The 57287-nt window shown below is 67.6% G+C and carries 49 protein-coding genes, 3 tRNA genes and 1 riboswitch; of the genes, 36 read left to right on the top strand and 16 right to left on the bottom strand.

The features are described from left to right. The first annotated feature begins 46 nt into the window (after positions 1-46). The 5 genes from D2E24_RS04805 (at position 47) to D2E24_RS04785 (ending at position 2950) form a co-directional block, all read left to right on the top strand. A complete protein-coding gene (locus D2E24_RS04805) occupies positions 47-562 on the top strand; it encodes a DUF501 domain-containing protein (protein WP_125968223.1) in 516 nt (171 codons plus the stop codon). Between the two features lie 76 nt (positions 563-638). Next, on the top strand, positions 639-1652 hold the full coding sequence (locus D2E24_RS04800; RefSeq protein ID WP_125968185.1) for a Ppx/GppA phosphatase family protein: 1014 nt from the start codon (positions 639-641) through the stop codon (positions 1650-1652). Positions 1653-1767: 115 nt separating this feature from the next. Next, positions 1768-1846 (top strand) — tRNA-Leu (locus tag D2E24_RS04795). Between the two features lie 56 nt (positions 1847-1902). After that, positions 1903-2307 carry an FKBP-type peptidyl-prolyl cis-trans isomerase gene (locus tag D2E24_RS04790; protein ID WP_125968184.1) on the top strand — a complete coding sequence of 135 codons (405 nt, stop codon included), beginning with the start codon at positions 1903-1905 and terminating at the stop codon, positions 2305-2307. Positions 2308-2470: 163 nt separating this feature from the next. Further along, positions 2471-2950, top strand: coding sequence for a GreA/GreB family elongation factor (locus D2E24_RS04785; protein ID WP_125968183.1), 480 nt, complete (start codon positions 2471-2473; stop codon positions 2948-2950). Positions 2951-3053: 103 nt separating this feature from the next. Here the strand turns inward: D2E24_RS04785 and trhA are convergent, their stop codons facing one another. Then, positions 3054-3932: a PAQR family membrane homeostasis protein TrhA gene (gene trhA / locus D2E24_RS04780; protein ID WP_125968182.1), complete on the bottom strand. Its 879-nt coding sequence runs from the start codon at positions 3930-3932 to the stop codon at positions 3054-3056. A 146-nt stretch (positions 3933-4078) separates the two neighbouring features. Here trhA and D2E24_RS04775 point away from each other — a divergent pair, with 146 nt between their 5' ends. Beyond that, entirely contained in the window at positions 4079-5566 is a 1488-nt protein-coding gene (locus D2E24_RS04775; protein WP_125968181.1) for a sensor histidine kinase, read from the top strand. Between the two features lie 117 nt (positions 5567-5683). On the opposite strand, the gene D2E24_RS04770 is transcribed toward D2E24_RS04775, so the two are convergent. The 3 genes from D2E24_RS04770 to D2E24_RS10585 form a co-directional block, all read right to left on the bottom strand. Then, a complete protein-coding gene (locus D2E24_RS04770; RefSeq protein WP_125968180.1) occupies positions 5684-5959 on the bottom strand; it encodes a WhiB family transcriptional regulator in 276 nt (91 codons plus the stop codon). A gap of 78 nt (positions 5960-6037) precedes the next feature. Then, complete coding sequence (locus tag D2E24_RS04765) at positions 6038-8014, bottom strand: FtsK/SpoIIIE domain-containing protein (protein WP_241222861.1); 1977 nt, start codon at positions 8012-8014, stop codon at positions 6038-6040. A 151-nt stretch (positions 8015-8165) separates the two neighbouring features. After that, the gene (locus D2E24_RS10585; RefSeq protein WP_241222860.1) at positions 8166-9134 is read right to left on the bottom strand and encodes an LCP family protein; all 969 of its coding nucleotides are present in this window, start codon (positions 9132-9134) and stop codon (positions 8166-8168) included. 812 nt (positions 9135-9946) lie between these two features. On the opposite strand from D2E24_RS10585, the gene D2E24_RS04755 reads away from it, so the two are divergent. Genes D2E24_RS04755 through D2E24_RS04745 form a run of 3 tightly spaced genes read left to right on the top strand, consistent with a single transcriptional unit; the run spans position 9947 to position 14896 of the window. Then, a complete protein-coding gene (locus D2E24_RS04755; protein ID WP_125968178.1) occupies positions 9947-10246 on the top strand; it encodes a WhiB family transcriptional regulator in 300 nt (99 codons plus the stop codon). 34 nt (positions 10247-10280) lie between these two features. Next, entirely contained in the window at positions 10281-13364 is a 3084-nt protein-coding gene (locus tag D2E24_RS04750) for a glycosyltransferase family 2 protein (RefSeq protein WP_125968177.1), read from the top strand. Beyond that, the gene (locus D2E24_RS04745) at positions 13361-14896 is read left to right on the top strand and encodes a DUF5719 family protein (RefSeq protein ID WP_125968176.1); all 1536 of its coding nucleotides are present in this window, start codon (positions 13361-13363) and stop codon (positions 14894-14896) included. The genes D2E24_RS04750 and D2E24_RS04745 overlap by 4 nt, the downstream gene beginning before the upstream one ends. 100 nt (positions 14897-14996) lie before the next feature. On the opposite strand, the gene D2E24_RS04740 is transcribed toward D2E24_RS04745, so the two are convergent. Next, positions 14997-15425 (bottom strand): metallopeptidase family protein, encoded by a 429-nt coding sequence (locus D2E24_RS04740; protein WP_125968175.1) that lies wholly within the window; start codon positions 15423-15425, stop codon positions 14997-14999. Positions 15426-15557: 132 nt separating this feature from the next. On the opposite strand from D2E24_RS04740, the gene D2E24_RS04735 reads away from it, so the two are divergent. Next, a complete protein-coding gene (locus tag D2E24_RS04735) occupies positions 15558-16358 on the top strand; it encodes an HAD-IIB family hydrolase (RefSeq protein WP_125968174.1) in 801 nt (266 codons plus the stop codon). 98 nt (positions 16359-16456) lie between these two features. After that, the gene (locus D2E24_RS04730) at positions 16457-17173 is read left to right on the top strand and encodes a ComF family protein (RefSeq protein ID WP_241222859.1); all 717 of its coding nucleotides are present in this window, start codon (positions 16457-16459) and stop codon (positions 17171-17173) included. A gap of 74 nt (positions 17174-17247) precedes the next feature. Here D2E24_RS04730 and D2E24_RS04725 read toward each other — a convergent pair whose 3' ends face one another. From D2E24_RS04725 to glgB, 3 genes are read right to left on the bottom strand one after another with little or no spacing between them, the layout of a single operon-like run. Next, positions 17248-18321 carry a sensor histidine kinase gene (locus D2E24_RS04725; RefSeq protein WP_125968173.1) on the bottom strand — a complete coding sequence of 358 codons (1074 nt, stop codon included), beginning with the start codon at positions 18319-18321 and terminating at the stop codon, positions 17248-17250. A gap of 23 nt (positions 18322-18344) precedes the next feature. Then, on the bottom strand, positions 18345-19070 hold the full coding sequence (locus D2E24_RS04720; protein WP_125968172.1) for a response regulator transcription factor: 726 nt from the start codon (positions 19068-19070) through the stop codon (positions 18345-18347). 15 nt (positions 19071-19085) lie between these two features. Beyond that, complete coding sequence (gene glgB / locus D2E24_RS04715; protein ID WP_125968171.1) at positions 19086-21341, bottom strand: 1,4-alpha-glucan branching protein GlgB; 2256 nt, start codon at positions 21339-21341, stop codon at positions 19086-19088. A gap of 138 nt (positions 21342-21479) precedes the next feature. Between glgB and D2E24_RS04710 the strand changes: the two genes are divergently transcribed. Together D2E24_RS04710 and ispF are read left to right on the top strand one after the other, a co-directional pair. Further along, positions 21480-22076 (top strand): CarD family transcriptional regulator, encoded by a 597-nt coding sequence (locus D2E24_RS04710; protein WP_125968170.1) that lies wholly within the window; start codon positions 21480-21482, stop codon positions 22074-22076. A gap of 111 nt (positions 22077-22187) precedes the next feature. Continuing rightward, on the top strand, positions 22188-22661 hold the full coding sequence (gene ispF, locus D2E24_RS04705; RefSeq protein ID WP_125968221.1) for a 2-C-methyl-D-erythritol 2,4-cyclodiphosphate synthase: 474 nt from the start codon (positions 22188-22190) through the stop codon (positions 22659-22661). A 53-nt stretch (positions 22662-22714) separates the two neighbouring features. Here ispF and D2E24_RS04700 read toward each other — a convergent pair whose 3' ends face one another. The 3 genes from D2E24_RS04700 to D2E24_RS04690 all read right to left on the bottom strand — a co-directional run bounded on the left by D2E24_RS04700 (position 22715) and on the right by D2E24_RS04690 (position 25974). Continuing rightward, entirely contained in the window at positions 22715-23542 is an 828-nt protein-coding gene (locus D2E24_RS04700; RefSeq protein WP_125968169.1) for a metal ABC transporter permease, read from the bottom strand. Further along, positions 23539-24438: a metal ABC transporter ATP-binding protein gene (locus D2E24_RS04695; RefSeq protein WP_125968168.1), complete on the bottom strand. Its 900-nt coding sequence runs from the start codon at positions 24436-24438 to the stop codon at positions 23539-23541. Before D2E24_RS04695 ends, D2E24_RS04700 begins: the two co-directional genes overlap by 4 nt. 144 nt (positions 24439-24582) lie before the next feature. Next, a complete protein-coding gene (locus D2E24_RS04690) occupies positions 24583-25974 on the bottom strand; it encodes a metal ABC transporter solute-binding protein, Zn/Mn family (RefSeq protein ID WP_164521011.1) in 1392 nt (463 codons plus the stop codon). Positions 25975-26120: 146 nt separating this feature from the next. Here D2E24_RS04690 and D2E24_RS04685 point away from each other — a divergent pair, with 146 nt between their 5' ends. The 6 genes from D2E24_RS04685 (at position 26121) to pyk (ending at position 34263) form a co-directional block, all read left to right on the top strand. After that, positions 26121-26999 (top strand): bifunctional methylenetetrahydrofolate dehydrogenase/methenyltetrahydrofolate cyclohydrolase, encoded by an 879-nt coding sequence (locus tag D2E24_RS04685; RefSeq protein ID WP_125968166.1) that lies wholly within the window; start codon positions 26121-26123, stop codon positions 26997-26999. A gap of 149 nt (positions 27000-27148) precedes the next feature. Next, entirely contained in the window at positions 27149-28621 is a 1473-nt protein-coding gene (rpsA, locus tag D2E24_RS04680) for a 30S ribosomal protein S1 (protein ID WP_125968165.1), read from the top strand. Positions 28622-28767: 146 nt separating this feature from the next. Beyond that, the gene (gene coaE, locus D2E24_RS04675) at positions 28768-29385 is read left to right on the top strand and encodes a dephospho-CoA kinase (RefSeq protein ID WP_125968164.1); all 618 of its coding nucleotides are present in this window, start codon (positions 28768-28770) and stop codon (positions 29383-29385) included. A 55-nt stretch (positions 29386-29440) separates the two neighbouring features. After that, positions 29441-31549 carry an excinuclease ABC subunit UvrB gene (gene uvrB / locus D2E24_RS04670; RefSeq protein WP_125968163.1) on the top strand — a complete coding sequence of 703 codons (2109 nt, stop codon included), beginning with the start codon at positions 29441-29443 and terminating at the stop codon, positions 31547-31549. 86 nt (positions 31550-31635) lie between these two features. Further along, the gene (locus D2E24_RS04665; RefSeq protein ID WP_125968162.1) at positions 31636-32616 is read left to right on the top strand and encodes a TerC family protein; all 981 of its coding nucleotides are present in this window, start codon (positions 31636-31638) and stop codon (positions 32614-32616) included. 204 nt (positions 32617-32820) lie between these two features. Next, the gene (gene pyk / locus D2E24_RS04660; protein WP_125968161.1) at positions 32821-34263 is read left to right on the top strand and encodes a pyruvate kinase; all 1443 of its coding nucleotides are present in this window, start codon (positions 32821-32823) and stop codon (positions 34261-34263) included. Positions 34264-34372: 109 nt separating this feature from the next. Here pyk and D2E24_RS04655 read toward each other — a convergent pair whose 3' ends face one another. Further along, positions 34373-34978 carry an NUDIX domain-containing protein gene (locus D2E24_RS04655; protein WP_125968160.1) on the bottom strand — a complete coding sequence of 202 codons (606 nt, stop codon included), beginning with the start codon at positions 34976-34978 and terminating at the stop codon, positions 34373-34375. A gap of 144 nt (positions 34979-35122) precedes the next feature. Between D2E24_RS04655 and D2E24_RS04650 the strand changes: the two genes are divergently transcribed. From D2E24_RS04650 to glgX, 6 genes are all read left to right on the top strand, one after another. Further along, a tRNA-Leu gene (locus D2E24_RS04650) sits at positions 35123-35196 on the top strand. A 122-nt stretch (positions 35197-35318) separates the two neighbouring features. Continuing rightward, complete coding sequence (locus D2E24_RS04645) at positions 35319-36098, top strand: ANTAR domain-containing response regulator (RefSeq protein WP_125968159.1); 780 nt, start codon at positions 35319-35321, stop codon at positions 36096-36098. Beyond that, the gene (gene polA, locus D2E24_RS04640; RefSeq protein WP_125968158.1) at positions 36091-38901 is read left to right on the top strand and encodes a DNA polymerase I; all 2811 of its coding nucleotides are present in this window, start codon (positions 36091-36093) and stop codon (positions 38899-38901) included. The genes D2E24_RS04645 and polA overlap by 8 nt, the downstream gene beginning before the upstream one ends. 60 nt (positions 38902-38961) lie before the next feature. Beyond that, positions 38962-39858, top strand: a complete 897-nt coding sequence (locus tag D2E24_RS04635; RefSeq protein WP_125968157.1) for a Nif3-like dinuclear metal center hexameric protein — start codon at positions 38962-38964, stop codon at positions 39856-39858. Between the two features lie 26 nt (positions 39859-39884). Further along, entirely contained in the window at positions 39885-40502 is a 618-nt protein-coding gene (locus tag D2E24_RS04630; RefSeq protein WP_164521010.1) for an NUDIX hydrolase, read from the top strand. A gap of 153 nt (positions 40503-40655) precedes the next feature. Continuing rightward, positions 40656-42797 carry a glycogen debranching protein GlgX gene (gene glgX / locus D2E24_RS04625; protein WP_125968155.1) on the top strand — a complete coding sequence of 714 codons (2142 nt, stop codon included), beginning with the start codon at positions 40656-40658 and terminating at the stop codon, positions 42795-42797. Between the two features lie 161 nt (positions 42798-42958). Here the strand turns inward: glgX and D2E24_RS04620 are convergent, their stop codons facing one another. Further along, positions 42959-44086 (bottom strand): ABC transporter permease, encoded by a 1128-nt coding sequence (locus D2E24_RS04620; RefSeq protein WP_125968154.1) that lies wholly within the window; start codon positions 44084-44086, stop codon positions 42959-42961. A gap of 206 nt (positions 44087-44292) precedes the next feature. Between D2E24_RS04620 and D2E24_RS04615 the strand changes: the two genes are divergently transcribed. Both D2E24_RS04615 and D2E24_RS04610 read left to right on the top strand, forming a co-directional pair. Next, positions 44293-44379: transfer RNA gene (locus tag D2E24_RS04615), tRNA-Leu, on the top strand. A gap of 144 nt (positions 44380-44523) precedes the next feature. Further along, positions 44524-45321, top strand: a complete 798-nt coding sequence (locus tag D2E24_RS04610; protein WP_125968153.1) for an AIM24 family protein — start codon at positions 44524-44526, stop codon at positions 45319-45321. A 55-nt stretch (positions 45322-45376) separates the two neighbouring features. On the opposite strand, the gene D2E24_RS04605 is transcribed toward D2E24_RS04610, so the two are convergent. Further along, positions 45377-45955, bottom strand: coding sequence for a GNAT family N-acetyltransferase (locus tag D2E24_RS04605; protein ID WP_125968152.1), 579 nt, complete (start codon positions 45953-45955; stop codon positions 45377-45379). A 189-nt stretch (positions 45956-46144) separates the two neighbouring features. Here D2E24_RS04605 and D2E24_RS04600 point away from each other — a divergent pair, with 189 nt between their 5' ends. The 9 genes from D2E24_RS04600 (at position 46145) to D2E24_RS04560 (ending at position 55451) form a co-directional block, all read left to right on the top strand. Continuing rightward, positions 46145-46567, top strand: a complete 423-nt coding sequence (locus tag D2E24_RS04600; protein ID WP_206430930.1) for an ArsR/SmtB family transcription factor — start codon at positions 46145-46147, stop codon at positions 46565-46567. Then, positions 46564-47274, top strand: coding sequence for a nitroreductase family protein (locus D2E24_RS04595; RefSeq protein ID WP_206430929.1), 711 nt, complete (start codon positions 46564-46566; stop codon positions 47272-47274). The genes D2E24_RS04600 and D2E24_RS04595 overlap by 4 nt, the downstream gene beginning before the upstream one ends. Before the next feature lie 548 nt (positions 47275-47822). Further along, positions 47823-48455: a Vat family streptogramin A O-acetyltransferase gene (locus D2E24_RS04590; RefSeq protein ID WP_125968151.1), complete on the top strand. Its 633-nt coding sequence runs from the start codon at positions 47823-47825 to the stop codon at positions 48453-48455. Positions 48456-48549: 94 nt separating this feature from the next. Continuing rightward, positions 48550-48703: riboswitch (FMN riboswitch) on the top strand. A gap of 61 nt (positions 48704-48764) precedes the next feature. Continuing rightward, positions 48765-49979: a bifunctional diaminohydroxyphosphoribosylaminopyrimidine deaminase/5-amino-6-(5-phosphoribosylamino)uracil reductase RibD gene (gene ribD, locus D2E24_RS04585; protein WP_206430928.1), complete on the top strand. Its 1215-nt coding sequence runs from the start codon at positions 48765-48767 to the stop codon at positions 49977-49979. Continuing rightward, complete coding sequence (locus D2E24_RS04580; protein WP_125968150.1) at positions 49960-50643, top strand: riboflavin synthase; 684 nt, start codon at positions 49960-49962, stop codon at positions 50641-50643. Before ribD ends, D2E24_RS04580 begins: the two co-directional genes overlap by 20 nt. Before the next feature lie 86 nt (positions 50644-50729). Next, positions 50730-52019, top strand: a complete 1290-nt coding sequence (gene ribB, locus D2E24_RS04575; protein ID WP_241222858.1) for a 3,4-dihydroxy-2-butanone-4-phosphate synthase — start codon at positions 50730-50732, stop codon at positions 52017-52019. Positions 52020-52073: 54 nt separating this feature from the next. After that, positions 52074-52589, top strand: a complete 516-nt coding sequence (gene ribH / locus D2E24_RS04570; protein WP_125968149.1) for a 6,7-dimethyl-8-ribityllumazine synthase — start codon at positions 52074-52076, stop codon at positions 52587-52589. A 371-nt stretch (positions 52590-52960) separates the two neighbouring features. Next, the gene (locus D2E24_RS04565; RefSeq protein ID WP_241222857.1) at positions 52961-54418 is read left to right on the top strand and encodes an SWIM zinc finger family protein; all 1458 of its coding nucleotides are present in this window, start codon (positions 52961-52963) and stop codon (positions 54416-54418) included. Beyond that, positions 54408-55451, top strand: a complete 1044-nt coding sequence (locus tag D2E24_RS04560) for a hypothetical protein (protein ID WP_125968148.1) — start codon at positions 54408-54410, stop codon at positions 55449-55451. The genes D2E24_RS04565 and D2E24_RS04560 overlap by 11 nt, the downstream gene beginning before the upstream one ends. A 2-nt stretch (positions 55452-55453) precedes the next feature. Here the strand turns inward: D2E24_RS04560 and D2E24_RS04555 are convergent, their stop codons facing one another. Together D2E24_RS04555 and D2E24_RS04550 are read right to left on the bottom strand one after the other, a co-directional pair. Further along, positions 55454-55900 carry an aminoacyl-tRNA deacylase gene (locus tag D2E24_RS04555; RefSeq protein WP_164521009.1) on the bottom strand — a complete coding sequence of 149 codons (447 nt, stop codon included), beginning with the start codon at positions 55898-55900 and terminating at the stop codon, positions 55454-55456. Between the two features lie 597 nt (positions 55901-56497). Further along, entirely contained in the window at positions 56498-56977 is a 480-nt protein-coding gene (locus D2E24_RS04550) for a GNAT family N-acetyltransferase (protein ID WP_125968146.1), read from the bottom strand. Between the last annotated feature and the right edge of the window lie 310 nt (positions 56978-57287).

Genomic DNA, 57287 nt, shown 5'->3' with positions numbered 1-57287 from the left:
GCACGACGACATCATCATCCAGGCCAAGGCCCTGGCCGACCGCTGCATGGCCGAACCGGCCGGCGACGAGGACATCGTCATCGTCGAACGGCAGCTGGGACGATTCCCCCGCGGCATGGTGTCGGTGGGCGCGCGCTGCGTGTGCGGCCGTCCGCTGGCCGTCGTGACCCGCCCGGTGCTGCCCGGCGGCGTCCCGTTCCCGACGACCTGCTACCTGACCGGCCCCGAGGCCGTCAAGGCCGCCTCCCACGTCGAGGCCGACGGCGTCATGCGCGACTACAACGACCTGCTCGCCGCCGACGAGACGGTGCGCGAGGCCTACGGCCGCGCCCACGAACTGTACCTCGCGTTCCGCCACGAGCTGGCCGAACGGCTGGGTGACAGCGAGGAGCACATCGAAGGCACCAGCGCCGGCGGCATGCCCGTGCGCGTCAAGTGCCTGCACGCCCTGCTCGCCCAGAGCCTCGTGATGGGACCGGGCGCCAACCCGATCGGCGATCTGGTGCTGGAGCGCGTGCGCGACGAGTTCGACCCGTCCGTGTGCCGCTGCACGGTCGAATGATCCGCTTCCCCGGACGGCGGGGAGGGCGGCGACGGTCGGCTCCGGCCGTCGGGGACAAGGCAAGGAAAGGAACGCGATGAGCGACAAGCCAAGCGTGACCGTGGCCGGCATCGACTGCGGCACCAATTCGATCCGACTGAAGATCGCGCGCGTGGACGAGGACGGCATGACCGACGTCGTGCCGCGCACGCTGCGCGTCATCCGCCTCGGCCAGGACGTGGACAAGACCCACCGGTTCGCCGACGACGCGCTGGAACGCGCCTACGCGGCCGCCCGCGAGTTCGCCGCGATCCTGGCGCAGCACGACGTCGATGCGCTGCGGTTCGTGGCGACGTCGGCGACGCGCGACGCCGCCAACCGCGACGAGTTCGAGGATGCGATCGAATCGATCCTCGGCGTGCGTCCCGAAGTGATCCCCGGCACCGAGGAGGCCGCACTGAGCTTCCTCGCGGCCACGAGCGTCGTGGCCCGCCACGGGCTGCGCGCCCCCTACCTCGTCGTCGATCTGGGCGGCGGTTCGACCGAGCTCGTCTTGGGCGGCGACGGGGAGTCTGCGCCCGACACGCAGGTCGCCGCCGCGTTCTCGATGGACATCGGCTCCGTGCGCATGACCGAACGCCACCTGCACGACGACCCGCCGACGCAGGCGCAGATCGACGCGGCCGTCGCCGACATCGACGCGCACGTCGACGAGGCGTTCGCGCACGTGCCCGCCGGCCGCGCGCGCACGATCATCGGCGTGTCCGGCACGGTGACGACGATGACGGCGCTGACGATGGGACTGCCCGAATACGACCATCGCGCCGTCGACGGCGTGCGCGTGGCCCTCGACGACGCCTACGCGGTCGACGACCGCTTCCTGCGCATGACGCGCGCCGAACGCGCCACGTACCGCACGATCCACCCCGGCCGCATCGACGTGGTCGGCGGCGGCGCGCTGGTGTGGAGCCGCGTCCTCGACCGCGTCTCGAAGGCCGCGGCGGACGACCACGGCGAGGCGATCGACTCGTTCGTCGCCAGCGAACACGGCCTGCTCGACGGCATCTGCCTCGACCTGGGACGCCGGACGCTGGCGCGTATGACGGCCTGAGCCGGGCCGTCGGGCCGCCCGCGCATCGGCGACGGACGGCCGACGCGGGAGCGAAACGCCGCCCGCGCCGGCGAACATGTCGTACAATGTAACGGCTGGCCGATTACGGTCCCAGGCCCCCGTGGCGGAATGGTAGACGCAGTCGACTTAAACTCGACCGCTTCGGCGTGTGGGTTCGAGTCCCACCGGGGGCACCGTTTCGGATAGCCCTGCGCGCCCGCGCGCATCCAACGATCCATAAGGAGGAACCATGGCAGCGAACATGCCCAAGGTGAACGCCGAGTTCGGCGCGACCCCGGTCATCGAATTCGACGGCGAGGCCCCGGCCGGCCTCAAGTCGGTCGAACTGGTCGAGGGCGACGGCCCGATGGTGCGCCGCGGCGACACCGTCACCGTCAACTACCACGGCGTCGTGTGGGGCAAGGAGGAGCCGTTCGACTCGAGCTTCTCCCGTCACCAGCCGGCCAGCTTCGGCATCGGCGTCGGCCAGGTCATCAAGGGCTGGGACCAGACGGTTCCGGGACACAACGTGGGCTCCCGCCTCGTCGTGTCCATCCCGCCGGAGTACGGCTACGGCTCGCGCGGCGTCCCGCAGGCCGGCATCGGCGGCGGCGACACGCTCGTGTTCGTGATCGACATCATCTCGACCCGCTGAGACCAGGTGCCATCCGGCATCCGAGTCGAGACGCGCCGACATGACGTCGGCGCTTTTTCATAGGTGGGCCGCAACGGCCCGCGGCGCAGGCAACGGAACGCGCCGTACGACAGACATCCCCGGCCGGGGGCACCGGCCCGGGGGGAGATCCGAAGGAGGACTCATGGGTGAGGAAAAGACCATTCTGCTCACGCAGGACGCCTACGACAAGCTGAAGGAGGAGCTGGCCTACCGCGAGGGCCAGTACCGCGATGAGATCACCAAGCGCATCGCCGCGGCGCGCGCCGAGGGCGACCTGTCCGAGAACGGCGGCTACCAGGCCGCGCGCGAGGAGCAGGGCAAGAACGAGGGCCGCATCAACGAGCTCATCGTCAAGCTGCGCAACGCGAAGATCGTCGAGGCGCCCAAGGCCGGCACCGTCGGCAACGGCTCGCTGGTCACCCTGGAGCTGGCCGGCCGCGAGATGCAGTACGTGCTGGGCGCGCGCGACATGGCCTCCGTCACCGAATACGACGTGCTGAGCGAGGACTCGCCGATCGGCAAGGCCATCATGGGCGCCAAGGCCGGCGACGAGGTCAGCTACCAGGCCCCCAACGGCCGCACGATCAGCGTCACCATCAAGGAGGCGCGTCCGCTGGAGTAGTCCGGCGCGCATACGGCGAGGCCCGCCGCTTCCGTATCGGGGGAGCGGCGGGCCTCATCGTATATGCGGTCCGTAGGACGCGGCGCCGGGCGCCGATGGCTCGTCACGCGCTCCACAGCGCGACGATCACCATGTAGATGGCGACCATGTGGCACGCGTAGCCGGCGACGGTGCCGGTGTGGAAGATCTCGTGGAAGCCGAAGATGCGCGGCCACGGGTCGGGGCGGCGCAGGCCGTACACGATCGCGCCGGCGATGTAGCACACGCCGCCCGCCGCCAGCAGGATCACGACGGCCGGCCCCGCGTAGGGCGATGTCCAGAACAGGCGCATGAACGCCACGCCCGACACGCCGAAGATGATGTACACGATGACGTACAGCCAGCGCGGCGCGCCGATCCAGATGACGTGGATGACGAGCGCCACGATTGTGCACGCCCACATGCCGCCGATGATCGCGTTGCGCCAGAACGGCTCGAGCGCGAACGAGACCGGCGTGTACGTGCCGGCGATGAGCAGGAAGATGTTCATGTGGTCGATGCGCCGCAGCACGTCGGTCACGCGCGGCGACCAGTCGCCCAGATGGTAGGCGGCCGAGTTGCCGAACAGCACCAGCGAGCACGTCATGAACACGGCGCACGCCCACTTGAGGCCGGCGCCGTGCGCCAGGCAGATGAGCACGATGCCGGCGGCCAGGGCGAGCGGCGTGGCCGCCGCATGGATCCATCCGCGCATGAGCGGCTTGGGGCGGCCGTGCACGTCGAGGCGCACCTTGCGTTCGAGCTCGGCCGGGGCGATGCCCTCCAGCCGGGCGGCCCTCATCTGCGTACGGGCGATGATGCGCGCCGCGCGCTCCTCGCCGCGGCGGCGGATGCGCTCCGCCTTGGCGTGCAGCGCCGCGTCGCGGGCCTGCGCGGCCGCGGCATGGGCGGCGAGCACCTCGGCGCGCGTGCGTTCGATCTCCTCATGGGGAACGCTTGTCATCGGTGGACCTCCAACGTCGTCGTCATCAACTTACGCAACCGTAACCTACGATAACGTAACAACCGGATTTGTCAAGAAACCGTCGTTTCGGTATGGAAGCCACGGTGCATCGGCGCGCCAGGACGCGACTGCGTATGATGGTACGCATGGCTGATTTCACACAAATTCTGGCGACCCGTTCCGATTTCGACGAGGAGGACCGCGAGTGGCTCCACCATCTCGTGGCCGACTGGCAGGTGATCGCCGACCTGAGCTTCGCCGACCTGCTGCTGGTCGTGCAGGACGGCAACGGCGACTACGTGGTGGCCGAGCAGTGCCGCCCGTCCACGGTGGCGACGCTGCGCACCGACGACGTCGTGGGCAACAAGGCGCCCGCCGACATGCGCACCGAACTCGACGCGGCGATGGAGGCCTCGGTCGTGTTCCGCTCCACCGTGCTGCGCAACGTGGGCCGCTCCACGGTGTGCAACGTGTACGCGCCCGTGCGCCGCAACGGCAAGACGCTCGGCCTGGTGGTGCGCGAGACCAACATGGCCACCCGCGAGTCCAACGGCCGCAACGAGTCCGAGAGCATCAACGCCGGCAAGCAGCTGTACGAGATGATCCCGCGCGGCCAGTTCCCGTACATGGACGGCGTGATGAGCCAGCGCCACAACGCGCGCGTGGCCGACGGCTTCATCGTCCTCGACGCCGAAGGCATCGTGCGCTACGCGTCCCCGAACGCGATCAGCTGCTTCCGCCGTCTGGGCTCCCTGGAGCCGATGCAGGGACTGCTGCTGAGCGAGGTCGGCACCGAACTGCTGCACGAGAACGACCCGCTGCCCGAATCGCTGCCGCTCGTCCTGGCCGGCAAGGCCGCCATCGACTCCGAGCTGAGCGCGAACCGCTCCGTCGTCTCGATGCGTTCGCTGCCGCTGTTCAACCCCGAGTCGCGCACCGGCGCGATCATCCTGTGCCGCGACGTGACCGAGCTGAGCCGCCGCGAGCAGGAGCTGCAGACCAAGAACGCGACGATCTCCGAGATCCACCACCGCGTCAAGAACAACCTGCAGGCCGTCTCCGCGCTGCTGCGTCTCCAGGCGCGCAAGACCAAGTCCATGGAGGTCAAGAAGGAGCTGGAGGAGGCGCAGCGCCGCGTGCAGACCATCGCGATGGTGCACGAGGGCCTGAGCCAGACCGCCGACGAGATCGTCGACTTCGACAAGGTCATCTCCAACCTGCTCAAGATGAGCGTCGACCTGGCCACGATGCGCGACCAGCACATCTCGATCGAATACGTCGGCAAGTTCGGCATGATGCCCGCCCAGGACGCGACCCCGCTGTCGCTCGTGCTCACCGAGCTCATCACCAACGCCGTCGAGCACGGCTTCGAGGGCCTGACCGACGGCCACATCACGATCTCCGTGGGACGCTCCGGCAAGAACCTCAACGTGGTGGTCGAGGACGACGGATCCGGCCTCGACCACGAGGAGAGCCACGGCATGGCCCGCCCGTCCGGCTCCGGTCTGGGCACGCAGATCATCAACACCTTCGTGACCAACGACTTCGGCGGCAGCGTCAAGTGGGAGCAGCGCCGCGAGGGCGGCACCCGCGTGATCCTCGACATGAAGCTGCGCGCGGCCAAGGGGGAGTGACCCGGCGCCCGTGCCGGCGGCCGTCGAGGCGCCGGCACGGGCCCCGCCTACGACGAGGGGCGTCCCACCACCGGGTGGGACGCCCCTCGTCGTATATATAAAAGGTGCAGCCGCCGATCAGATGCCCTGCAGGGCCTGCGAACGACGGGCGCGCATCGCGCGGCGCTTGAGCGCGCGGCGTTCGTCCTCGCTCAGACCGCCCCACACGCCGTAGTCCTGATTCGTGTCCAGCGCGCACTTGAGGCACGCGTCGATCACCTTGCAGGTGCGGCACACGGCCTTGGCCTCCTCGATCTGCTGGTACGCCGCCCCGGTGTTGCCGACCGGGAAGAACAGCTCCGGGTCCTTGTCGCGGCACGCGGCCTTGGCGCGCCAATCATATGCACTGCTCATTGTTTTGCCTTCCTCGTATCCCGACAGGACGTGTGCTTCCAAATCCACTACACAGGTAACCACGAAACCGTCGACTTTTCAAGAGGTGACGGGCGGGGAATTTCCGGCATGGCACTGCACGGGCACGGCCCGGCCGTGCTCGAGCAGCACCGCACGGCCGGGAACGTCGGGGTCGCACACGCCGATGCGGGACAGCAGGTCGGCGGGGATGCCGAGCATCAGGTCGGCGTGCCGTTCGCCGGAGGGGAACACGATGCGCGTCGTGCAGTCGTCGGGCACGCGCACATGACGCATGGACAGCACGGCGAACACCACGGTGACGCCCGGATCGCGCATCGCCCGCCGCAGCCGGTGCGCCATCGGATCGACGGCCATCGGGTCGAGCAGCGCGTCGGCGTCGTCGACGAGCCATATCCGACGTCCGTCGTCCGCGCATCCGTCGGGCGTGACTGGTGCATCCGCCGTCCTGCGGGCGCGCCGGGGCGACGGCGGGGGAGGAGGCGGCCCCGGACCGGAGCCATGCGCATCCGGCCATGATCCCGGACGCGCATGCTCGCGCACCCGGAATCCGTTCCCGCCCGCTGCGACGACGGTGAGCCGCACGCCCGGCATGACGGCCAGACGCCGTTCGAGCATGCCCAGCAGCGTGCTGCGGCCGCGTCCATGGCCGCCGACGACGGCGATGTTCCCTTCGTCGAGTCGCAGACTGGCCGTATGCAGGGCGATGCCGTCATCGGCGAGGGCGAACGGAACCAGGGTCGGCCATCCGGTGGCGTCGTTCCCGTCGGTATCATCGGCCGCGTCGTCCGATGACGCGACGACACGCGGCAACGGCGCGCTGAACAGCGGCTCGGCCGGAGCGAGCGCGCAGAACCGGGCCGCCAGCCCGATCCGCCCGACCAGCGCGTCGACGTCGCGTACGGCAGCGCAGCGGACCGCGTCCACCGATCCGCCGTCGGTGATGTACGCCGCGCCCGGCATCGACGGCGCGATCGCCGCCGCGTGGGGCGCGCCGACGAGCTCTCGCGACTGCATCGCGTCGCGCACCCGCAGGCATATGCCGATGCTCAGATTGGCGTGCATCTGAGCATTGACCTGCCCCGACGGGTTCTGCGTGCAGGCGATCAGATGCATGCCGAGCGAACGGCCGACGGCGGCGATGCGCGTCAGCCGGTCGACGTAGTCGGGCAGCTGGGCGCGCAGCGCATGGAATTCGTCGACGACGATGACGAGCCGGGGCGGCGGATCGTCCATCACCGACAGGTCGCCCACACCGTGCGCGGCGGCCAGCGCCTCGCGTCGCCGCAGCTCCTCCTCGAGCGCGGCGAGGGCACGCACGGCATGGGCCAGGTCGAGGTCGCCGACCGTGCCGCGCGCATGCGGCAGGCGCGACAGCCGGTTGAAGGTGGACCCTCCCTTGAAGTCGAGGAACACGAACGTGAGCCGGGACGGCGGGTTCGCGCAGGCGAGGGCGAGGCACCAGGTCTCCAACAGCACCGACTTGCCCGAACCGGTCGTGCCGGCGACGAGCGCATGCGGGCCCTGACGCGTCAGGTCGAGACGGTACGGACGCGACTCGGCGTCGATGCCGAGCACGGCGGCCCAGTCGCCGCCGGCGAGCCACCGTCGTACGATATGCCGCCAGACGAGCGGCTCGGCCGCGGGATCCGGCAACGCCAGCTCCTCCCAAGGCGGACAACGCTCGGGGAAGACGGCGGGCCCGTCCTCGGGCCGGGCCGCGGAGGTCCCGGATACGGCGGGACGGCTGCCGTCCACCCGACCGTCGTCCCGCCCGTCCGGCCCCGTATCGGAACGGTCGATGGCGGAACGGCCGGCGGCGAGCAGCAGCGATGCGACGCATCCGACCGCCGACGGCAGGACCATCAGGGCGAAGAGCCAGCGGCCCTGGGCGAGCATGACGGCGATCATCACGATCTGGGCGGCGAGGGGAGCGCCGGCCACGACGACATGCAGCCATGCCCCGTCACGCCGGACGCTCCGTCGAGGGAGCCGTCCGGCGGATTTCGTACTGCGGGCGCGTGCATGGTGGCTCATACGGCGAGTGTGCGACGTCGGTCCACGGCACGGCAAGCCGCATCGGGGTATGTGGTCGAAAGCTCGCCGCCCGGCGTGTCGCATCGTGCCGTTCATGCCGATCGACACGATGCGACACGCCGGGCAGTGAGAAGAATCGTGCCGGCCCGGGTCAGCCCTCGGCGAGCGTGCCCACCTCGCCGGCCGCGTGCGTGCCCTTGGCGAGCTGGGAGAACAGTTCGGCGTTCTTCGCATCGTCGAGCAGCACCGACGAGCCGACGCCGTCGACGTAGTAGTCGGGGTCGGACCAGTAGACGCTGCCGGACACGCCGCCGTCGCCGGTGGCGTCGCGGAACGCCAGCGCCATGCTCGCCAGCGACATCGGCGAGGCGTCCTCGTCGACGGTGATGGCGGCCAGGGACGCCTCGGCAAGCTTGCGGACGGTGGTGAAGTCGGTGAGCGTCTTGGCGCTCAGCGCCTTGCGCATCACGGCGGAGATGACCTGACGCTGGCGGGCGGCGCGGCCGAAGTCGCCCTGCGCGTCGGCGTAGCGCATGCGGGAGAAGGCGAGCGCGGTGGTGCCGTCGGCCTCATGGCATCCGGAGGCCCATTCAAGACCGGAATACGGGTCGCTGATGTCCTGGTCGTAGCACAGTTCGATGCCGCCGAGCGCGTCGACGACGCTGACCAGACCGTTGAACTGGATCTCGGCCACATGGTCGATCTTCAGCCCGGAGATCTGCTCGACCTCGCCGACCAGCGCCTGCTGGCCGTAGAACTGGGCGACGCCGTTGATCTTCATGTACTGGCCGTCGATCTCGGTGAGCGTGTCGCGAGGGATGGAGATCAGCGAGGACGGGCCGGACCGCGGCTTGGTGAGCACGAGCAGCGTGTCGGTGCGGAAGCCGGTGATCGTGTCGTCGTCGGCGCCGTTGGCGCCTTCGGTGCCGTCGCGCTTATCGGAGCCGACGAGCAGCCACGACGTGCCCGGCGTGCCGGCCGCGTCGGTGAGCCACGGGCTGCGCTCCAGATGCCCGTCCACCCAGTTCCACGCGCCGAACGCCGAGAAGGCGATCACGAGCGCGAGCGTGAGCAGCACGGCGGCGACCACGCGCATCGGACGCACCCGGCGTCGCCGCATAGCGGCCATACGGGCGTTGCCGCGCGGGGAGACGTAGCCGTCGCGTCCGACCGGAGCCGCCGCAGCGGGCGTCGACCCACGAGGCGACGGCGCCGGCCGCCGCGTGGCGGGCGATGCCGCCGCGCGGCCGTCACGCCCGCCGGACGTCGTACGCGCCGACCTCGGCGACGGCGCGTAGCTGGGCGGCGTGGGCCTGCCCGACCTGCCGGATGCGGCGGCCGGCGCATAGGATGCGGGGGCCGCGTCGGAGGTTCCCCTGCGGACGGCCGATGCCGTCGTGCGGGCCTGCCGCGCATCCGCCGACGATGCGACAGGCGCGGCCGATGCGGCCGATGAGGAGGACACGGGGGAGAAGGACGGCGGCGCCGCCGCGCCGGCACGGGAGACGGCGCCGCCATCGTGACGGGAATCCGTCGACGACGCGGCCGGACGGGCGGGACGACGGGGCGCGATCGACGGCGGCTGCGCTTCCTGCACGCCGCCGGATCCCGCGGCGGCCGTCACGCCGGGCGCGGCCGGCGACGCGGCGCGCCGGCGTCCCGCGGACGGAACGAAGCTGGGGGGAGCGGCCTGCATGGACCCGTCGCTGCCGTCAGCCATATGCATGAGTGATCCTCCATCGCCGTCTGTTTACCAATGACACTGTCGCACAGGACACGGCGCAACCCCCTGCGCGCGGCACGTTCCTGCGCAGGAACGGCACATTGCGATGCGCGGCCCGTTCCGCGGACACGGAAGAGACTTGACAAAACTTACATCGCATGTGTGTAATTTACCCGTTGATGATAACCGAATCGGTAAGGAGGAGACGCATGTGGGGTGTCGTCGATGATTCCGCCGAAGAACCGTTAGCAGTGTTGTGGGGGCTGTTCAGCCGGGATGACGATCTGTCTTGGCAGCACCGGGCATTGTGCTCGCAGACCGATCCCGAAGCGTTCTTTCCCGAGAAGGGCGGATCCACCAGGGACGCCAAGCGCGTATGCGCCGCATGCGAGGTGCGCGAGCAATGCCTGAGATGGGCCATCGACCACGACGAACGCTTCGGCATCTGGGGCGGCATGAGCGAACGGGAACGCCGGCGCTACAAGAGGGAGCATCGGGAACGGGCCTGACCCCCGTACCCGCCATATGCGTACACTGGAGAACATGAATTCCACAGGCAGCAGCGAAATCCAACGGATACTCGCCACGGCGTTGGCGAACCGCCCCTACTCGCACCGTCAGGACGTCGACCCCTCGGTCGCGGCGGTCATCACCGTCGAGGAGGACCGCAGATTCCTGCCCGACACCGTCAAGGCGGTGCTCGAACAGACCGTGCTGCCCTGCGTGATCGTCGTGGCCGACTGCTCCGGCGAGACCGAGGAGGCGACGACCGCCCGCTTCGAGGTGATCCCCTCGCCCTCCGGCCCGCTGCGCGGCATGCCCGAGACGAAGAGCGTCGACGTACGCGTCGTACCGGTCGCCGGCGCCATCTCGTTCTTCGACGCGGCCCGACGGGGCATGGCCGCCGCGATGCTCCCCGACACCGTCGCCGCATGGTGGCTCCTGCACGACGACTCCCGTCCCGTGGGCGAGGACGCGCTCGCCCGCTTGGTCGAATCCTGGCGCAACAACCCCACCGCATCGCTCCTCGGCTGCAAACAGCTCGACTGGGAGGGACGGCGCCTGCACGACGTGGGCCTCTACGCCGGACGCCACCGCGTCGAATCCCTCGTCGTCGACGGCGAGGAGGACCAGGAGCAGTACGACTCCCGACAGGACGTGTTCGCCGTCTCCCTCGCCGGCGCGCTCCTGCCGCTCAGGACGCTCGACGCCACCGGCGGCGCCGACCGCTGGTTCACCACCTTCGGGGAATCCGTCGAACTCTGCCGCCGCATCTGCCTGAGCGGAGGCCGCGTCGTCGTCGTCCCGCAGGCCGGCATCGCCCACCGCCGCGCCCGATTCGAGGGTCTGCGCACCCGCACCGGCCAGGAGGTCGACGAGGACGAGCGTCTCAACCCGGCGCTCGCCGTCCGCCGCACCGCCGAACGCTACCGGTACACCGATTCGCGCATGCTCATGTGGCCGCTGATCTGGCTGTGGTCGCTCGTACTCGCGCTCGTGCAGACGGTCAGACAGCTGGCGTCGAAACGCCCGTACGAGGCCGGCGTCGCCCTGTGCCTGCCGTGGCTGGCGCTCGCCGCCATGCCCGGCGCGGCGAAGGCCCGACGTCGTCTCGCCGCGCAGTCGTCCGTTCCGCTCTCCCGCCTGACCGGTCTGCTGGCGTCGCGCAGACAGATCGCCGCATGGAAGGAGCGCACGCGCGCGATGGAGGACCAGCGCCGCGTCGTGCTGCTCAGCCCGCTCGCCAAGGCGCATCTGCGCCGGCGTCTGATGCGCCGCTGGGGGCTGGCCCTTGCGGCGGCGGCCGTGTCGTTGGTCGCCGTGCTGGTGGCCTACCGCGGTCTGATCGCCGGCGTGATGACCGGCGGCTCCCTGTATTCGGGCACGCTCGTGCCGACCGATGCGACGATGCATCAGCTGGCCGATGCGGCGACCACGCCATGGGTGTTCGGCTCCGGCACCGGCGCCCCGGCGCCGCCCGCGCCGTGGCTGCTGGTGTGGCTGGCCGCCTCCGTGCTCACGCTGGGACATCCGGCGCCGGCGCTGTCCCTGATGTTCTTCGCCGCCGCACCGGCCGCCGTGATGGCGTTCTGGGCGCTGGCCGGCGTGTTCACCCGCTCCGACGCGGTGCGCGCCGCCTCCGGCCTGCTGTGGGTGTCGTTCGGTGCGGCGATGGGCCTGTTCGCGTCGGCGAACCTGCCGATGCTCACGGTGCTGGTGTTCCTGCCGGCGGCGTTCGCGTTCGTGTTCCGCGCGGTCGGCATGTACCGCGCCGAGGATCAGGTGCCGGTCCACCGTTCGGTGCAGTGCGCGGCGCTGGCCTCGCTGTGCTTCGTGCCGGTCGTCGCCGCCGAGCCGCAGCTGCTGCTGCCGCTGGTCGCCGTCTTCCTGCTGTTCCTGCTGTTCGTGCGCCGTCACCGGGTGATGCTGCTGCTCATGCCGGTGCCCGCCTCGTTCGCCGTGGCCCCCACGCTGGTCAACGCGGTGCGCTACGCCGACGAAGGCGCGTGGCGTCAGCTGTTCGCCGACATGACGCTGCCCACGCACGCCGTCAACGGCGACGTGCGCTCCGGCACGCTGGTCGACGTGTTCACCCGCGCGTTCGGCATCGACGGCTGGTCGTGGACGACGGTGGCGCTGGCCGTGGCCGGTGCGCTGACGCTCGCGCTCGCGCTGCTGTCGCTGCTGCTGCCGTTCGCGCTGCGCGTCTCGCGCATGATGTGGATGACGGTGCTCGCCGGCGCCCTGCTCGCGGTGTGCTGCCCGCGCATCGCCGTGGACGTCGATGCGGACGGCCCGATGGCCGCCTCCGTGCTGCCGGGCGTGACGTTCATGCTGTTCGGCATGCTGTCGTGCGTGTGCATCGTGGCGGGCGGCGCGGTGCGCCGCTTCGAGCCGCTGCGACGCGCGGGCGACGCGCCGCAGGCCGGGCCGCGGCCTCGCCGCGTCGTCGCCGCGCGCATCGGCCGGGTCGTGCTGTCGGTGGCGCTGGTCGCGTCGGCGGTCGCCTGCACGGCGGTCGGCCAGGTCCGCTTCGGATCCGACGGCGTGCAGGCCAGCGACACGGGTCTGCCGATGGTCGCCGCCGACTACCTGTCGCAGGGGCCGGACCACCGCGTGCTGGCCCTGCGCGCCGACGGCGGGAACTCCGTCGGCTATACGGTGATGCGCACCCGCCGAGGCGACCTGGTCGACGAGTCCCCGGCCCTGCGCGTGCGCGCCGCGGCCGGCTGGACGGACGCCGACGCCGACGTCATCGCCGACGCTGCGGCCCGTCTGCTGGCGGGCGCCGACGCCGACGCGATCGCATCCATCAGCGCGCTGGGATTCGGCGGCGTGTTCGTCGCGGCCGGCTCGGACGGCGCCGACGACGCAGCCCAGCAGCTTATGACCAACGTGGCCGCGTCGCAGGGCGTGCGGGTGGTCGTCGCCGCCGACAACGGCACGTACTACCGTCTGACGATCAACGGCATCGATGCGCAGAACATCGACGTGTCCTGGCAGCGCAGCACGCAGTCGAGTCCGTGGCGCATGGCCTGGCTCGTGACATTGGGCGTACTGCTCGCCCTGTACTGTCTGGTCGCGCTGCCGCACCGCGCCTACCGCTATCACGGGGAGGAATCATGAGCGCCCGACGCAAGAAGCCGATGAGGACCGCCACCCGCATCGCCCTGGCCGTGCTGACTATGGTGCCGATCGTGGCGCTGGCCGGCGGCCTGACGGCGATCGACCCGCTGCCGGATGCGGTCGACCCGCTCGGGGCGTTCGGCGCCCGCTCCGATTTCGCCCGCAGCGTCGGACAGCTCTCGACGGCGTCGTACTGTCCGGCGCGCATGGCGCTGGCCGACACCGGCTCGTACGGCGACGCCGAGTTCCAGGCGACCGTGGGCGACATCGCGGCGACGGCGCGCTATGCGGCGTTCGGCTCCGTGTACCGCACCGAAGTGACCGGACTGGACGGCGGGGACGCGCTCACGACGCTCGCCGCGGACGGCTCGGGCGACGGCACGCTCGTCGCGACCTCGGACATGGAGGAGACCGCGACCCTGCTGCAGACGAGACTGCTGTCGTCGGAGGACGGCACCGGCACCGCGGCATCGGTGATGTCGCACGCCTCCGAAGGCGACCTGCGCGGTCTGTCGGCGGCCTCGTGCGTGGCCACGGCGCTCGACCAGTCGTTCCTGCTGCCCTCGACCGGCACCGGCGCCACCCAGCAGCTGATCGTCGCGAACCCCTCCAGCAAGGCGACCACCGTGCGCCTGAACGCGTGGGGGACCTCGTCGGGCGATCGCCTCAGGGCCTCGACCGGTGAACGGTACACGGTTCCGGCCCACGGCGAGAGCGTCATCGACCTGTCCGCCGCCGTGAGCGGTCAGGAGGGCGTGTACGTGACGGTGTCCAGCACGCTCGCGCCGGTGTCCGCCGTGGTGCGCGTCGTGCTCGCCGACGGGCTGACGCCGAAAGGCTCCGACTATGTGACGCCCATCACCGTCTCCGGCGACTCCCTCGTCCTGCCGGGCCTCGACGAGGCCGATACGGTCCGCGTGTTCGTGCGTGCCGCGACGGGCGGCGACATCACGTTCTCGTGGCTCACCGGCGACGGCGCCGAACAGGCCTCCACGCAGCAGGTCGAGGCGGATCGCGTGGGCGTGGTCGATCTGGGCGAGGTCCCCGAGGGCGCGACGGCGCTCCTCGTGGAAGGCGCCGACACGGTCGACGACATCGTCGCCTCGGCGTTCGTCTCGCGCGACGGCGACGACGGGCAGGCCGACTTCGCGATGGTCGGCGCCGCCTCGCCGTCCGCCTCGTCGGCCATCGCCGTGCCGGACGGCGCGACCACGACGCTCGCGTTCGCCGCGACGGACGGCGACGCCGAGGGCACGCTGACCGTATACGACGCCGACGGCGTGGCGACGGCCACGCGTGACATCGCCGTGACGGCCGGCACGTCGATGTCGGTGGCGCTGTCCGATGTAGCCGACGATGCGGCGGCCGTGCGTCTCGACGTGACCGAAGGCCGCATCGCCTGGGGCGCCCGTCCGTCCGTACCGTCGCTCGACGATGCGGACGTGGCGCAGGCGGCCTATCTGCCGGCCTCGGCGCTGGCGGCGGCGACCACGACGGTGTTCTCCGTCGAGGATCCGACGATCGTGCGCTGACGGCCGCGGCGTCGGGACATATGCGAAAAGGGGCCGCGGCGAATCGGTTCGGACGATTCGCCGCGGCCCCTTCATATCCGCATGCGGCGGACGTTGCGGCTCACAGCCCCCAGTCGGGGTCGATCTCCTCGGGGCGGCGGCCGAACAGGTCGGCCAGCCGCGCCACGACCTCGTCGCGGATCACCAGCTGCATGTCCATGCGGTTGCGCGCCACGGCCTGGATCGGCATGCGGTAGAGCACGATGCGCGCCGGCACGCCGTGCGAGGCGGGAAAGCACTGCGAGTTGAGGTTCGGATGCGTCTCCCACGGGGCCGGCTGCGAGGGCGGCACGTCCTCGACGGCGAACTGCACCGACTGCACGAACTGCGGCCATGCGCCGTTGAGCCGGCGGATCTGCGCGGCCACCATGTCGTCGAACATGCCGCTTCGGGTGCGGTAGCGCGGCAGTCGGGTGCCGAACATGGGCGTGCGGGTGCCACGTCCGTGACGGTTGCGGTATACGGGTCTGTTCCACGGTGCTTCGCTCATGCGTACCACGATAGGCCATGGCGTCGGCCTGCGCGCGCCGGTTCTCCCGTGGCGTCGCTCCGTGGCCCGCCGGCCGCGGTGCGCTAGGATACTGTCTTGGAAACACCCGCGCAACGAAAGGCGGTCCCCGCAATGCGAGAGCCACGCCGCTGGGCGCACACCGACCTCGACGGCATCGTCGCCGCCATGAAGGCCGTCGCGTTCGATCTGGACAACACGCTCGCCTCGTCCAAGCAGCCGATGTCGCCGGCCATGGCGGAGCGCTTCGCCGCGCTCACGCACCTGACGGACGTCGCCGTCATCACCGGGGGACGGTTCTCGTTGGTGAGAAGCCAGATCCTCGACATGGTGGAGGACCGGATCGATCCGACGCATCTGCATCTGATGCCCACCAGCGGCACCCGCTACTACCGCTGGGACGTCGCGGAGAGCGCATGGGAGCTGGTCTACTCGCACGATCTGAGCGCCGACGACCGCGCCGCGTCGATCGCCTCGCTCGAACGCCGTGCCCGCGAACTGGGCATGTGGGAGGAGCAGGTGGCGGGGGAGCGCATCGAGGACCGCGGCAGCCAGCTCACGTTCTCGGCGCTCGGCCAGCTCGCCACGCCGGACGACAAGGCCCGCTGGGATCCCGACGACGCGAAGAAGCGACGGCTCGCCGCGGCGGTCGCCGCCGATGTGCCGCACCTCAAGGTGCGCCCCGGCGGGTATACGAGCATCGACGTGTCCCTGCCCGGTTTGGACAAGTCGTACGCGGTGCGCGAACTGTGCCTGACGCTCGGCATCACGCCCGACGACCTCGTGTTTATAGGCGACCGCATGACGCCGGGCGGCAACGACTATCCGGCAGCGCAGGCCGGCGCCGTGGCGCTGATCGTGACCGACCCGTCCGACACGCTCCGGCTCGTCGACGCGATCCTGGAACGGCTGTGAACGGGAGTCCGGCGTCTGCGCAACGGCCGTCGTCCCCGGTACGTCCGAAACGTCCATCGGAACGAGACGGCTTCGGCCGGACGCGGGGGAGCGGGCCAGTGACTCTGCTGCGGGACGTCGCCGGTCTGCTCTGGCCGCGCGGCTGCGCCGGCTGCGACCGTCCCGACGAGGTGCTGTGCGCGCGATGCCGCGCGCTCATGTCGATGACGGTCGAACGTCCGCTCGCCGGCCGCGAGGGCGCGGCGTCGGCGTCGTGCGGCGTCTACCGCGGACCGGTGCGCCATGCGATCCTGTCGTGGAAGGACCACGACGATGCGGAATGCGACGGCCCCTTCGCCGTCCTGCTGGCCGACCTGGCCGTCCGATGCGGTGCGGCGGACGGCGGCGCGCCGCTGACGCTCGTGCCGGCGCCCTCGTCGACGGCGTCGATGCGACGGCGCGGCCGGGCGCACATGCGCGACCTGACGTCCCGCACGGCCCGCGAGCTGCGCCGGCGCGGCTACGACGCCCGGTGCGTGCCGCTGCTGCGCAACGGCGCCGTCGGCGGCAAGTCGGTCGAGACGACCGGCGCATCCCAGCGTGGGGAGCGGATCCGCGGCCGCATCGGCGTCGCCACGGCGGCGACCGGTCTCGAAGGCCGGGTGTTCCTGACGGACGACATCGTCACCACCGGTTCGACGCTGCGCCAGTGCGTCGCCGCGCTCGACGCCGCGGGCATCGTCGTGTCCGGCGCGCTGACGCTCGCGTCGGTGCCCGAACGCGGCGACGCGGATACGGCGGACGGTGCGTTTGCCGCGGATACGACGATGCCCTGACCATGATGATGGCCAGGGCATCGGAAGGATGTCGCGGACGCCGTATCCGGTGACGGCATGACGGACATGACGGGTCAGTCGGCGTCGAGATGGTATTTGGGCAGCCGCACCTCGAAATCGACGCCGCGGCTGTCGTCGACGACGCGCACGGTGCCGCCGTGCAGCTGGGCCGCCCAGCGGGCGATCGCCAGTCCCAGCCCGGTGCCGCCCGACTCGGTGCCGGGTCCCGGACGCCCCTTGACGAAGCGCTGGAAGATGCCGGCGCGTTCGGCGTCGGGGATATGGGAGCCGAAGTTGACGACGTTGGTGACGACGAGGCCCTCGTCCGTATCCTCATGGGCTTCGATGAGCACGGTCGTGCCGTCGGCGGAGTGCTTGAGCGCGTTGGCGATGACGTTGGTGAACAGCTGGCGCAGCCGGTCCTGGTCGCCCTCCATCACCAGCGGGCCAGCCACGTCGAGCAGGATGTCGTGCGCGTGGCCGGCGTCGGCGATCTCCAGCGGTTCGATGATCTCGTCGAGGAATGCGGCGAAGTCGAACTCCTCGACGTTCAGGCTCGCCGCGCCCGCCTCCATGCGCGACAGGTCGAGCAGGTAGGCGATGAGGTCGCCGAGCCGGTGGGTCTGCGTGAGCAGGCCCTCGAGGTTGGCGGGGGAGGCCTCGGTGACGCCGTCGGCCATGTTCTCGACCTGCGCCTGCAGCGCGGACACGGGGGTGCGCAGCTCATGGCTCACGTTGGCGATCATGTCGAGGCGCATCTGGTCGGCGTGCTGGAGCTCCTCGGCCATGTCGTTGAACGCGCGCGTCAGCTGGCCGATCTCGTCGTTGCTGTCGGTGCCCAATTGGACGCGCACGCTGTAGTCGCCGTCGGCCATCGCGTCGGCCGCGTCGCGCATCTGGCGCAGCGGCGCGATCAGTCCGTGGGAGAACAGGTAGGTGACGCCCAGCGCGACGACGAGCGTCAGCGGCATGGCGACCCAGCCGCTCCAGCCGATCTTGAGCAGGATCCACGCCATCGCGAACACGATGACGGAGGCGAGGATGATGATGACGCTCAGTTCGAGCTTGAGCGAGGAGAAGAACCCGATCGGGCGCACCACCTTGCGGCGGGCGCCCGTCGGGCGCGGATTGCGACGCGTTCCGGGCATGCGTGCGCGGCTTCCGGTCTCGCTCATTCGGCGTTCGCCGGAGGCTCGAACGCGTATCCGACGCCGTGCACGGTGCGGATCATCGCCGAACCGAGCTTGTGGCGCAGGGCCTTGACGTGCGAGTCGACGGTGCGGGTGCCGGACGCGTCGACCCAGTCCCACACCTCCTCGAGGAGCTTCTCGCGGGTGAGCACCGAACGCGGCTTGCGGGCGAGGGTGGCCAGCAGGTCGAATTCGGTGGGCGTCAGATGCACCTGGACGCCGTCCGAGACGACGATGCGCTGCCCCGGATCGATGACCAGGGAGCCGAAGTCGAGGATCTTCTCGTTCTCGGAGTTCTTGGCGATCACCTTCGCGCGTTCCACGCGTCGCAGCAGGGCCTTGCACCGGGCGATCAGCTCGCGCATCGAGAACGGCTTGGTCATGTAGTCGTCGGCGCCTGCGCCCAGACCGATGACCTTGTCCGTCTCGTCGTCGCGGGCGGTCAGGATCAGCACCGGGACGGGCCGTTCGGCCACGATGCGCTTCGTGGCCTCCAGACCGTCCATCACCGGCAGCATGATGTCCATGATCACCAGATCGGGCTTGAGCTGCTTCGCCGCCTGAACGGCGCTGGCCCCGTCGGAGGCCACGCGCGCCGTCCATCCCTCGGCCGTGATGCGCTGCGCGACGGCGGTGGCGAGCGTGGGCTCGTCCTCCACCACCAGCACGGTGCGCGGGGTCGTGGAACGCGTTGCAGTGTTCAGCATAGGGGGAACCGCCTTTCAGTCAATCGGCTCCAAGAATACCGCACCGAGCGCCGGCACGGTGATGCGGGCCGACCATTCGCGCGAATGGTACGGCTCGTCGGACGCCTCGAACTCGCCGTTGTGCAGGTCGGAGCCGCCGTACTTCGCGTCGTCGGTGGTGAGCGCCTCGCGCCAGCGGCCGCCCTGCGGCAGGGCGATCTGGTAGTTCTGCCACGCCTGGCCGGAGAAGTTGACGACCACGACCATCTGCTCGCCGTCCTTGCCGATGCGCACGAAGCTCAGCACGTTGTGGTCGGCGTCGTCGCTGGTGAGCCACTGGAAGCCGGCCGGTTCGAAGTCCTGGCTCCACAGCGCCGGCGACGCCTTGTACAGCGCGTTGAGGTCGGCGACGCAGCGCTGGACGCCGGCGTGGTCCTCCCACTGCAGCGACTCCCAGTCGATGGAGCCGTCGTGGTCCCATTCGGCCCACTGCGCGACCTCGTTGCCCATGAACGAGAGGTTCTTGCCCGGATGCGCCCACTGGTAGGCGAACAGGGCGCGCACGCCCGCGTACTTCTGCCAGTTGTCGCCCGGCATCTTGCCGAACACGGAGCCCTTGCCGTAGACGACCTCGTCGTGGCTGATCGGCAGCACGTACTGCTCCGAGTAGGCGTAGACCATCGAGAACGTGATCTCGCCGTGGTGCCACTTGCGGTTGATCGGCTCCTCGTGCAGGTACTGGAGCGTGTCGTGCATCCAGCCCATGTTCCACTTGAGGCCGAAGCCCAGGCCGCCGGTGCTGGTGGGCGCGGTGATGCCCGGATAGGCGGTGGACTCCTCGGCGATCATCATGATGCCCGGGTTGTTCTTGTACGCGGTGGCGTTCGCCTCCTTGAGGAAGTCGATCGCCTCCAGGTTCTCGCGCCCGCCGTAGATGTTCGGACGCCACTGGCCGGCCTCGCGGCTGTAGTCGAGGTAGAGCATCGAGGAGACGGCGTCGACGCGCAGGCCGTCGACGTGGTATTCGTCGAGCCAGAAGCAGGCGTTGGCGACGAGGAAGTTGCGCACCTCGCGGCGGCCGAAGTTGAAGATGTAGGTGCCCCAGTCCGGATGCTCGCCGCGCAGCGGGTCCGGGTCCTCGTACAGCGGGGTGCCGTCGAAGCGGCCCAGCGCGAACGCGTCCTTGGGGAAGTGGGCGGGCACCCAGTCCATGATCACGCCGATGCCGGCCTCGTGCAGGCGGTCGACGAGGTACTTGAAGTCGTCGGGGGAGCCGAGGCGCGAGTCGACCGCGTAGTAGCCGGTGACCTGATAGCCCCACGATCCGGAGAACGGGTGCTCGGCCAGCGGCATGAACTCGACGTGCGTGTAGCCCATCTTCTCGACGTAGGGGACGAGCTCGTCGGCCAGCTCACGGTAGTTCGCGATGCCGGAGCGCCAGCTGGAGGCGTTGACCTCGTAGATGCTGACCGGGCCGTTGTGCGCGTCGGTGGTGCGGCGGCGCTCCATCCACGCCTCGTCGCCCCACTCGTGGCCGGATTCGACGACGATCGAGCCGGTGGCCGGCGGGATCTCGTGCGAGCGCTCCATCGGGTCGGCCTTCATCGTCCACTCGTAGTTGGCGTTGAGGATCTCGTACTTGTAGACCTCGCCGGCGCCGACGCCGGGGATGAAGATCTCCCACACGCCGGAGGAGCCCAGTTCGCGCATCGCATGGCGGCGGCCGTCCCAGGCGTTGAAGTCGCCGACCACGCGCACGGCGTGGGCGTTGGGCGCCCACACGGAGAACGCGGTGCCGACCAGCTGCTCGCCGGGGGTGCCGTCCGCGCCGCCCATCGGATCGTCGAAGCGAAGGACGTGGGCGCCCAGCGCCTCCCAGAGACGCTCGTGGCGGCCCTCGCCGAACAGGTAGGTGTCCATCTCGCCGATGGTGGGCAGGTAGCGGTACGGGTCGTCCTCGACGACGGTGGCGCCCGACTCGTAGGAGGTGCGCACGCGGTAGTCCGGGATGGAGAAGCCGTGCTCGTTCTTCGCGGCGGGCACGACGGCGACGAACACGCCGTTGTACTCGTGGCGGGCCTCGGTCTCGCCGTCCTGGGTGATGATGGTCACGGTGCGGGCCAGCGGGCGGAGCACGCGGATCGTGGCCTCGCCGGCATGGTCGCCGGAGCCGAGATGGCCTCCGAGCACACCGTGGGGGTTGTAGAAGCTGGCGTTGCTGACCGCGTCCAGGTCACCCTGATTGACGGGGGCGGCAATGATATCGTCGTTGATGTTCGTATGTGTAGCCATACCCAGATAGTGTAGAACTCCTCGGCGCGGATGGCGGCATTGGCGTGCCGCGTGTATCGAATTTCGGTCACTTGTCCGCGAGGTCCACCCCCTGTGCCACAATCGTTCGGGTTTGTTATAGGCTCACACGGAGGATTCATGGCTTACAAGGTCGGCGATATGGTTGTCTATCCGCGTCACGGCGCGGCGAGAGTGGAGGCCATCACCGAGCGGACGGTGAAGGGCGTCACGAGGGAGTATCTGGAGCTGTCCGTGATCTCCTCCGACGGACTGGTCATCAACGTCCCCGTCGACAACGCCAGGAAGGTCGGCGTGCGCGACATCGTCGACGGCGACGAGGTGGCGAAGGTCTTCGAGATCCTGCGCACCCCGATCATCGAGAAGGAGATGAACTGGTCGCGCCGCTACAAGCTGAACGTCGAGAAGATCGCGACCGGCGACGTCAACAAGATCGCCGAGGTGGTGCGCGACCTCGCCCAGCGCGACGTCGACGACCACGGCCTGTCGGCCGGCGAGAAGCGCATGCTCACCAAGGCGCGCAGCATCCTCACGTCCGAGATCGCCCTGTCCGAGAAGCTCGACAACGAGGAGACGCAGCGTCTGCTCGACGTCAACCTCGGCTACGCCGAGCCGCAGCCGGGCGACGAGAAGCACCACACCCAGGCCCCCGAGGAGGCCGCCGCCGACACGCTGGCGCGCGTCGAGGCCGAGGGCAAGAAGTCGCGCAAGAAGTGATCGTCGCGTCCGCGCATGCGGACGCCGTGGCGGCGCGCCCCCGACTGCGGTGCGCGCCGCCTTGTCATATCCGGATTCGGAAGGATAAGGAGCTGCGTGATGAACGCGCATATGAGCATCGGCCAGGGCTTCGACGCCCATCATTTCTCCGACGATCCGTCCCGCGAGCTGTGGATGGCGTGCCTGCGCTGGGACGGCCGCGGCATCGAGGGCGATTCGGACGGCGACGTCGCCGCCCACGCGCTCATCGACGCGCTGCTGTCCGCGGCGGGACTGGGCGACATCGGCGGCCTGTTCGGCGTGGGGGCGGACTCCGCCGGAGCCGGCGCGCATGGGGCGGCGATGCTGGAGCGTACGGCCGCGCACCTGCACGCGCACGGATGGGAGCCGGTCAGCGCGAGCGTGGCGCTCGTCGGCAACCGTCCCAAGGTGGGGCCTCGGAGGGCCGAAGCCCAGCGGGCCATGTCGGCGGCCGTCGGATGCCCGGTGTCGCTGACCGCGACGACCACCGACGGCATGGGATTCACCGGCCGTGGCGAGGGCGTCGCCGCCATCGCCACGGCGCTGGTCGAGCCGATCGACTGACGGCTCCGGGGCCACGTCCCCAGCTGGGCCGACGGAGGGACGGGGCGGAGGATTCAGCCCTTGCGGCCGGTGACGGTCCGGGCGACGGCCCAGAACAGCGTGGACAGCGCCACGATGACGAAGCTCGGCGGGGCCGGGAACATCGCCGCCACGACGAGACCGCCCCAGATGGCCGCCAGGCACAGCAGGCCTGACAGGACCATCGCGGCCAGCGGCGAACGGGCGATCATGTCCGCGGTCGCCGCCGGCGTGACGACCAGCGCGAAGATCAGCAGCGTGCCCACGGCCGGCACGGCGATCGTGATCACGCCGGCCATGATCGCCATGAACGCGACGTTCATCAGCCCCGTCGGCACGCCCTTGGCCTGGGCGACCTGCTCGTCGACCGAGCTGAACAGCAGCGGCCGGTAGATGACCGCCAGCACGGCGAGCAGCAGCACGTCGAACACGGCGAAGCCGACGATCTGCGCGGGCGTGATCGTCAGGATCGACCCGAACAGGATCGACTGCATCTGCTGGGAGGCCGAACTCGACAGACGCGCGAAGAACAGGCCCAGGCCGGTCGCGAACGCGAGCACCGTGCCGGTGGCGATCTCGCGCTGCGAGGCGCGCTTGCCGAGCAGTCCGATCACCAGCGCGCCGGCCAGCGCGAACGCGCCCAGTCCCAGCGACACGGGAATGCCGAGCAGGGCCGCGCCGGTCGCGCCCGGCAGTCCGATGTGGGCGAGCGCGTGCGCGGCGAACGTGGAGCGACGGGCGAGAGTGAAGTAGCCCATCACGCCGGCCGCGAACGCGATGCACGCGCCGGCGAGGAACGCGTTCGTCATGAACGGCGTCGCGAGCGTGGCGAGCCAGGCGGGGTCGTAGGCGAAGTCGATCATCGGAGCGTCCTTCCATGCGTCGTGCCATGGGTCGTGTCGTCTGCCGCATCGTGGCGGTGGAGGCCGGCGATCTCGTCGGCCGTGTGCACGTCGGCGGCGTCATCGTCGCCCAGCCCGGGTGTGACGAACATGTCGCCCTGCGGGGTGGTGACGACCTGCACGCGCGTGCCGTACAGGTGGGTGAGCAGGTCGGAGTCGAGCACCCGGTCCATGGCCGCGTAGTGGGGGTGGCCGTCGAGCAGGTAGACGGCTCCGGTGAGGATCGGCAGCAGCATGTTGAGGTCGTGGGCGACGACCTGGATGGTCATGCCCAGATCGCGGTTGAGCCGGGCCAGCAACTGCACGACGGCGCGCTGGCTGGCCAGGTCGAGGTTGGCGAGCGGCTCGTCGAGCATGAGCAGCTCGGGGTCGGCCACGAGCGCCTGCGCGATCGCGACGCGCTGGCGCTGGCCGCCCGACAGGTCGCTCAGTCGGTGGCGAGCCTTGTCGGCGATGCCGGCGAATTCGAGCGCCTGCATCGCCTTGGCCTTCTGCGCGCGCGTGACCGGGTGGATGCCGAAGCGGGTGCCGGTCAGCCCCAGCAGCGCCGATTGGAGCGCGGTGAGGCTGGAGTCGACGTCGGAGGCGTAGATCTGCGGCACGTAGCCGATGCGCCGGTTGGCGCGTCCGGCCGGTTCGCCCAGCACGTCGATGGAGCCGTGGGCGAGGGGGATCAGGCCGAGTTCGGCCTTCATCATCGTGGTCTTGCCGGTGCCGTTGGTGCCGACGATCGCGGTGACCGACCCGCGGGGGATCGTGAAGTCGCCATGCTGCCAGATCGTGCGTCCACCGCGCGCCACGGCCGCGTCGCGGAAGACGATGCAGGGTCCGCCCTGCGTCGCGTCAAGATTCGTCATTGGAGTCCGTCCCGTCCGTTGTGTTCCGCGACGGATTATTCCAAATGACGTTGACAATCATTCTCATTAAGGATGGATGTCCTGATGTCCGTGCCGACGTCCTCCGACGGCGGCACGGTGCGGCATCGCCGCCGGCTCACGTCGCTACTGCGCCGATTTGCCGCTGTTCGCGGTATCCGTGCCGTTCGCATCGTCCGATGACGACGGGCGGGGTCGGCAGGTCGGGACGGCCGCGTCCTCGTCGTCCTCGTCGTCCCCGTCGTCCGTGACGCCGTCGGCGCCATCGGTGCCGTCCGTGGCCGATTCCTTCGCCGTGCCGGAGGCATCGCCGTCGGACGATCCGGCGGAATCCGCCGACGCGTCCCCGGCGTCGGTTCCATCCGCGTCCGTGCCCGCATCCGTCGCGTCGTCGTCGCAGTAGGGGAGCGTCAGTTCGATCGCCTCATCGACGATCGAGGCGATCCAGTCGGTGAGCGTGCCCGCATCGTCCGGCATCGTCTCGGCGACGGCGAGCACCGGCACGTCGGCGTGCCGTGCGGCGGCGACCAGCGTCGCCGCCGGATCGTCGGGTACGACGGCCGCATCGTCGTCCGCATCCGCATCATCGTTCTTGGAGGTGTCCGCGTCGTCTCCGTTCTTTGTCCCGTCCCCGGCGTCTGCGTCGGCGTCGCCGTCGGCATTCGCGTCGGATGACTGCGTGCCGTCCGCATCGTCACCGTCGGTCGCCTCGTCGATGGTGATGTCCTTGGCCGCTTCGGCGGACTGCGGGTCGGTGACCAGCAGATCCGTGCCGGCCGTGCCGAGCAGCTCATCGAACGCGCGGTAGTCGTCCGCCTCGACGGGGGCGTCGTCGGACATGGCGAGCGCGTAGCCCTCCGGTGTCGCGTCGGCCAGTCCCATGTCGGACATCAGATAGTAGGCGACGTCGCCGGTCGCCGCGTACGTGCCGTCCTTGTGGTCCTTGGCGAAGCCGGCCATCGCCTCCTCGAGGGCGTCCTCCGTCTTGAGCCACTGCCGGTAGTTGGCCCGGAACGTCTTCTTGAGCGAGGGGCGGGCCTTCGAGAACGCGTTGACGAGCTCCTGCGCCACGCCGGCGCGCGCGTCCTTCGAGAGCCACAGGTAGGGGTTGTCGCCCTCCATCGCGCCCACGGTCTGCGCGGCCGACACCGTCGTGTCGACGTCGCCAGCGGTGCGCGCCGCCCACGCATCGTAGCCGGCGCCATTGGCCACGAGGATCTCGAACCCGTCCGCGTCGCCGTTGTCCTTGGATGACTTGCCGGCGGTGCCGGATCCGGTCTTCGTCGCCTTGGCGTCCTGGGAGAGCGTCGTGACGGACACGTCGTCGCCGCCGATCTGCGCGGCGAGCGACCCCCACATGACGGTCGACGACGCCACGGCGATCGGACCGTCCTTCTGCGGATCCTGCGGCTCCTCGGCCGCCTGCGTGCCGGACCCGCATGCGCCGGCCGACACCAGCAGCGCGACCGCGGCGATGCCGGCGAGCACGCCGGTGCGACGGGAACTGCGGAACATCATCACGCCCTCCTCACTGTTCGCCATGCGGTCACGGCCCCTGCTCCGGGCCCCGCGATGACCTCAACCCACGATAGCCTGACGGTTAGGCAACGCGGTGCGGGGGAGAGCCCCGCGCGAGCACGCCGCAACGACAGATAGGGGACGATATGACGACGATACTGGACGGCAAGGCGACCGCGGCCGCCATCAAGGCGGACCTGCGCGTCCGCGTGGAGCGGCTGCGCGAGCGCGGCGTCGAACCCGGACTGGGCACGCTGCTCGTGGGCGAGGACCCCGGCTCGATGAAGTACGTGGCCGGCAAGCACGCCGACTGCGCCGAGATCGGCATCCGCTCCATCCGCAGGGACCTGCCCGCCGACGCGACGCAGGAGCAGATCGAACGCGCGGTCATGGAGCTGAACGAGGACCCGGCCTGCACCGGATACATCGTGCAGCTGCCGTTGCCGGCCGGCATCGACGCCAACCGCGTCATCGCGCTCATCGACCCGGCCAAGGACGCCGACGGCATGCACCCGGCCAACCTGGGCGAGCTCGTGCTCCACGTGGGCGAATCGCCGGCCACGCCGCTGCCGTGCACGCCGCGCGGCGTGCTGGAGCTGCTCGACGCGTACGGCATCTCGCTGGACGGCAAGGAGGTGTGCGTGCTGGGCCGCGGCATCACCATCGGCCGCACCATCGGCCTCATGCTCACGTCCCGCGCCGTCAACGCGACCGTGACCCTGTGCCACACCGGCACGCGCGACGTGGCCGACCACATGCGCCGCGCCGACGTGATCGTCGCCGCGATGGGCTCGGCCGGATTCGTCCGCCCCGACATGATCCGCGACGGCGCCGTGCTGCTCGACGTGGGCGTCTCGCGCGTCTACGACGAGGCGGCCGGCCGCTGGCGTGTCAAGGGCGACGTCGATCCCGCCTGCCATGCGAAGGCGTCCGCCTACTCGCCCAACCCGGGCGGCGTCGGCCCGATGACCCGCGCGATGCTGCTGGAGAACGTGGTCGAGATGGCCGAGCGCTCGCTCGCCTGACCGAGGCGTCCGCGCGCCGCACGCGCCCGCGACACGCCCGAAATATTAGGGTATGGCTGGCGGTATCGTGGGAATTCGCGTGCGGCAGCGCACGATATAACTGAAGAACGATTCCATCCAACCAACTAGTAAGTAAGAAACCAAGTTTAATGGCAGATTACAATACCGAAGTCGCCAAGGTCGCCATCAACGACATCGGCACCGAAGAGGACTTCATCAAGGCAGTCGATTCCACCATCAAGAACTTCGATGATGGTGATCTGGTCGAGGGTACCGTCGTCAAGATCGACCACGACGAGGTCCTGCTCGACATCGGCTACAAGACCGAGGGCGTCATCCCCTCCCGCGAGCTTTCCATCAAGAAGGACGTCGATCCGGACGATGTCGTCGAGGTCGGCGACACCGTCGAGGCCCTTGTCGTCACCAAGGAGGACAAGGAAGGCCGTCTGATCCTGTCCAAGAAGCGCGCCCAGTACGAGCGCGCCTGGGGCGACATCGAGAAGATCAAGGAAGCCGACGGCGTCGTCGAGGGCACCGTCATCGAAGCCGTCAAGGGCGGCCTCATCGTGGACATCGGCCTGCGTGGCTTCCTGCCGGCTTCGCTGGTTGAGATGCGTCGCGTGCGCGATCTGTCCCCGTACATCGGCCAGAAGATCAAGGCCAAGATCCTGGAGCTCGACAAGAACCGCAACAACGTGGTCCTGTCCCGCCGCCAGTACCTCGAGGAGACCCAGTCCGAAGTCCGCGAGACCTTCCTCTCGCAGCTCAAGAAGGGCCAGATCCGCGAGGGTGTCGTCTCCTCCATCGTCAACTTCGGCGCCTTCGTCGATCTCGGTGGCGTTGACGGCCTGATCCACGTCTCCGAGCTGTCCTGGAAGCACATCGACCACCCGTCCGAGGTCGTCAAGGTCGGCGACAAGGTCACCGTCGAGGTGCTCGACGTCGATCTGGACCGCGAGCGCATCTCCCTGTCGCTCAAGGCCACCCAGGAGGATCCGTGGCAGCGCTTCGCCCGCACCCACGTCCCCGGCCAGATCGTCAAGGGCAAGGTCACCAAGATCGTCCAGTTCGGCGTGTTCATCTCCGTCGAGGACGGCATCGAGGGCCTGGTGCACATCTCCGAGCTGGCCAACCGCCACGTGGAGAACCCGGAGACCGTCGTCAAGCCGGGCGAGGAGGTCTTCGTCAAGGTCATCGACGTCGATCTGGATCGTCGCCGCATCTCCCTGTCCCTCAAGCAGGCCAACGACTCCGTCGACCCGGCCTCCGAGGACTTCGATCCGGCGCTGTACGGCATGCCGGCCGAGTATGACGAGGAAGGCAACTACAAGTATCCGGAAGGCTTCGACCCGAACACCAACGAGTGGATCGCCGGTTTCGAGAAGCAGCGCGAGGAGTGGGAGAACCAGTACGCGGCCGCCCACGACCTGTGGGAGCAGCACAAGGAGTTCGTGGCCAAGGAGCTCGAGAACGCCGCCGCTTCCGCCGCCGAGGATGGCCAGGCTCCGAAGGAAGAGAAGGTCGAAGAGGTGTCCAACTACTCCTCCGAGTCCACTTCCACCGGCACCCTCGCCGACTCCGATCAGCTCGCCGCCCTGCGCGACCAGCTGCTCGGCAAGTGATTCCCTCGCTTGAGAAGAAGTGATTCGGTTACGCCGTTAGCGGCCTGACCGTGGCGGGGCCCGTCCGAGAGATCGGACGGGCCCCGCCTTTTGCATATGGACCCACATGGGCCACGCGAATCCATCCGAAGGAGACGGAGACGACGATGATCAGGATCGGACTGACCGGCGGCATCGCCGCGGGCAAGAGCACCGTGTCGGCGCGGCTGCGGGAGCTGGGCGCGGCCATCGTCGACTACGACGCGCTGGCGCACGCCGTCGTCGCGCCCGGGGGAGCGGCGCTGCCGGCGATCGTGGCGGCGTTCGGGCCGGACGCATTGACGGCGGACGGCACGCTCGACCGTGCGTGGATGGCCGGGCACGTCTTCGGCGCCCACGCGGAGCCGGGGGCGCGCGAGCGGCTGGACGCGATCGAGCATCCGCTCATCTACCGGGCGGCCGCGGACGTCGAATCCGCGCACCCGGATGCGGCCGTCGTCGTGCACGACGTGCCGCTGCTGGCCGAGGTGATCGACGCGATGCCGTTCCGCTTCGACCACGTCGTCACCGTCGAGGCGCCCGAGGACGTGCGCATCGCGCGCATGACCGCCACGCGGGGCATGACCCGCGGGCAGGCGGCCGACCGCATCCGCCACCAGTCGACGCGCGCCGAACGCGAGTCGATCGCCGACGCGGTCGTCGACTCGACCCAGCCGCTCGAACGCATGTTCGAAGCGGTTGATAGGATGTACCGTCAATGGGAGGCCGAGGCCGCGGAGCGCTGACGGGCCGCCCGGAAGTCGCCGCCCTGCGCGGCGGACGCGAGGCAAGGAGCTGACGATGGGATTCGAGATCGAACGCAAGGAGAGGCCGTTCGTCGTCAAGTCGCCCTACCGGCCGTCGGGCGACCAGCCGGCCGCCATCGAGGAGCTGGCGGCGCGCATCGAGAACGGCGAAAGCGACGTCGTGCTCATGGGCGCCACCGGCACCGGCAAGACCGCCACGACCGCGTGGCTCATCGAACGGCTGCAGCGGCCCACGCTCATCATCGAGCCCAACAAGACGCTCGCCGCCCAGCTGTGCGCCGAATTCCGCGAGCTCATGCCCGACAACGCCGTCAGCTACTTCGTGTCGTACTACGACTACTACCAGCCCGAGGCGTACATCCCGCAGACCGACACGTACATCGAGAAGGATTCGAACATCAACGACGACGTGGAGCGCCTGCGCCACGCCGCCACTGCGAACCTGCTCACCCGCCGCGACTGCGTGGTTGTCGCCACCGTCTCGTGCATCTACGGCCTGGGCACGCCCGAGGAGTACGCCGGGCGCATGGTGTTCCTGCGCGAGGGCCAGCAGATCGAACGTGACGACCTGCTGCGCACGTTCGTCGCCATGCAGTACAAGCGCAACGACATCGCGTTCACCCGCGGCACGTTCCGCGTGCGCGGCGACACCGTCGAGATCATCCCCGTATACGAGGAGCTGGCGGTGCGCATCGAGTTCTTCGGCGACGAGATCGACCGCATCAGCACGCTCCACCCGCTCACCGGCGACGTGATCGGCCACGAGAGCGAGATTCACATCTTCCCGGCCTCCCACTACGTGGCCGGCCCCGAACGCATGGAGCGCGCGCTCACGTCGATCCGCGAGGAGCTCGACGAGCGCGTGAAGGCGCTGCGCAAGCAGGGCAAGGAGCTCGAGGCGCAGCGGCTGACCATGCGCACCGAATACGATCTGGAGATGCTCGAACAGGTCGGCTCATGCTCGGGCGTGGAGAACTACTCGCGGCACTTCGACGGGCGCGCGCAGGGCACGCCGCCGCACACCCTGCTCGACTTCTTCCCCGACGACTTCCTCCTCGTCATCGACGAATCGCACGTGACGGTCCCGCAGATCGGCGCCATGTACGAGGGCGACGCGTCGCGCAAGCGCACGCTGGTCGACTTCGGCTTCCGCCTGCCCTCGGCGATGGACAACCGTCCGCTCACATGGCCCGAGTTCCTCGAACGCGTCGGCCAGACCGTCTACCTGTCGGCCACGCCCGGCGACTACGAGCTGGGCCTGTCCGACGGCGTGGTCGAACAGATCATCCGACCCACCGGACTGGTCGACCCGAAGATCGAGGTGCGGCCGGTCGACGGCCAGGTCGACGACCTGCTCGCCGAGATCCGCGACCGCGTGGCGCGCGACGAGCGCACGCTGGTGACGACCCTGACCAAGAAGATGGCCGAGGACCTGACCGCCTACCTCATCGACCAGGGCGTCAAGGTCGAATACCTGCATTCGGACGTCGACACGCTGCGGCGCGTCGAACTGCTGCGCGAGCTGCGCGAGGGCGTCATCGACGTGATCGTCGGCATCAACCTGCTGCGCGAGGGCCTCGACCTGCCCGAGGTGTCGCTCGTGGCGATCCTCGACGCCGACAAGGAGGGCTTCCTGCGCTCCTACCGCTCGCTGATCCAGACCATCGGCCGTGCCGCACGCAACGTGTCGGGCACCGTCATCATGTACGCCGACGAGGTCACCGACGCGATGGACAAGGCCATCGGCGAGACCGACCGCCGACGCGCCCGCCAGATCGCCTACAACAAGGAGCACGGCATCGACCCCAAGCCGCTGGTCAAGAAGATCAGCGATGTCAACGACATGCTCGCCAAGGAGGACGTCGACACCGCCACGCTGCTGGCCGGCGGCTACCGCGACGAGGCGCGCGCCGGCGTCGGCGGGGGAGCGGCGCGCAGCGGGGCGAAGTCCCGAGCCGCCGGCAAGGGCGGCCCGGCGACGGACGGCATGGCCGCCAAGGACCTGGCCGACCTGATCCGGCAGCTGAGCGAGCAGATGCACGCCGCCGCCGAGGAACTCCAGTTCGAGCTCGCCGCGCGCCTGCGCGACGAGATCCGCGACCTGAAGAAGGAGCTGCGGCAGATGACGGAGGCCGGCCGCTAGGGCATGCGGGCGGCGGGCCGGTCCGGCGGCCCGGCAGGGCGGCGGCGCGCGCGGGCGCGTCACCGCCTCTTTCTATATTGGGAGCCATGTCTGAAACCCCCCTTGCATTCATGATCGTCACGCTTGCCGTGCTGGCGGTGTTCTTCGCCGTCGACCTGTTCGTCATCGGACGCAAGCCGCATGTGCCGTCCACCGGCGAATGCGTGCGTCACATCGCGTTCTTCGTGGCCGCGGCGCTCGTGTTCGGCGCCATCATGTGGGCCGTGGCCGGACCGGCCCCGGCGATGGAGTTCTATTCCGGATGGCTCACCGAATACTCGCTGAGCATCGACAACCTGTTCGTGTTCGTCATCATCATGTCGAACTTCGCGGTGCCGAAGATCCTGCAGAAGTACGTGCTGTCGGTCGGCATCGCGGTCGCGCTCGTGCTGCGCGGCGTGTTCATCCTCGTGGGCGCCGCCCTGATCGAACGCTTCACCTGGATCTTCTTCCTGTTCGGCGCGTTCCTCATCATCACCGCCGTCAAGCTCGTCGCGGGCGGCGACGATGACGAGGAGTACCACGAGAACGGCGTCATCAAGGCGCTGCGCAAGGTCATGCGCATCTCCGACGAATACGACGGCGAGAAGCTGCGCACCGTGAAGGACGGCGTCAAGTGCTTCACGCCGATGCTGGTCGTCTTCCTCGCCATCGGCACCACCGACGTGATGTTCGCGTTCGACTCGATCCCGGCGATCTTCGGTCTGACCAAGGACCCGTTCATCGTGTTCACCTCGAACGTGTTCGCCCTGCTGGGCCTGCAGCAGCTGTACTTCCTGCTCGGCGCCCTGCTCGACAAGCTCGTCTACCTGCCCGCCGGTCTGGCGGTCGTGCTCGGCTTCATCGGCGTCAAGCTGATCATGGAGGCGCTGCACGGCAACTCGCTGCCGTTCATCAACGGCGGCCAGCCGGTCGGCTGGGTGCCGGAGGTGCCGACGTGGCTGTCGCTGGCGGTCATCATCGTCGCCATCGGCGGCGCCGCGCTGGCCAGCGTCGTCAAGATGAAGGCGATGGAATCCGCCAAGTGACGATGCCGTGACGTCGCCCCCGGCGTCACGATGACGACGGTGCCCCGACGCGCGCGACGGTCGCGCGTCGGGGCACCGTCATAGTATGTGAGCGCTAACAACACACCAGCGAAAACGGATGCGCCGTCCGTTCGCAGCTAGTAGACTGTTATGCGGCAGCCGGACCACTCCGGTCCGGACAACACCAACAGAAGGATAGGCAGCATGCGCAAAGCCAAGATTGTCGATACCATCGGTCCCGCCACCGAATCCCTGGAGGGCATCACCGGCCTGGTCGAAGCCGGCATGGACGTCGCTCGTCTGAATCGCTCCCACGGCACCCCGGAGGACCACCTGCGCGTCTACAACAACGTGCGCGAGGCCTCGAAGGCCGCCGGCCGCAACGTCGCGGTCCTGGTCGACCTGCAGGGCCCGAAGATCCGCTGCGGCTGGTTCAAGAAGAACGCCGAGGGCGAGGACAAGATCTACCTGACCGAGGGCCAGGAGTTCATCATCACCACCGACGACATCGAGGGTGACGAGCACATCACCTCCACCACCTTCAAGGGCCTGCCGGGCGACTGCCATCCGGGCGACCCGATCCTGATCGACGACGGCAAGGTCCGTCTCGAGGTCGTCAAGGTCGAGGGCAACAACGTGCACACCAAGGTCGTCGTCGCCGGCCCGGTGTCCTCCCACAAGGGCATCAACCTGCCGGGCGTGGCCGTGAGCCTGCCGGCCCTGACCGAGAAGGACGAGGACGACCTGCGCTGGGCCATCCGCACCGGCGCCGACATCATCGCCATGTCCTTCGTGCGCTTCGCCACCGACATCGACCGCGCCCACGAGATCATGGACGAGGAAGGCCGCCGCATCCCGATCGTCGCCAAGATCGAGAAGCCGCAGGCCCTCGAGAACCTCGAGGAGATCGTCAAGGCGTTCGACGGTATCATGGCCGCCCGCGGCGACATGGCCGTCGAGTGCCCGCTCGAGGAGGTCCCGCTGGCCACCAAGCGCATCATCGAGCTGTCCCGCCAGTACGCCAAGCCGGTCATCGTGGCCACCGAGGTCCTCGGCTCCATGGTGAACTCCCCGGTCCCGTCCCGCGCCGAGGCGTCCGACTGCGCCAACGCGATCCTCGACGGCGCCGACGCGACCATGACCTCCAACGAGACCGCCGTCGGCAAGTACCCGGCCGTCACCGTTGAGACCATGGGCCGTATCTCCGGCTTCGCCACCGACCACGGCTTCGACCGCATCCCGCAGCTGAAGAACCTCGACATGTCGTCCACCGGCGCCGTGTCCTCCGCCGCCGTCGACCTGGCCGACAAGCTCAACGCGAAGGCCATCGTGGCCTACACCCAGACCGGCGCCACCGTGCACCGCGTCTCCCGCGAGCGTCCGGCCACCCCGATCTACGGCATCACCAACAACGAGCACACCTACCACTGGCTGGCCCTGTCCTGGGGCGTCGAGTCGTTCCTGCTCGAGGAGGACTACCACGACAAGTCCCGCCGCGACCTCATGGCCTTCACCGACGGCGTCCTCAAGAACGCCGGCAAGGTCGTCGACGGCGACAAGATCGTCGTGCTGAGCTCCGCCCAGGGCGAGCACGCCGCCGGTTCCACCGACACCATCTACGTGCACACCGTCGGCGACAACGACTGATCATGACCGTCCCCGTCGGGGATGCATGACGACATGAACGGGGCCGTCCTCCTGCGGGAGGACGGCCCCGTTCCGTCATATCGGGCCGCGCCGCCGGCGGCAGGGGCGGCTACGCCTCCTCGATGACGTGGTCGGGCGCGCTGTACAGGCGCAGCACCGCGATGATCGATTTGGCGTCGACGATCGTGCCGTTGACCGCCATGCGGTACGCGTCGTCCAGCGACAGCATGCGCACGTCGGAGCGCGGCGTCTCCGGGCCGAACCCGGAGCGGGCGACCGGGGTCAGTCCGGTCGCGTAGAACAGCGCCGTGTGCTGCGTCGAGAAGCTCGGCGTGTTGATGAAGCGGGTGAACTGGGCGAAGTGGGACGCCTCGAATCCGGCCTCCTCGCGCAGCTTGCGCCGGGCCACGTCGAGCGGCTTGTCGTCCGGGCCGGTGGCGTGGCCGGCGGGGATCTCCAGCGTCCAGCGGTGGGTGGGGATGCGGTACTGCTCGATGAACGGGATCATCCCGTCGTCGGTCATGGCCAGCACGCCCACGGTGTCGCCGTCGTTCTCGGTGACGATGTAGCGTTCGAACTGGCCGACCTGCGGCGAGGAGAGCGCCACGCGGTCGACGTTGAAGTAGTGGCTCTCCACGATCTGGCTGCGCGACTCCTCGCGCACCGGCGACGTCCTCCACGGGTCGAATCGACGATAGGTCTCGCTGGCTCCCATGATGTGCCTCCTTTGGCATGACGGGAATGGATGTTGTCCCCATTGTAGGGGCGCGCGGCGCGGGTGGCCGGCTGCGCCACGCTGAGGGCGCATGCGACTGGACGGGTCCACGAAATATGCTATCCTTCCCTAGGTGCGGCAAACGCCCCCGTATCCCAATTGGTAGAGGAAGCAGCCTCAAAATCTGCGCAGTGTGGGTTCGAGTCCCACCGGGGGCACGCGTGCCGGGCACGATGATTCATCGCCGCACCATCAGTGCGCGATCAGCAATGGCCGGCATCATCTACATGTCCGACGGCCCGGCGAGAAGGCCCGGCCGATGAGGTTAAGGGGTCGCAAGATGACGAACGACATGGTCTCGGAAACTCCGATGGAGCCGGTGCTGACCGACGACGAGCTGAAGGCCGCCGCCGAGCCTGACGCGCCGAAGGCCGAGGAATCCCGTGAGGCCGCGCAGGACCGTCCGCGCACCGTCGTGGTGGCCGAGGACGAGTCCGTCAACCGCATGGATCTGGTCGCCATGCTCGAGGACAACGGCTACGAGGTCGTCGGCGAGGCCGCCAACGGCGAGGAGGCCGTCGAACTGACCCGCAAGCACCGTCCCGACGTCGTGTGCATGGACGTCAAGATGCCGCGCATGGACGGCATCGCCGCCGCCGGCGTGATCTGCGACGAGAACATCGCCCCGGTCGTCATGCTCACCGCCTTCTCCCAGCCCGACCTGGTGCGCCAGGCCACCGGCGCCGGCGCGATGGCGTACGTGACCAAGCCGTACGAGGAGTCCAAGCTGCTGCCGGCCCTCGAGGTCGCGATGGGCCGCTTCGCCGAGATCAACGACCTGCTCGATACCGTCGAGCGCGGCGAGACCCAGCTCAAGGACGCCCAGGAGGAGGTCCGCAAGCTCGAGGCCCAGCTCAAGAAGGCCGAGGAGACGCTCGAGGAGCGCAAGCTCGTCGACCGCGCCAAGGGCCTGCTCATGGACAAGGCCGACTTCTCCGAGCAGGGCGCCTTCCGTTGGATCCAGAAGACCTCCATGGACCAGCGCATCCCGAAGAAGCGCCTCGCCATGGCCATCATCGCCAAGTACGGCGATCCCAAGCCGGAAAGCAACAATGACTGAATCCCGGTCCCAAGCCGATGACATGACGCGCGGAACGCTTCTGGTGGTCGACGGCCACTCCTTGGCGTTCCGCGCGTTTTTCGCTCTTCCCGTCGACAACTTCAGCACGGCGGACGGCCAGGCCACCAACGCGGTCTGGGGCTTCGCCAAGATGCTCGCCCAGGTGATCGACACCGAGAAGCCCGACCACATCGCCGTCGCCTTCGACGTCAAGGGCGGCACGTTCCGCAGCGAGCTGCTGCCCGAATACAAGGGCACCCGCGAGGCCGCCCCCGAGGACCTGCTCACGCAGCTGCCGCTCATCCAGCGCATGCTGACCGCGCTGGGTGTCACCTACATCGAGAAGCCCGGCTACGAGGGCGACGACGTGATCGGCACGCTCGCCTCGATGGGCGACGCCGCCGGATACCGCACGCTCGTGCTCTCCGGCGACCGCGACGCGTTCCAGCTCGTCAGCGACACGGTGACCGTGCTGTACCCCGGCCATCATTTCAAGGACCTCAGGCACATGACGCCGGCCGCCGTCGAGGAGAAGTACCATGTGACGCCCGCCCAGTACCCCGATCTGGCGGCGCTGCGCGGCGAACAGTCCGACAACATCCCCGGCGTGCCGGGTGTGGGCGACGGATTCGCCGCCAAATGGATCAACCAGTACGGCGGACTCGACGGCATCGTCGAGCACGCCGACGAGATCGGCGGCAAGAAGGGCGAGGCATTGCGCGCGCACCTCGACCAGGTGCTGCTCAACCGGCGCGTCAACGCGCTCGTGCGCGACCTCGACCTGGGCGTCGGCCCCGACGACCTGACCTTCGCCGGCGTCGACGCGGAAGCGGCCGGCGAGCTGTTCCGATCCCTCGAATTCGGCCCGCGCACGCTATCGAAGATCCTCAAGACGTTCAACGGCGGCGAGAAGCCGGCCATGGTCGGCAGGAAGACGCAGCCGGACGGTCCGCGCCGCGATGACGCGCTCGTCGTGCCCGACGCCGACACCGCCGCGGACGCCGCGACGCTGACCGGCTGGGCCGAGCGGTGGATCGCGCCCGTCGCGCAGCCCGACGTCTGGACGCTGACCGCACAGGGCGACGCGAAGCCGGGGGAGAGCCGCGTCGAACGCATCGTGCTCGCCGCAGGCGGCCATGCGCTCGTCATCCCGGCGCCGGCACCGCGCGACGTGACCGACGCGCTGGCCGACGTCATCGACCGCCATCACGGCACGATGGCGGTGCACGGGTACAAGGAGCATCGCCACCTGCTCGCCGCCTGCGCGGCCGACGGCGGCGACGGCATCGACCTGCCGTACCCGGCCATCGACACCAAGCTCGCCGGCTATCTGGTCCACCCCGACTTCCACGCGGACACGCTCGAACAGGTCGCCGCGCACTTCCTCGACCTGCACATCGACGAGGACGACACCGCCGCCGTGCAGGGCATGCTCGACCTGGGCGACGAACCGGCGGAATCCGCCGATCCGGAACCCGACCGCAGGCTGCTCACCCACGCGGCCATCGTCGAACGGCTGGCGCGCACGCTCGCGCCGATGCTGGCCGAACGCGGACAGGACGATCTGATGCGCCGCATCGAACTGCCGGTGTCGCGCGTGCTGCACGGCATGGAGCAGGTGGGCGCCAAGGTCGATATGGCCCGACTGGCCGACATGAAGGAGCGCTTCGCCGCCGACGTGCGCCAGGCCCAGGAGGAGGCGTGGAGGCATGCGGGCGAGGAGGTCAACCTCAAGAGCCCCAAGCAGCTGCAGAAGGTCCTCTTCGAGACGCTGGCGCTCAAGCCCACCAAGCGCACCAAGAGCGGCACGTACACGACGAACGCCGCCGCCCTGCAGGACCTGTACGTCAGGTACGCGTCCGACGAGCGGGCCAGCGGATTCCTCGGCGCGCTGCTGCGGCACCGCGAGATCATCAAGCTCGAGCAGATCGTGCAGACGCTCATCGACGCGACGAACCCGCGTGACGGGCGCATCCACACCACGTTCGAGCAGACCGTGGCCGCCACCGGGCGCCTGAGCTCGGTCGACCCGAACCTGCAGAACATCCCCAACCGCAACGCGATGGGCCGCGAGATCCGCTCCGCGTTCGTGCCCGGCGACGGCTACACGGCGCTGCTCAGCTGCGACTACTCGCAGGTCGAGCTGCGCATCATGGCCGACCGTTCCGGCGACGAGGCGCTCATCGAGGCGTTCCGCTCTGGCACGGACTTCCACCGCTACGTCGCCTCGCTCGTCTACGGCGTGCCCGTCGACATGATCGACGCCGACCAGCGCAGCCACGTCAAGGCGATGAGCTACGGCTTGGCGTACGGGCTGAGCACGTACGGCCTGGCCCAGCAGCTCAAGATCTCGCCGTCCCACGCCGAGGAGCTCAAGGCCAAGTACTTCGCCGTGTTCGGCAAGGTCCACGACTACCTCGAATCGCTCGTCGCCGACGCGCGCGAACTGGGCTACACGCAGACCATGTTCGGCCGCCGCCGCTATTTCCCCGGCCTGAACTCGACGAACCGGACCGTGCGCGAGACCGCGGAACGCGGCGCGCTCAACGCGCCCATCCAGGGATCGGCCGCCGACATCATGAAGATCGCGATGATCGACGCCGACCGGGCGCTGCGCGACGCCGGCCTGCGCAGCCGCATCATCCTGCAGATCCACGACGAACTCGTCGTCGAGGTCGCCCCCGGCGAGGAGGAGGCCGCGAGCCGGCTCGTCGCCGACGCGATGGAGCACGCCGTCGACCTGTCGGTCCCGCTGGACGTGTCCACCGGACTCGGCTCCGACTGGCAGCTCGCCGCGCACTGACGCAACCCACCGCCGACGGGTCCCGCAACCGCGGGACCCGTCCGTCATAAGGAGGAACCGATGTCCACGCTCAAGCAGGTCGTCGACGTGCTGGAGACCCTCTACCCGCTGCGCTACGCCGAATCATGGGATGCGCCCGGCCTCATCGTCGGCGACCTGACCGCGCCGGCCGACCGCATCATGTTCGCCGCCGACCCGTCGGCCGCCGTCATCGACGAGGCGGTCGCCACAGGCGTGCAGCTGCTCGTCTGCCACCATCCGCTGCTGTTCCGCTCCGTGCACGAGGTGTCCGGACTGGGCGCGCGCGGCGACACCGTGCGACGGCTCAACCAGGCCGGCTGCGCGCTGTGGGTCGGCCACACCAACGCCGACGCGTCCCACCGCGGCGTCGGCCAGGCCGCGGCCGACCTGTTCGGCCTGATCGACCAGCATCCGCTCGTGCCGATCGACGACCCGGTCGCGGCCGCCGCCGGCCACGAGGTCGGTCTGGGCCGCGTCGGCCGACTGGAGACGCCGATGACGTTCGAGGCGTTCGCGCGCCGCGTCGCCGGCGTGCTGCCGCACACCGCCTACGGCGTGCAGGCGTGCGGCCCGCTCGACCAGATCGTCGAGACCGTGGCCGTGCTGCCCGGCTCCGGCGACTCGCTGTTCGACGAGGTGCGCGCCGCCGGCGTCGACGTGTACGTGACCAGCGACCTGCGCCACCATCCCGCCACCGACGCGATCGAACAGGCCCGCTACGAGGCGCGCATGCGCGCCCAGGGCGTCATGCTCGGCTCCGGCGACGCGCGCATCCGCCCGCTGCTGGTCAACACGCCCCACTCGGCCATCGAATCCCTGTGGTTCCACTACGCGCTCGAGGACGTGCCCGCCGCCGTCGAACAGGCCACCGGCGAACGCCCCGAAGTCGAATGGCTGCGCCTGAACACCGACCCGTGGACCCTGACGATCCACTGACCACCCACCGTCGGAAAGGAACCCTGATGGACACGACACCCAGCTGGGACGGCCGCGACCCGGTCGACATGGACGCCCCCGTCGACGTACTCTCACGCGACACCGTATACCGGGGCAAGGTGTTCGACGTCGAGGACATGCGCCTCGCCCTGCACACCGTCGCCGGCGGCACGATCGAGATCCGCCGCCAGGTGCTGCGCCACGCGCCCTGCGTGGTCATGCTCGTCCACGACACGACGGACGACCGCTACCTGGTCGAACGCGAATACCGCGTCGGCTGCGACCGGTTCGCCTACGGCATCCCCGCCGGACTCATGGACGCGGGGGAGGACATCGAGACCGCCGCGCTGCGCGAACTCGCCGAGGAGACCGGCGTGACGCCCATCGACCCGGCGCACGTGACCATCGACCACGTCGGCGAATGCTATTCGTCCGAAGGCATGGCCGACGAGCTCGCCCACATCATGGTCATCCACCTCGACGGCCACGAGACCGGCCCCACCCGGCTCGACCCCGACGAGCACGTCGAATCCGCATGGGTCGGCTGGGACGACCTGCTCGCACTGCCCGTCACCGCATCCAACTCCGTCATCGCGATCCAGCACGAACGCATCCGGCGCATCCTCGCCGGAACGGGCCACTGAACCACGCGACGCGCATCACGTCACCGCATCGTCCGCCGCCGGCGACCACGGGCGGGCCGCACGGCCCGCACGGCCGCCGCCGGCGGACGAAAACCCGCAACCGGCGACTGTCGCTGGCGGCGTCGCGGGGGTGGTCGTGCGATACTGGAGGATATGCAAATCAGACCAGGTTCGATGTACCCGCTGGGCGCGAGCTACGACGGCGCCGGCGTGAATTTCGCATTGTTCTCACAAGTTGCCAGCAAGGTCGAGTTGTGCCTGTTCGATGACGACGACAACGAGACCCGCATCGAGATGACCGAGCAGAACTCGTACGTCTGGCACAACTACATCCCCGGACTGCAGCCCGGCCAACGCTACGGATACCGCGTGCACGGCCCGTTCGACCCCAACAACGGCCTGCGCTGCAACCCCAACAAGCTGCTCCTCGACCCGTACGCCAAAGCCATCGAAGGCAACATCGACGGCGACGAAAGCCTCTTCTCGTACTGGTTCGACACCCCCGACGACGTCAACCGGCGCAACGACCTCGACTCGGCCGCCCACACCATGAAATCCGTCGTCGTCAACCCCTACTTCGACTGGGGCAACGACCAGCACCCGCACATCCCGTACCACGACTCCGTCATCTACGAGGCGCACGTGCGCGGCCTGACCAACCTCAACCCCGACGTGCCGCCGGACATCCGCGGCACGTACGCCGGCCTCGCCTACCCGTCCGTCATCGAATACCTCAAGAAGCTCGGCATCACCGCCATCGAGCTCATGCCCATCCACCAGTTCGTCAACGACACGTTCCTGCAGGACAAGGGCCTGAGCAACTACTGGGGCTACAACACCATCGGCTTCTTCGCGCCCCACAACGCGTACTCCAGCTCCGGCGAACGCGGCGAACAGGTCAACGAATTCAAGTCCATGGTCAAGGCCTACCACCGCGCCGGCATCGAGGTCATCCTCGACGTGGTCTACAACCACACCGCCGAAGGCAACAACCGCGGCCCCATGCTCAGCTTCAAGGGCATCGACAACCAGGCGTACTACCGTCTCGTCGACGACAACAAGCGGTTCTACTTCGACACCACCGGCACCGGCAACTCGCTGCTCATGCGATCCCCGCACGCCCTGCAGCTCATCACCGACTCCCTGCGCTACTGGGTCACCGAAATGCACGTCGACGGCTTCCGCTTCGACCTCGCCGCCACCCTCGCACGCCAGTTCCAGGAGGTCGACAAGCTCTCCGCGTTCTTCGACATCGTCGAACAGGACCCCGTCATCAGCCGCGTCAAGCTCATCGCCGAACCCTGGGACCTCGGCTCCGGCGGCTACCAGGTCGGCGGCTTCCCGTCCAGCTGGTCCGAATGGAACGGCCGCTACCGCGACACCGTACGCGACTTCTGGCGCTCGCAGCCGTCCACGCTGCCCGAATTCGCCAGCCGTCTCATGGGCAGCTCCGACCTGTACCAGATGAACGGCCGCCGCCCGGTCGCGTCGGTGAACTTCGTCACCGCGCACGACGGCTTCACGCTGCGCGACCTCGTCAGCTACAACGAGAAGCACAACGCGGCCAACGGCGAGGACAACCGCGACGGCGAAAGCAACAACCGCTCGTGGAACTGCGGCGTGGAAGGCTCCACGACGATCCCCGACGTCGTCGACCTGCGCCAGCGGCAGATGCGCAACATGTTCTCCACGCTGCTGCTCAGCCAGGGCATCCCGATGATCTGCGGCGGCGACGAGGTGGCCCGCACCCAGCTGGGCAACAACAACGCGTACTGTCAGGACAACGAGATCTCGTGGACCCACTGGGACCTCGACGACGCGCAGAAGGACATGTTCGACTTCGTGTCCAAGCTCATCCACCTGCGTCTCGAGCATCCGGTGCTGCACCGGCGCCGCTTCTTCACCGGCCGCGAGCCCGGCGATGATGCGGCCAAGCTGCCGCAGGTCGAATGGTTCGACCACACCGGCTCCATCATGGACATGGACGACTGGTCGAACACGCACGCGTTCTCGGTGATGATCTTCCTCAACGGGTCGAACATCCCCGAAATGGACTGGTACGGCAAGCAGCTGGTCGACAACGACTTCATCCTCATCTTCAACGCCCACTACGAGCCGATCATGTTCACGCTGCCCGACGAGCACTACGGGCGCAAATGGCAGCTGATCGTCGACACGTACAATCCCAAGGGCCCCGAACTCAGCTACGAGGCCGGGTTCGCGATCACCGCGCAGGCGCGCAGCTTCCTGCTGCTCATGAGCGCCAAGAAGCCCGACGCGCAGCCGTTCGCCTGACGGTTGTGGCTGTGGTCGCGGACGACGTCGGATGAATGGACGACGATGGGGCGGTCCTCCTATAGGAGGACCGCCCCATCGTTCGTATCGGCGCACAGGGGAGCGGACGTGCGGGAATCGGAAGCCGGGGGGGAAGGGGTCGGGAAGGAACGATCCCGCCGTCAGCGGTTCGACGCGAGACGCGACTCGATCCGCTCGGCCTGGAAGCGCACCAGCTGCGTCGACACGCGGTCCGCCTCGATCGCGGCGATCTGACGGGAGAAGACGATGAACCAACCCAGGAAGAACGCGCCCGCCAGCGCCTCCAGATTGGTGAGCGTATCGTTGCCCATAAGCATGTTCACGCCGAACGCGGCGCATACGGCGATCGCCAGATCCGAGATCACGTACATCGCCTTCGGCATGCGCGGCGCCAGCCACGGCAGCGCCAGCAGCAGCACGCCCATCACCAGCGGCAGCCCCTTGGCGCACACGTTGTGCATGATGTAGTGCGGCGTGTACCGGAACACGCCGATGCCGATGAACGCCAGACCCGACACGGTCAGCAGCGCCGAGAGGATCGCGATGCGCGGGCGGAAATGCGCAATCTCCGGCTCCGAATCATGCTCGTGACGCTCATGCCACAGCCGTTCCAGCCGCTGCGTGGCGATCAGCTCCGACACGGCGAAGTAGCTGACGATGATGATGCACGTGCCCGCCAGGATCAGCGTCGCGTTGAACATCGTCGCCGCGAACGTCGTACGGTCGCCCAGCTGGGAGAAGTTGTTGCGATACCAGTACGGGTCGTCGGTCGTCAGCCCGGCCGTGCTCACGCCCGCGACCACGAAGAACGGCAGCAGCGAGGCGAGCGTCTTCGCGCTCATCAGCTCCGCCTGCACGAACGTCATATAGCCCACCACGCCGGCGAACCCGGCCGCCAGCGCCGGCATGTACCCGGCGAGCAGATGCATGCCCATCATCGTGTTGATCATGCCGAACAGGGCGAACGACGACAGGAAGATCGTCGCCGCATACACGGTCGACAGGGCCAGGATCTCGAACACGCGGCGCACCGGCATCCACCAGCCGTGCCGGAGCGTCAGCGAACGCGACTGGCTCGCATATCCGACGGCGAACGAGACCACGCCGCACCCGGCCACGATGCCCGCCGCCACGCTGAACCGGCGCTGCGTCACCTGCCAGATCGCCGGCGCCCAATCCATGTACAGCCGCATCGCCAGGAACGCGACGACCGCGCAGCACAGGAACGACACCAATCCCAGCGTCTCCGCCCGCTGATGACGTCCCATGATGCTCCTCCCATACGCACGCCGGCGCCCGCACGCCGCTTCGCCGCCGCAATCCGACGGTTACGAGCGTCCATTGTAACGGCGCGTCCCCCAAGCCGCCGCGGCGGTTCCGCCGACGGCATCGCCCGCACGCTCCCGGCGTGTCGCCGGCTTGCGTTCCGTGGCGAACTGATATACAGTAACGACTCGTGCTTGCAGCACCACCTGTCCGGGTGGCGGAATGGTAGACGCGCTAGCTTGAGGTGCTAGTGCCTATTTATACAGGCGTGTGGGTTCAAGTCCCATCTCGGACACCGGCAAGGCCCCGTGGCGACACGGGGCCTTTTCGTATTCGTATACGCTTGAGGAATCCGGCCGCACCGACGCACGATGCCGGAACCGTGCGGAGACGCCGTCGCCGTCACGGCCGTCATGGTTCACCGCGAGAAAGGACTCGTATGAGGATCTACAACTTCACCGACAACGACGACGTCGAGATCATCGCCCGTCAGGGCCCGTTCCAGGTCATCGAATGGAAGCGCGACCTGTCCGTCACGTACGGGGGTGCGGCCGCCGCATGGTTCGCATCCGAAATGAACGTGCGCCGCCGTCAGGTCGTATGCACGCTCGACGGCCGCAACGGCGTGACCGTGCAGGCCGGTGCCATGCAGTGGACCGCCGGCAACATCCACGCCACGACCGGACTCAAGGGCGTGGGCGATTTCATCGGCAAGCTCGCCCGTGGCGCGGTCACCAACGAGTCGGCCATCAAACCCGAATACGTCGGCACGGGCACGCTCGTGCTCGAACCCACCTACCGGCATATCCTGCTCATCGACCCCGCCCAGATGGGCGGCTCGCTCACCGTCAACGACGGCATGTTCTACGCGTGCGAATCCACGGTCCGCCAGCGGGCGGTCATGGTGTCGCGCCCCAGCGCGATGGTCGCCGGCGGCGAAGGCCTGTTCAACCTCGCCCTGGAGGGGCAGGGCACGGTCGCGCTCGAATCGCCCGTGCCGGCGAGCGAACTCGTCACCATCGACCTGGAGAACGACGAACTGAAGGTGGACGGCAACTTCGCCGTCGCCTGGACGACCGGACTGCAGTTCACCGTGGAGCGTTCCGGCAAGACGCTCATCGGTTCCGCCGCCAGCGGCGAAGGCCTCGTGAACGTGTACCGCGGCGTGGGACGGGTCCTCCTCGCCCCGGTCGCCGCCAACGCCGCTGACCCGAACATGGGCAGCGGCATCGCCTGACCGGATGGAGACGCCCGCCGCACGGCGGCAGCGTCTCCGTCTGTTGTCGAATCCGCTACGGGTGGACCATCAGATAGTTGACGAACGTCACGTCGCCGATCATCGGATGCCGTTCTTCGACCATACGGAACCCATGACGGGCGAAGAACGGCCGCGCGGTGACGCTCGCATGGACATGCAGGCCGACGATGCCACGGTCCGCGGCGAACCGTTCGACCTGCGACAGCAGACGCGACGCCACGCCCCGCCGCCCGTACGACGGGTCGACGAACAGCATGTCGATATAGCCGTCGTCATCGACGTCGATGAATCCGACCGGCTCGCCGGCCGCCGCGGACCCGCGGACGCCGGACGATACGGAGTCATATGAGGCGTCGCACGATTCGCGGTCGGCTGCGGGACCAACGGGGCGGACTGCATCATGGACATGGCCATGACCGGCAGGCACGGCGACCCACGTATGCGCCGCCATCCGATGCGCGTTCCACTCGGCCGGCGAACCGATACGGTCCGCCCATACGCGCGTCTGCACCGCATCGTAATCATGCGACGCCGTCCCGAGGACCGCGCGACGGAACACGCGCATCGTCGCCGCCGCATCCGACGGCCGATACTCCCGGATCAAGAGCTCCATGACGCTCCAGTGTAGAGACTGCCTGTCTCCCGGGAAAGCGGCACCGAGCCGTTCCCGGACAGCCGAGCATAACGCACCCGAATCATCTCGAATTGCTTTACCGAACGGCAACGGGGCCGGTCGCGCATGCACAATGGTTCATGACGATGAACCGAACGGCGCTCGCAGGCGGGAAAGGAAGGACGGACGATGACGGATATCGGCGGGGAGATCGCACGGCTGTCCGAACTGATTGCACGATGCCAGCCGGCGATGACCGCATTGGGAGACCGCACCCGGCAGCACATCATCCTGTCGATGATGGCGGCCGCGCCATGCGAACGAGGACTGCGCGTCGGCGAGATCGCCGCACGGGCGAACCTGTCGCGTCCCACCGTCTCGCATCATCTCAAAATACTCAAGGACTGTGGCATCGTGCGCATGCGACGCGACGGGACGCGCAACTACTACGCGCTGGACGGCGATCCGGCGGCATTGGACGAAATCATCGTCGCATTGACATGCGCCAGAACGCTGATCGCGCGACCGGATCTCCATTGCCCATACGACCGCGATTCCGCGGACGGGCACGATATTACGGACAAGCACCATCACGAAGGAGCGGAACAATGACCGACCACGACATGACCCTGATCGAAGCGATGCGTGCACGCCACGCGGTACGTGACTACGAGGACCGGCCCATAGCGCCGCAGACCGTCGCCGCGCTGCGCGAGACCATCGACGCGTGCAACGAGCGGGGCGGACTGCACATGCAGCTCGTGCTAAACGAACCGCAGGCGTTCGGCAGGCTCGCCGGCAAGGCCATGGGATTCACGAACGCGAACAACTATCTGGCGCTCGTCGGGCCCAAATCCGACCATCTGGACTTCGACCTCGGCTACTGGGGCCAGCACGTGGTGCTGCGCGCCCAGCAGCTCGGCCTGAACAGCCGCTGGGTCGCCGCCACCTACAAGAAGGTGCCCGGCGCCTACGAGGTGCGTGACGGCGAGAAGCTCGTGCTGGTCGTCGCGCTCGGCTACGGCGCCAATCAGGGCGAACCGCATAAGTCCAAGCCGCGCGGCAAGGTCATGGCCGTGGCCGACGGACTCGGAAACGGTGCCGAAACCGACCTGCCGCAGTGGTTCCTCGACGGCGTGGACGCGGCGTTGCTCGCCCCGACCGCGATGAACCAGCAGGCGTTCACGTTCACCCTGACGGGGGAGCGGACCGTCCGCCGCACGCCCGGATTCGGCTACGGCACGAACATCGACCTCGGCATCGCCTCCTACCAGTTCGAGCTCGCCGCCGGTATCGACAACTTCGACTGGGAACGGTAGCCGGCGCGAGCGGATCCGGCGGTCTGGCCTGGAATTCTTCTCGCTGAACGGCGCCTAGCGAGAATATGTCGCGGTCGAACCGGTGATTCTTCTCGCTAGGGAATTGCCAGCGAAAACAGTTGCCTACTTGACCGGGACTTCTTCTCATTGGGATACCGTGAGTGAGGAGATTCACCCATTCAATCGGGAATCCTTCTCGCTGAGAGTTTGTCAGTGAACGCTTATTCCGGCCGAACCAGCGATTCTTCTCGCTGAGGGGCTGCCAGTGAGAAGGATTACCGATCTGACCGGGATTTCTTCTCGCTGATGAGAGTGATGCGCAGGCTGGTGGTGGGTGACCCCTCGCAACGGACGCGCAATCGGCGCCTTTGCGTGTCCATTATGAAGGTTCGAGCACCCGTAACTTCACAACGGGCACGCAGCCATGTCAGTTGCGCGCCCATTGTGAAGGCCTGCGGTTCGGTGAGTCGCCGGATGCGGCGCTCGCCGGCGGGAACGCTCGGTATGCTGGAGGATGGAGCACAGTTCGTCGTCAGAAAGGACGCGTCATGGCCGGCCCGGATCCCAGAGCGGTTCACCCCAACCCCAACATTCCCAGCGTCTGCTACATCAACAACACGATCACCCGGCCCACGATCATCGTCGGCGACTACACGTACTACGACGATCCGGTCGACTCGGAGCATTTCGAGGACCACGTCACCCACCATTACCCGTTCATCGGGGACCGGCTGGTCATCGGACGGTTCTGCGCCATCGCCAAGGGCGTGGAGTTCATCATGAACGGCGCCAACCATCGCATGAACGGCCTGTCCACCTACCCGTTCAACATCATGGGCGGCGGATGGGAGCGGTGCACGCCGGAACTGGACGTCATGCCCATCAAAGGCGACACGGTCATCGGCAACGACGTGTGGATCGGCCAGAACGTGACCATCCTGCCCGGCGTGCACGTGGGCGACGGCGCCATCATCGGCGCGAATTCGGTCGTCGCATCCGACGTCCCCGCGTACGAGGTCGCCGTCGGCGATCCATGCCGCGTGGTGCGCATGCGCTACGACGACGCGACCATCGCACGTCTCGAAGAGATCCGCTGGTGGGATTGGCCCGCAGACCGCATCTTCGCCAACCTCGACACGCTCGCCGGCGGCACGCCCGACGACCTTGACCGGCTCGCCTGACCGCGGCTCCTCGACACGACGGAGTTTGCGCGCCGTGTAACGGCCGGACGTCCACGTCCATACGTCCGCGTTTAATCGCCTTCGATAATTCAACACGCATCTTCAGGGCAGGGTGAAATTCCCGATCGGCGGTACAGTCCGCGAGCATCGAGATCGATGAATCGATTCGACATGCAGGAGCCATACGGCTCGTGAACCGGTGTGATTCCGGTACCGACAGTTACAGTCTGGATGGAAGAAGAATGCGGCGGCGTAAGCGTGCCTTGTGGCCGGGCGTCGCCATACGCATACGACGGTCCCTGAATTCCGATGGAGTTCAGGGATTTTTCGTACGCCGTGGCGTCCGGCGCATGGACACGTGCGTCGCCACGTACCCTGGACATGCTCTATCGCATCGAAAGGAGCGACGTGGACGATAGAGATTTCATGTCCGTGGCGTTGAGTCACGCGAAACTGGGGGCGGGGAAGGTCAACCCCAATCCGATGGTGGGCGCCGTCATCGTACGTGACGGCCGTATCATCGCAGCCGGCCATCATGACCGGTTCGGCGGGTGGCATGCCGAACGCGCGGCGTTGGAGTCGGCGCGTTCGAAAGGCGTTTCGGTCCGTGGCGCCACCATGGTCGTCACGATGGAACCATGCTGTCATCAAGGCATGCAGCCGCCCTGCGCGCAGATGCTGGCGGACGCCGGCCTGTCGCGCGTGGTGGTGGGATCCGCCGACCCGAATCCGCTGGTATCGGGCGGTGGAATCCGTCTGCTGGAAGAAGCGGGGATCGCCGTGGAACAAGGCGTGCTGCGGGACGAATGCGATGCGCTCAACGAGATCTTCATGCGCTACATCGTGCGACGCACCCCGTTCGTGCTGCTCAAATACGCCATGACGGCCGACGGCAGAACCGCCACATCCGCGGGACGTTCGCGTTGGATCACCGGGGAGGAGTCGCGTCGACGCGTCCATGAGGACCGCAATCGGTTCGCCGCGGTCATGGTGGGCGTCGGCACGGTGCTGGCCGACGACCCCATGCTCACCTGCCGCATCGAAAACGGCCACGACCCGCTGCGGATCGTATGCGACGGCACGCTGCGCACCCCGTTGGATTCCGCACTGGTACGCAGCGCCCGCGAGATTTCCACGATGATCGCCACCTGCTGCGATGACGATCGCCGGATTCGACCGTACCGTGACGCCGGCTGCGAGGTGCTGACGGTCGGCCCGGACAGCGACGGTCATGTGGATCTGCCGACGCTGATGCGCGTGCTGGGAGGACGAGGCATTGACAGCGTGATGATCGAAGGCGGAGCGACGCTCGCATGGTCCGCACTGCAGGCCGGAATCGTGGACAAGGTCGACGCCTACATCGCGCCCAAACTGTTCGGCGGCGCTTTGGCCCCATCCGCGGTCGGAGGTGCGGGCGTCACGGATCCTGCGGACTGCTGGCGGCTCGTCGACACGACGGTCCGCACCATCGGCGACGACATGCTGCTCGAAGGGATGGTGGAATATGTTCACCGGAATCATTGAGGACGTGGGCACGGTGACGTCCCTGCGATGTGGCGTCGATTCCGCTTCCATAGCCGTGTCGTCCTCAGTGGTCGTAACCGACCGCACGCGCGTGGGGGAGAGCATCGCCGTGAACGGCGTCTGCCTGACCGTGACGTCGGTGCACGGGACGACGTTCACCGCAGACGTCATGCACGAGACGCTGCGCCGCTCCAGCCTCGGCTCATTGCGGCGGGGAAGCCATGTCAACGTGGAACGCGCGATGCCGGCCGACGGACGTTTCTCCGGACATCTCGTCTCCGGACACATCGACGGCGTCGGAACCGTCGAATCGGTGACGACGGACGGCATCGCCACGTCGTACGCCATCGGCGCGCCGAAGCCGCTCATGCGGTTCATCGCACGGAAGGGCTCCATCACGGTGGACGGCATCAGCCTGACCGTCACCTTCGCCGACGAATGCTCCTTCGGCGTATCGGTCATCCCGCACACCGCATCCCACACCGTGCTTGCGGAACGCAGGACAGGGGACCTCGTCAACCTTGAAATCGACCCGATCGCCAGATATGTGCAGCGGCTGATGTCCATGCCGGAAATCGGGGATGCGGGCGGTCGGCATCACGCGGACAAGGACGCATCGGAATCCGCCATCACCGAATCCTTCCTGCGGAGCCACGGATTCTGACCCGGCGCTCCCGGACCGACCGACGCGGCTGCCGTGCGCCGCATCAACGACCATCAAGCATCGAACATCGAACAGTAAGGACCATCATGAATCATTGCATCCGCAACGATTCCGGCATCGAAGAAGCCATGTCGGAATCCAAATCCGCGACCGACGCGGTGGAACGCGCCATACGGGACATCGCCGCCGGACGCATCGTCGTGGTCGCAGACGACGAACGCCGCGAGAACGAAGGCGACCTCATCTGCGCCGCACGCTTCGCCACACCCGACGCCATCGCATTCATGGCCACCCATGGTCGGGGACTCATCTGCATGCCGATGAGCCGCGGCATCGCAGACCGGCTGGAATTGACGCCGATGTGCGCGACGAACGGCGACAACCATCGGACGGCGTTCACCGTCTCCATCGACCACGTCTCCACCTCCACCGGCATCAGCGCACGCGACCGTTCGGCCACGGCCCTGGCCTGCACCGACCCGACCAGCACCCCCGATGACTTCCGGCGTCCCGGCCACCTGTTCCCACTCGTGGCCCGACCCGGCGGCGTACTGGAACGCGACGGACACACCGAAGCCACCGTGGACCTCGCACGCCTGGCCGGACTGGAAGCGTGCGGCCTGTGCTGCGAAATGATGAACGAGGACGGCACGATGATGTGTCGCGGCGAGCTACGCGCATTCGCCGCCGAACACGGACTGACGTACCTCACCATCGACCAACTGCGCGAATACCGGCGTACGCATGCCGATGCTCCGCACGCGGTCCGCCGCGTCGCCGTCGTGGACCTTCCCTCACGCCATGGCAGGTTCGTCATGGCGGGCTACGCATCCGCGGACGGCGGCGAACACGTGGCCCTGATCATGGGCGACGACCTCATCGCCTCGATGCGCGGAACCGGTCGCCCGAACGGCGGCCCCGTACTGTGCCGTGTGCATTCCCAATGCCTGACCGGAGACGTGTTCGGGTCGATGCGATGCGACTGCGGTCCGCAGCTGGAACGGTCCATGCGCCTGATCGCCGAACGCGGACGCGGCGTGCTGCTGTACCTCAGCCAGGAGGGGCGCGGCATCGGCCTGATCAACAAGCTGCGCGCCTACGAACTGCAGGAGCGGGGACTGGATACGCTCGACGCCAACCTCGCGCTCGGTTTCCCGGCCGACGCGCGCGAATACGACACGGCCGCAGCCATGCTCCGGGACTTGGGCATCGACTCGATCGAACTGATGACCAACAATCCCGACAAGATCGACCGGCTGACCGCCGCCGGCATCACCGTGGCCGACCGTGTGCCGGTGGTCGTGGAACCCAACGAATTCGACGCAGGGTATCTGTCCGTCAAACGGCGACGCATGGGACATCTTCTCGCTGTCTGAAACCGACCATCCATTCCAATCAATCACCAAACCGAAACACAAGGAGCAACGACCATGACGACATTCGAAGGCAGCCTCATCGCCGCAACGCAGACGGAACCCGGGCGGACCATCCGCATCGGCATCGTGGTGGCACGATTCAACGAATTCATCACCTCCAAACTGCTGTCCGGCGCGCAGGACGGTCTGCACAGGCATGGCGTGGACGGATCCGCCATCGACGTGGCATGGGTGCCAGGATCGTTCGAGATCCCGATCGCCGCGAAGCGCATGGCGGCCACGGGACGCTACGATGCGGTGATCTGCTTGGGCGCGATCATCCGTGGCGGCACATCCCACTACGATCTGGTCTGCAACGAGACCGCCAAAGGCGTGGCACAGGTGTCGCTGGACAGCGGCATACCGGTCCTGTTCGGCGTGCTCACCACCGACACCATCGAACAGGCCATCGAACGCGCGGGTACCAAGGCCGGCAACAAGGGCTTCGACTGCGCGCTCGCCGCACTGGAGATGATCGACGTGCTGCATGCCATCGACGCCGGCGACGGCGGCGACGGCATCGGCGAATAGGCGGAAGGGGAGTGCGGAGCCATCCGATTCGCAGCGGCTTCCGACGCTTCCCCACTCCCGATCCGGTGTCCCGTCGATCCGTGAGAAGGTGAGAGGATTCCACGGTTGACCGGGGGATCCTCTCACCGAGGAAGTGATGACGGTCGTTACCGCATCGGCAACGTCACTTTGCGCGCGCAAGCGACACCATTGCGCGTGCAAAGTGACGTTCCGGGCGTCCGTTGACTCACCATGCTCGCGCAGAGGCACCGATTGCGCGTGCAAAGTGAGGCTTGGACGGGTGTCGGATGCGTTGCTCGTCCGAACAACACGGCGGCGTATGGTTGAATGAGAAACGGCATGACCATGACAAGGCAGCAGCGAAGAGGTGCATGATGACGATGATGTCCGACGCCGATATCGACGAGTTCCTGCAAGGCCACCACTACGGTCTGTTCAAACCGCACATCTACGAGCGCGGACATGCGTACTACGACGCCGGGCGTGTTGGCGAGCCCGAACCGATAGCACAGGACCTGTGGCATGCCGTGGTGCGTGGCGGCGACGATTATCAGGTGGATGTGCGATTGCATCGCGGCCGAGTGGTATCGGCCGCATGCAGCTGCCCGTATGCACGGCGCGCCGCGTACTGCAAGCATGCGGCGGCCGTGCTGATCGCCATGACGGAACTGCTGCGCCGGCAGCGTGACCGGGAACGGGGTATCGACCCCGCATTCCCGAATGATGCTTCATTCGCGGTCAGGTGGTACGCGCGTAACCAATTCTCGTCGTTTCCGCGACTGTCGGATGATGATTGGCGGGCGGTCAAGCATATTCTGGAGACGCTGTACGAATTTCCCGATCTGGAGAAGCTGTTCCGGAGGATGACGCTCGGCCTGCTCGGCGGCAGCGATCCGGATGAGCATCACGGCCGTTGGACTCCCCTTAATACGGAACCATCGACCATGACACTGACGCAGCAGCTCAATGAGGCAGCAAGGCGGAAGCGGCACAAGAGAAGGGACTGCGATTCCAGTCTCGCGAACATGCGGCTCTTGGTGCCGGGTTTCGGCACGACGCAACTGAACGAACTGCCGCACACATGGATGACGATCCTGGAGGCCGCATACGAGCATCTGCATGATGCCGAGGGATTGCGCCGACTGTACTCGTACTACATCCTCATCGCACAGACCGACCCGGAGGCCGTGTACGTGGAACGGCTGCGCGCGGTCAGCGGCGACCATTGGGCGGAGGACCGGGACGAGATCATCCGACTGCGAGGCAAATGCCACCGCATCTGCGGCATGTCGCCCATCAACCCGGCGTTCGAACGGCTCGTGCGCGAGGAACGGCTCCCCAAGGATGCGTTCGACTACTGCCGCCAAGTCGGCGGGGCGATCCTGTCGATCCGCATGCTTGACGTGATCGCACAGGACCCAGAACTGCTCGAACAGACGATGCAGCGTCTCCGCACCATGCTGCGCGACCCCGATTCGGATATCTACAGCGTGAACGACGGTCCGTCCGCCGAACGTGTGGGCCACTGGATCCGCCGGATCGACACGGCGGCGGGTTACGAGGAGGCGCGTGCGCTGGCCGAACACATCGCCGGCATGTTCCCGCGACGCGAGAAGCTGCGCGCGGCGTTGGAGGACTATGTGCCGAAGACCGATACCTTCCCGGAGCTTGATGACGACGACTGGGATGACTGGGACGACGGCGACGATGACGGTTGCGACGATAGTGAGATCATCTTCTACGATGACGGCGGCGCGCTCCCGCCACGGGACGATGACGTGGAATACGATTCGGATGAACCGGGGGAGGGTAGCGACGATGACGAATGACATCGAGCACGAGCACACGTCGGATACGGATTCCGACGCGACGGGCGCTCGCCAACCGGTCGAGCATATCGGCGACGGCGAGGCAGGACACGCCGTGCTGGCGTACCTGTGGCGCGGTTTCGCCCGGTACGGTTCCGGCGGCATGCACGAGTCGGACTACCGGCTGATCATGGACGACGACCAGTGGATGATGGTGCGCGACCTGCTGCAACGCTATCTGGCGATGGACGATCTCGACGACGCCGTGCGGGCGATCCGCGACCGGGAGATGCAGCGGCTCGCCGACAGCAGCCAGACGGATACCGAACCCGAGCCGACTCCGCCGGGACTTCCCCAAGGATGGTGGACGCTGCTCGAAGCCGCATACGAGCGGCTGGGCGACGAGGAGGGATTGCGGCGCATCTACATGTGCTACATCGTCACCAACCGGCTGCCTAGGCCGCGGAAATCCCCTGAGGCAACGGGGCTGGGACTCGTGATAGACCCCATGCATTACGTGCGCAAACTGAAGACTTTGTCCGGTGAGCATTGGTCGGAGGATGTGCGCTGCATGGTGCGCGTGCATCAGCGGCACTATCGCGACCCGATGTTCGCCGGCTGGCAGCTCTCCTATGAGGCGCTGCTGCGGTCGGAACGACTGAGCGACGCCGCATGGCGGTATTGCAGGGTACGGTGCCTGTCCCGTTACGCGTCGGCGGATGAGGCCGTCGGTCTTATGTCGACCATGTTCGACGTCGTGGCGGAACGTCACGCCGAAGAGGTCTGTAATCTGCTGCTCGACTCGCTGCGGGACGCCGATTCGCCGATGCTGTGTGAGGATTCGCCGGAGCGGGTCGAGCAGGTGATCGCGGTACTGCGCAAATGCCTGCCGTACGACGCGGATCGTGTGCACGCGGAATGCGAGCGTCTGCATGGTATGTACCGTCGCCGTCGTCAGTTGCGTTCCGCATTGGAAGCGCTGATGGGGGGGTGGACGCAGCCGATGGGGCCTCCGGTGACGTGTATGCCGCGTCATGATTATCGCCTCCGCTGACGCTACTGCAGATAGTCGGCGCCGTCGAAGTAGCCGATGACGTCGTTGGCTTCGACGATGAGCCGCGGGTCGATGGCGAGCGTATGATGCGCGTCCTCGGTGCCGCAGTAGACGACATCGTGGACGAGCAGGCCGCGGTCGACGAACATGCGTATGCCGTCGAGGCATAGCGGCCCGACGGTGCCGACCTCGTAGCCGGTGCGTTCCTTCACCAGTTCCGGCGAAGCCAGATGGATTTGGCGCAGTCCCAGCGCGCGGCCCAGCTGCCGCCATCGGAGATGCCCGGTGGCGGCAGCGACGACGGCGAACACGCCCTCCTTCGTCTCGACGATATACGTGGCTGCCGCGCGCGTGACGTCGAACACCCGCGCGCCCGACTCCAGATCGACAATCGCCGTCTCATGTTCGATGATGTGCGCCTCCTGCGGATGCTCCCGTGCGAACGCCACGATCCTCTCATAATTCGACATGCATGTCCCCTGAGTCCGTATGGTCTGTCCTCAGCCGCCCATGATGGCCGTCTGCACTGATGGCCCGGCAACGCTCTGCGGAGTGAACAGCTTATATCCCCGCAATCTTACACGGCGGTCGATTCCGAGTTGTCCGGTCTATCCGTTCGGGAGTATGAAAGGAACCGGAGAAATGTCGAGAACCTACAAGGACCGCCCGTACCGTCTGGACATACGTGCGGCTTTGGTCGACGAATACTTGGACAGTTCGGCCGAGGCATGGCCTCATGCCAGTCGTGAGAGTCTTGCCGACGTGGTCCGATACGGCTACACGCGGCACAATCGCAACATGCATCTGCCGCTGCGCCGACGCTCCAACTGGCGTTGGATCGAAGGCGACCGGATTCCCGAATACGGCAACGCGCGACGTATCCGCCAGCATCTCAAGATGGCATGCCGCGGCGCGAACAGCGGCCTCATGGACGACGACTGGGACGACCCGATCGTAGGTTTCCGAACAACACCACGCATGGTGCGAGCGTCGGCGTCGCCACTCAACCCATCAAACAACCAAACACAGTGTAACTTAGTTTTCTATCAATTTTTCAAATCAACTACCATGATATATTCCTGTTCGTTTTCATCAATAATAGTAAAACCTATTTTTTGATACATTTTGACTGCATAATTTCCTTTTTGTACGGAAAGGGATGCTTGCCTATATCCTTCGGCAGATAACAATGAAATCATTTCTTTCATCATAGCGGTACCAATTCCAAAACCGCGATACTCTTTATACATAGATATAGCAAAGGAGGGGGTTGCATCATCAATATGTCCGTAATCATTCATAATGCGAACCCATACAGCACCTACAATTTTATTATTGATTTCTGCAACAAGTGCCATATCACCTTTTGCTTGCCCAAAATTTTCTATATATACTCTTAACTCCGGTTGTTCTATTACGGTTCTTGGTGGACAAATTTCTCCATCGGGGATAAAAATTGCTTCATACAAAAAAACTTCTAATAAATTATATTCTGATTTTTTGAGTTTTCGTATTATATAATTCATTGTTTCATCCTTAAAATGAGATATTTATGTAGTATGCGTGTTAGATGAATACAGTGTATTATGCGGAAGTATTCTTGTCAATGGTGTAATGAAAAACTCCTAAAAGTAAAATAGTGTTTCATTCACATAATTTAACCCGAAATGTAGAATGATATAGGGTTGCAGATCGGTGAGCGTAGTGGGCGAGGTGCCTCATTTGAAAATGAGCGCGTAATCCGGAGTGGTGCCTCACCTGTGGTGAGCGTGAAATCCTAGTCCGCGTCGGCTTGTGGGGTTTCGTCGTCTTCCGGTTCGACGCCCGCGATCCGGG

This window comes from Bifidobacterium samirii (assembly GCF_003952945.1).
GTDB lineage: Bacteria > Actinomycetota > Actinomycetes > Actinomycetales > Bifidobacteriaceae > Bifidobacterium > Bifidobacterium samirii.
Note: the sequence above shows the minus strand (reverse complement) of the source record. Positions and strands in the feature narration are given on the sequence as shown.

What these genes read in the sequence shown, in the direction of transcription:
- D2E24_RS04605 (WP_125968152.1), bottom strand. Translation starts at nt 45,955, where the DNA reads ATGGAGCTCTTGATCCGGGAGTATCGGCCGTCGGATGCGGCGGCGACG.
- D2E24_RS04665 (WP_125968162.1), top strand. Translation starts at nt 31,636, where the DNA reads ATGTCTGAAACCCCCCTTGCATTCATGATCGTCACGCTTGCCGTGCTG.
- trhA (WP_125968182.1), bottom strand. Translation starts at nt 3,932, where the DNA reads ATGACAAGCGTTCCCCATGAGGAGATCGAACGCACGCGCGCCGAGGTG.
- coaE (WP_125968164.1), top strand. Translation starts at nt 28,768, where the DNA reads ATGATCAGGATCGGACTGACCGGCGGCATCGCCGCGGGCAAGAGCACC.
- D2E24_RS04550 (WP_125968146.1), bottom strand. Translation starts at nt 56,977, where the DNA reads ATGAATTATATAATACGAAAACTCAAAAAATCAGAATATAATTTATTA.
- ispF (WP_125968221.1), top strand. Translation starts at nt 22,188, where the DNA reads ATGAGCATCGGCCAGGGCTTCGACGCCCATCATTTCTCCGACGATCCG.
- uvrB (WP_125968163.1), top strand. Translation starts at nt 29,441, where the DNA reads ATGGGATTCGAGATCGAACGCAAGGAGAGGCCGTTCGTCGTCAAGTCG.
- D2E24_RS04590 (WP_125968151.1), top strand. Translation starts at nt 47,823, where the DNA reads ATGGCCGGCCCGGATCCCAGAGCGGTTCACCCCAACCCCAACATTCCC.
- D2E24_RS04630 (WP_164521010.1), top strand. Translation starts at nt 39,885, where the DNA reads ATGGACACGACACCCAGCTGGGACGGCCGCGACCCGGTCGACATGGAC.
- D2E24_RS04645 (WP_125968159.1), top strand. Translation starts at nt 35,319, where the DNA reads ATGACGAACGACATGGTCTCGGAAACTCCGATGGAGCCGGTGCTGACC.
- D2E24_RS04700 (WP_125968169.1), bottom strand. Translation starts at nt 23,542, where the DNA reads ATGATCGACTTCGCCTACGACCCCGCCTGGCTCGCCACGCTCGCGACG.
- D2E24_RS04710 (WP_125968170.1), top strand. Translation starts at nt 21,480, where the DNA reads ATGGCTTACAAGGTCGGCGATATGGTTGTCTATCCGCGTCACGGCGCG.
- D2E24_RS04805 (WP_125968223.1), top strand. Translation starts at nt 47, where the DNA reads ATGGCCGAACCGGCCGGCGACGAGGACATCGTCATCGTCGAACGGCAG.
- D2E24_RS04740 (WP_125968175.1), bottom strand. Translation starts at nt 15,425, where the DNA reads ATGAGCGAAGCACCGTGGAACAGACCCGTATACCGCAACCGTCACGGA.
- D2E24_RS04720 (WP_125968172.1), bottom strand. Translation starts at nt 19,070, where the DNA reads ATGCTGAACACTGCAACGCGTTCCACGACCCCGCGCACCGTGCTGGTG.
- D2E24_RS04565 (WP_241222857.1), top strand. Translation starts at nt 52,961, where the DNA reads ATGATGACGATGATGTCCGACGCCGATATCGACGAGTTCCTGCAAGGC.
- D2E24_RS04580 (WP_125968150.1), top strand. Translation starts at nt 49,960, where the DNA reads ATGTTCACCGGAATCATTGAGGACGTGGGCACGGTGACGTCCCTGCGA.
- D2E24_RS04600 (WP_206430930.1), top strand. Translation starts at nt 46,145, where the DNA reads ATGACGGATATCGGCGGGGAGATCGCACGGCTGTCCGAACTGATTGCA.
- D2E24_RS10585 (WP_241222860.1), bottom strand. Translation starts at nt 9,134, where the DNA reads ATGCGGCGACGCCGGGTGCGTCCGATGCGCGTGGTCGCCGCCGTGCTG.
- D2E24_RS04620 (WP_125968154.1), bottom strand. Translation starts at nt 44,086, where the DNA reads ATGGGACGTCATCAGCGGGCGGAGACGCTGGGATTGGTGTCGTTCCTG.
- D2E24_RS04655 (WP_125968160.1), bottom strand. Translation starts at nt 34,978, where the DNA reads ATGGGAGCCAGCGAGACCTATCGTCGATTCGACCCGTGGAGGACGTCG.
- ribH (WP_125968149.1), top strand. Translation starts at nt 52,074, where the DNA reads ATGACGACATTCGAAGGCAGCCTCATCGCCGCAACGCAGACGGAACCC.
- D2E24_RS04800 (WP_125968185.1), top strand. Translation starts at nt 639, where the DNA reads ATGAGCGACAAGCCAAGCGTGACCGTGGCCGGCATCGACTGCGGCACC.
- pyk (WP_125968161.1), top strand. Translation starts at nt 32,821, where the DNA reads ATGCGCAAAGCCAAGATTGTCGATACCATCGGTCCCGCCACCGAATCC.
- D2E24_RS04685 (WP_125968166.1), top strand. Translation starts at nt 26,121, where the DNA reads ATGACGACGATACTGGACGGCAAGGCGACCGCGGCCGCCATCAAGGCG.
- D2E24_RS04785 (WP_125968183.1), top strand. Translation starts at nt 2,471, where the DNA reads ATGGGTGAGGAAAAGACCATTCTGCTCACGCAGGACGCCTACGACAAG.
- D2E24_RS04745 (WP_125968176.1), top strand. Translation starts at nt 13,361, where the DNA reads ATGAGCGCCCGACGCAAGAAGCCGATGAGGACCGCCACCCGCATCGCC.
- D2E24_RS04690 (WP_164521011.1), bottom strand. Translation starts at nt 25,974, where the DNA reads ATGATGTTCCGCAGTTCCCGTCGCACCGGCGTGCTCGCCGGCATCGCC.
- D2E24_RS04595 (WP_206430929.1), top strand. Translation starts at nt 46,564, where the DNA reads ATGACCGACCACGACATGACCCTGATCGAAGCGATGCGTGCACGCCAC.
- glgB (WP_125968171.1), bottom strand. Translation starts at nt 21,341, where the DNA reads ATGGCTACACATACGAACATCAACGACGATATCATTGCCGCCCCCGTC.
- D2E24_RS04770 (WP_125968180.1), bottom strand. Translation starts at nt 5,959, where the DNA reads ATGAGCAGTGCATATGATTGGCGCGCCAAGGCCGCGTGCCGCGACAAG.
- D2E24_RS04765 (WP_241222861.1), bottom strand. Translation starts at nt 8,014, where the DNA reads ATGAGCCACCATGCACGCGCCCGCAGTACGAAATCCGCCGGACGGCTC.
- D2E24_RS04695 (WP_125968168.1), bottom strand. Translation starts at nt 24,438, where the DNA reads ATGACGAATCTTGACGCGACGCAGGGCGGACCCTGCATCGTCTTCCGC.
- D2E24_RS04750 (WP_125968177.1), top strand. Translation starts at nt 10,281, where the DNA reads ATGAATTCCACAGGCAGCAGCGAAATCCAACGGATACTCGCCACGGCG.
- D2E24_RS04735 (WP_125968174.1), top strand. Translation starts at nt 15,558, where the DNA reads ATGCGAGAGCCACGCCGCTGGGCGCACACCGACCTCGACGGCATCGTC.
- D2E24_RS04775 (WP_125968181.1), top strand. Translation starts at nt 4,079, where the DNA reads ATGGCTGATTTCACACAAATTCTGGCGACCCGTTCCGATTTCGACGAG.
- ribB (WP_241222858.1), top strand. Translation starts at nt 50,730, where the DNA reads ATGAATCATTGCATCCGCAACGATTCCGGCATCGAAGAAGCCATGTCG.
- polA (WP_125968158.1), top strand. Translation starts at nt 36,091, where the DNA reads ATGACTGAATCCCGGTCCCAAGCCGATGACATGACGCGCGGAACGCTT.
- glgX (WP_125968155.1), top strand. Translation starts at nt 40,656, where the DNA reads ATGCAAATCAGACCAGGTTCGATGTACCCGCTGGGCGCGAGCTACGAC.
- D2E24_RS04755 (WP_125968178.1), top strand. Translation starts at nt 9,947, where the DNA reads ATGTGGGGTGTCGTCGATGATTCCGCCGAAGAACCGTTAGCAGTGTTG.
- D2E24_RS04635 (WP_125968157.1), top strand. Translation starts at nt 38,962, where the DNA reads ATGTCCACGCTCAAGCAGGTCGTCGACGTGCTGGAGACCCTCTACCCG.
- D2E24_RS04790 (WP_125968184.1), top strand. Translation starts at nt 1,903, where the DNA reads ATGGCAGCGAACATGCCCAAGGTGAACGCCGAGTTCGGCGCGACCCCG.
- D2E24_RS04725 (WP_125968173.1), bottom strand. Translation starts at nt 18,321, where the DNA reads ATGCCCGGAACGCGTCGCAATCCGCGCCCGACGGGCGCCCGCCGCAAG.
- D2E24_RS04560 (WP_125968148.1), top strand. Translation starts at nt 54,408, where the DNA reads ATGACGAATGACATCGAGCACGAGCACACGTCGGATACGGATTCCGAC.
- rpsA (WP_125968165.1), top strand. Translation starts at nt 27,149, where the DNA reads ATGGCAGATTACAATACCGAAGTCGCCAAGGTCGCCATCAACGACATC.
- D2E24_RS04610 (WP_125968153.1), top strand. Translation starts at nt 44,524, where the DNA reads ATGAGGATCTACAACTTCACCGACAACGACGACGTCGAGATCATCGCC.
- ribD (WP_206430928.1), top strand. Translation starts at nt 48,765, where the DNA reads ATGGAGTTCAGGGATTTTTCGTACGCCGTGGCGTCCGGCGCATGGACA.